Below are 53,489 nucleotides of genomic sequence, written 5' to 3' on the forward strand. Positions count from 1 at the left end.
CCGGCTGTAGAGGCTATGATCAAGCTTTCCCGCCATGATGTAGGCCGGCTGCCTGTCTTGAAAGAAGGCCGAATAGTAGGCATCATCACCCGCAGTGACCTTATGAAGGTGATAAAAACAAGAACCGCGCTGAGGCTTTGAGGCAGCGTCTTCAAACAAGCTTATATAGAATTTGTTCTTGATCATACCGGTTCAGCCAAAAGCCTTCAAGGTGCTACAATGCCAGGAGAGTTCGCTGCTAGAAAGCTGAGGCTTAAACGGAAGAAAACCCGGTGGAGCGACCGAGCTTACCGACGGAGGATGCTGGGCCTCGACATAAAGTCCGACCCTTTAGAAGGAGCCCCAATGGGCCGGGGTATCGTCCTGGAAAAGGTGGGCATTGAAAGCCGCCAGCCCAACAGCGCTGTGAGGAAATGCGTTCGAGTTCAACTCATCAAAAACGGCCATGTGGTTTCAGCCTTCCTCCCCAGAGACGGAGCCCTCAACTTCATCGATGAACACGACGAGGTTATAATTACAGGAATAGGCGGCCCTAGGGGTAAAGCCTACGGAGACCTGCCGGGAGTCCGCTATCAGGTTTTGACGGTGAACGGAGTAGCCCTCAAGGAGCTTATTTCCGGCAAAAAGCAGAAACCCTCTCGTTAAGAGAGACTTTCACCGGGAAGCTAGGGCTATTCTCTCCTGCTCGTTTCTTTTGGCCACTGCGTAGCTGCGGCTGTCTTTTTGAGCTGCAAGGATTAGCTCTTCCGCCAAGCATTCATCTACTGTTCGAATGTTTCCCATGGCCGCTTTTCTAGCTCCCTCAGCTAAGAACCTTAGGGCTAGGTCTACCCTCCGCTGAGGGGACACGTCCACGGCCACATGGTAGACGATGCCTCCGTAGCTTATCCGGGTGGTGTCCTCGCAGGGGGCTGCGTTTTCGACGGCTCGAACCAGAATCTCTATGGGATTTCTCCCAGTCTTGAGGGCTATGATTTCGAAGGCGTTCTTAACTACTTGGATTATCCTAGCTTTTTTCCCAGCGTTTTTACCGGGGCGCATTAGGTGGTTTACAAGCCTTTCTACGATGGAGATTTCTGATTTCTTGAAGCGTTGAGCCTCGTGTTTTCCGCTGGAGTGGGGGATGGTTACCGGCTTTAAATTAATGTATTTGCTGAGGCCCATGTCCTCTACTTTGATGCCTTCGAAGCTCCATTTACCGAAGAGTTTTGCCTCCTGTACCGCTGTTTTCTCGCTCAACTGCCACCCACGCTTAGAGTTTTTCTCTTTTTGAAGGGATAGCTCCCAGATTTAAACGTTTTCCGGGCTGGAAGACAGAGTTCTCCCACGGGAGAGGGCGACCTCTGGAAGAAAAGCTTTATAAATGTATGGAAAAACTAGATGATTGCAATACGCATGGAGGAGTCTAGAGCACTCACGAAAAAGGAGAAATGGAGGAGTAATCATGCCTGAGAAACCACATCTCAACATGGTCATAGTTGGACATGTAGACCATGGGAAATCCACCTGCATGGGTCACATCCTGTACCTGAAAGGAGTAATCAGCGAAAGGGAAATAAAAGAATACGCTGAAGAATCGCAGAAAACAGGAGCAGGCGACACCTTCAAATTCGCCTGGGTCATGGACCGCCTCAAAGAAGAACGGGAACGAGGGGTCACCATCGACCTATACTACACCAAGTTCGAAACCGACAAATACTCCTTCACCATCATCGACGCCCCAGGCCACAGGGACTTCATCAAGAACATGATCACCGGAGCCAGCCAAGCGGACTGCGCCCTCCTAGTTTCCTCCGCCCGGAAGGGAGAGTTTGAAGTAGGAGTGGAAGCAGGAGGCCAGACTAGGGAGCACGCCTTCCTTCTCAGAACCCTAGGCATTACCCAGCTTACCGTGGCGGTGAACAAAATGGATGACGCTTCGGTTAACTGGAGTCAAACGAGGTTCGAAGAGTGCAAAAAGCAGCTGGAGTATCTGCTGAAGACCGTGGGCTTCGATGTTTCCAAAGTCCCCATCGTTCCGGTTTCAGGTTGGACTGGGGATAACCTCGACAAACTCAGCGATAAGATGCCTTGGTACAAGGGGCCCACGCTGGTGGAGACCTTCGACTACTTCGAGGTTCCGCCCAAACCTGTGGATAAGCCGTTGAGGATTCCGGTGCAGGATGTGTACACCATTACAGGCGTAGGCACCGTTCCCGTGGGCAGGGTGGAAACCGGTGTCCTTAAGGAAGGCGACACCATCGTGTTCATGCCGGCGAACGTGAAGGGAGAGGTCAGAACCATAGAAACCCACCATGTTAAGATTCCCCAAGCGCTTCCCGGCGACAACATCGGCTTTAACGTTCGAGGAATATCTAAAGGCGACATCAGGAGAGGGGAAGTAGGCGGACATCCGTCGAATCCTCCGAAGGTAGCCAAAGAATTCATAGGACAAATCATCGTAGTTTACCATCCCACGTCCATAGCCCAAGGCTACACACCTGTCCTTCACGCCCACACAGCCCAGATAGCCTGTAAGTTCACAGAACTCATCAGGAAGATCAACCCCAGAACCGGGGAAACCGTCGAGGAGAAGCCGGCCTTCCTGAAAACCGGGGACGGAGCTCTGGTCAGGCTCACACCGGTTAAACCCGTCGCCTTGGAAGTCTACTCCGACATACCGCAACTAGGCAGGTTTGCCATCAGAGACATGGGCACCACCATCGCAGCCGGCATCGTCAAAGAAATAACCCAAGCAGGCTAAAATCAACTACAAGACCGGCGTTACTCCGATGGTCCAGAAAGCTAGGATCAGGCTTACAAGCGTCGACTGCCATAAACTTGATGGGGTATGCCGCGAGATCAAAGATATTTCCGGGAAGATCGGCATAAAGATCTCAGGCCCCATTCCTCTCCCCACCAAGAGGATCTTATGCCCAACTAGAAAGACCCCCTGCGGAGAAGGCACGGCCACCTGGGACAGGTGGGAGCTTCGAGTTCACAAACGCCTCATTGAAGTTGAAGCCAATGAAAGATTGATGAAGCGGATCATGCGGATTAAAGTTCCAGACGAGGTCTTTATCGAAATCAGCCTTGTATCTTGAGGCTCTGCTTATTGCGGGAATAGATAAGCGATCTGAATAATGTTTAAATCTTCTTCTTTTTCACAACCTTTATTAACTGAATGACTACGGAATGTGAAGAATTTGCCGAGGCTCATAGCCTTCGTAGTTCTCGTTTCTGAAGAAAACCTACCCCAAGAAGAAAGCAGAGAACCTGAAATGGATTTGAAAAAAGCCCTTGAAAAAATAGACTCTCCCCTAAACTGGAAGCTGAGCTCCTGCCGTGTAGTGGAAAATAAAAACTGAACAGCCTAACTGAATCGCTGTTAGAAGCGTCTCCTCACAGTTTCATATTTTGTCCAGGATTCTTTGGAGGTAGTTCTGAAGGAAGTCGGCGTGCTCACGGCGGGAGGCTTCGAGGACCTCGGCGAACCAGTTTGCTCCCCGCTCGGTTAGATAGAAGGTTTCCCTTCGGCCTTCCCTCCGCCGGCTGACGAGGCCCCGCGCCTCCATGGAGTGCAAAACAGGGTAGACGGTGCCGGGGCTGAGGAGGACGTGCAGTTTGCCGTGGATCTGGGCGATGATGTCGTAGCCCCAGGAAGGCCTCTCCGCCAGCACAGAAGCCACAATGACATCCAAAAAACTCTTAACACAACGCTCCCTAACCAGCAACTCAGTCTGACCCTTCACCCCCTTCACAAAAGATCACCCCCTTCAAAGGAAGCCCAGATGGCTGAGGTTTCGAATGTCATACCGCAGACCTAACCTCTCGGGAAGTTTTCTCGGAGCTGAGGGGGAGTGTTTTCTCGGGGAGGAAAGGTACTCCTGAGCTGGGATTTCCCTCTTTCCCCAGCCTCTGTGAGGATGCTGTTTTGGAGGTTTCCACCTCCCTGACGAATCGGAAGCTCTTGTAGAGTTCGCCGCCTTCTCCCCTTACCCAGCGGCTTTCAAACCTTCCTCCGTACTCTTCTTCGATTTTCTCCCTCGCCCTTACCAAACGCCGGTAGAGGGCGTTGTATTTTTTAGCTTGGCTTCCCCGAGAATCAAACCTCTGACCGAAAAAACGCTCTTGAATCTCGAAGATATTGTGCTCAAAATTAGGCTTGGAGGTTATGTAGAGGATCAGGTTTTTCTGCTGGGGGATCTTCTCCTTCAAATCGATTTCTTCCGAAGGCTCGGCTTCAGGTGGTGACGGGGGGCCTCCGCTTGGAAGACTCTCCACCAGATACTTTCCCCCCACCAGCCTCTTTATAACCTCGTTTATCTCGGGCGGTGTTCCGACGCATTCGAAGAAGACTCCCTTGACTTTAAATCGTAATTTGACCGTAAGCCGACACCCGCCTATTTGTTCGCATACATCGTATATAAATCTTTTGTACGATGTACATTCATACTTCATAAAAAAGACAAATCCCCTAGAAAAAGTCCATTTTAAGCCTTTTTCACAGCATGTTTAGCCCTCTTTTTCTAAATGTTCATCGTATGAATTTCCAACATAGAAAACTGACGCTGGCCCTTCCGCGCTTGGAACTCCTTTTCTCGGAAAGACGTAAAAATGGTGGTCCCGCGGGTCGGATTTTCATGGGTGGCTCCCAATTTGAACTCGCCGAGGTGAAGGGTCGTCCTTCGCCTCCCCGACGACACTCCGGTTTCTGTGCGCCTGAAAGGCTGGCAGGCCTATCCAGAGGATAAACCCTACAGCATCTCCTCTTCAAGGCTTTCGCCGTGAAGATCGGAAGCTCTTCCAGGCTGAGCTACCGCGGGACAAGATCAGCAAACAGCCGGTAAACTTATAAGCTTTTAGCCTTCAGGCAGGCGAAGGGGAGCCCACCAGTTTTTCCATCAGAACGACGCAAACCCCTGCACTCGCCATCCGCTTCCTGAGCGCCGAGTCTTGAGGCAGAACCCTAAGGAGCGAATCAACCTCCCAGAGGTCCAAGGCCACAAAATATTCGGGTTTATGCCCTCTCAATCTTAGGATTTTCATATTTATGGTTGGATTATCCAACCATATAAACCTTTCCATAACAAAACCCAAGGCAAGGCTTTTTCCCAGTAAAAATTATATGTTGCCGCTTTAACTTCTAAGGATGACGCCCTGGTAGTATAGGCAGCCGTGATGCGGCTAGGGATACGCCGTATCCGGCTGGTAGAGTCCGGTCTAGTATGTGCGGCTGTTCCGTGGCTTTCCGGAGCCGAATCGCCCGTACGACCCGGGTTCAAATCCCGGCCAGGGCGCCAAACATTTAGTTTAAATCCCAAACATGTCCGATCTTCTATTAGGGCCTTGAAGCCGAGCAGACTCGATGTCTACGACTACGACCGGCGGCTGGAGAGGTACTACGCCAACATCCACCGCCGCCCAGACCTGCTCCCCGCCCACAAGAGGGCCATCCTCGAGTTCGACCGCTGGCTGCAGGGCGGAGGCCTCAGCAAGCCCAGGCGGCTGAAGTACCTCCAGACCCTGCCCCAGGTCGCCAAGATGCTGGGCAAACCCTTCGAGGAGGCCGCCAGAGAGGACCTGAGGAGGGTCGTAGCCCAGCTCGACCGCAACGGCTACACCGGCGAAACCAAGGAGTCCTACAAGGCCGTCATCAAGAGGTTCTACCGTTGGCTGAGGCACGGCGACGACGAGGAGGCAGGCTACCCGCCGGAGGTCCGCTGGATAAAAATCAGGTCCGGCTACGGCGGCAACCGGCTTCCCGAAGACCTGCCCACCGACGAAGAGGTCCGCGCCCTGGCCGAGGCGGCGGGAGGAGACCTCCGAGACCGAGCCTTCGTCGAGCTGCTGGACGACTTCGGAGGCCGCCCCGCGGAGCTGCTGACGCTGCGCCTCCGCCACGTGGTCTTCGACGAGTACGGGGCGGTGGTCTTGGTGGACGGGAAAACCGGCCAACGGCGGGTGCGGGTCATCCAGAGCGCCCCAGCCCTGGCCAACTGGGTCAGCCACCACCCCATGAAGGGCAGGCCTGAGGCGCCCCTGTGGCTGAAGAGGCGGCAGAACGGCGGGTACGGCGGGCCCCTGGACTACGTCGGCGCCAACGCCCTCCTCAAGCGGCTGTGCGAAAAAGCCCGCCTCAGGCGGAGGCTGCGCATGTACGACTTCCGCCACCGCCGGGCCACCAAGTACGCCAACATCCTCACCGAGGAGCAGATGGACGAATACTTCGGCTGGGTGAAGGGCAGCCGCCAGCCCCGCCGCTACGTCCACCTCTCAGGCCGAGACATCGACCCAGCCCTGCTCAGGGCCCACGGCTTCCAGGTTCCCGAAGGCGAAGCCGGCCGCCAGCAGCCGCCCCAGGAGTGCAGCCGCTGCCACGCCAGAAACTCGCCGCTGGCCCGGTTCTGCCACCGCTGCGGCCTGGCCCTGGACCTCCAAGCCGCCCTCGACCATGACAGGAAGACGCCGGGGGACCTCCAAACCCTGAAAGCCGAAGTATCCGCCCTCAAAGAAGAACTGGCCCGGCAGAAGGCCTTCGAGGAATACGTCCTCCAATGTCTGAAAGAAAAAGCCCAGTAAGGTGGCGGCGAAGAGGGCTATAAAGGCCAGAACCGGAGGCCCTGCGGTACTGGGTGGGGTTTTAGGGATTTGGGAGCTGGTTGGTGGTGCATTCTTCCGGGGGTTTGTCGAACCTAACCTTGACTAGTCGGGGTTCTCTAAGGCCGTCTTTGACTCGGCTGTGGTAGGCGACCTCCACCACTATCTTGGGCTGGATGTAGACGTATTCGCGGTCTTCGCCGGTCTTCAGCAGAGGAATCAACTTTGTGATGATCTCTCTCACCTTCCTCTCCAAGCCGCTGGAAACCTTGGAGAGGGGCCTCAAATTCTTATCCTCGTACAAACCCACTAGGTAGCTGTTGAACGGCCCCCCACGCTTGGAGCCGGGCGTCTTAGCCGCGGCCATGATGGCGGCCTTTGGTTAGGTCGACTACGTAAGCGGTTTGAGGGACGTGTCACTGGAGGCAGTCTTTCAGGCCGTAAAAGAGGGCTTGGTCTCGAAGCAACTGACCAAAGAGAAGGTCCTAGAAATCATCAACCGGACTGAGGAAGACCCTCTATGTCCCTGCCCGATTTCTCACCAGCGAATAAAAGAAAGAGGCTCAGACAGCTGAGGCGGCGGATGTGTTCCACTAACCCAAGTAGTTTTTCAGCCTCGGTTCCCCGGTCTATGACAAAGGTTTCTTCGCCTGATTTGAGGGCTATCCTTCCAATGGGATCCCTGAGGGAGGGCAGTTTTCCCCTGCCTTCCACTTCTACCTCAAGCTTCAAGGCTGTGAAGGGTGGGAGGTCGTAGTCTTCATCCCCAACAGAATTCTTGAGCTCCCATTTCACCCTCTCTCCGGTCTGCTGAGCTTCAATTCTGGCGAGGGGGAACAGCTCTTTTTCATAGAGGTACAGTTGGGCGGAAGGGATGTCAACATTGAAAAGCTGATACTTGGCATATCCCCCAATGCGCAGAATCTTCCGGGCGAAGCGGGAAAGCCTTCGACGGTCCGGGACCTCAACCTCTAACACCGTCGACTTCTCCGGGTCCTGCAGTCTTACGTATTTCTGTTCGAACCTGTAGCCTGCAACCGATTTGCTGGCGGCTAGAACCGGAATGAGCTTTTTGAGGTCACATTCCCGGCCTGCAACGTAGACCTTTAGATTCCACCTGTCGACAAGCCTGACGCATCCCCCCTCCTTACGTTTTATCCAGAGAGTCATCTCACCGGGTTGGCTGGGATACAGGTCGATAAGCCAGCCTTCAACCCTTTTGGTCGATTCCACACTTGAGGAGTTCATCCAGCTTAACCCGAAGATCTTTTAGCATTATGTGGTGGGAGAGAAGGATGGACATGAGGAGGGCCTCCGTTATTACCGGCCTAGTGGCCGCGCCAGCAGCTGAGGCGTAAAAGCGGCAGGCGTTGACCATGTCTTGAAAAAGCTCCCGGTCTTCCTTTCTTAGTGCCCTACCGAATCTCTCCCATTTTTTCAACTCTTCCTCTAAGGCTGTCCGGTGGGAGGGTACGGTTCTACCCGTTTTCCATCACCTCAACCGAACGCGGCGCTGAAGATGTTAAGTCTTTCTCCACTTAACCGACCTCCCTCTTTCAGGCTTCTCCAAGGTGGCCGTGTAGCCTGAGCCTTTCTCCGTGATGCGGACCGCGTAGTTGCTTCTCGATAGAAGGTAGGGAGTTAGGGGTATTCTCCGCTCTTGGGAAGGGTGAGGCAGGAGGGTGGCCACTACGACCGCTCTCTTCTCCCTAGCCAGCTGGAAGAGAAACCGGACTGTCTGGTTGAAGAGACTGTGAAGCTCCTCCTTACCCATATAAGGGTCGTAGAAGAGGTTGGCTGCGTCGGAGACGACGATGAGCTTCGCGGAGTGGCTGTCCAGTAGTAGGGGGAGCTTCTCCGTGACGAGAGATACCAGTTGATGGCAGGTGAAGGCCCGAGAAACCCAAACTCCCCTTAGTGCCTCCTGCGGATTTAAGTGAAGCTGGCGGGCAAACTCCGCGACCGCGTAGGGATTGAAAATGTTGCCTCCGTCAAGGAAGACGGCTGGCGATTCCAAGCCGCCTTCATCCTCTGGTAGCTGGGCCCTCACACACAGTAGCTCCGAAAGGGTATGGCATAAGGTAGACCCGTGCAGGGCCGTCAGGCAGCCGGCAGGCAGTCTGCCGATCAGCCTATCTAAGGCCTCAACCCCGAAGCTCAGGGACATCCGCTCTCCCATTAGCAGAGGCCCAGAACTTTCTGAGATATTTTTTGGAAGATCTTCTGAGGTGTAGGAATAGATAGGAGGCGGTATTTTTCTGCACCGGTCAAACCGGATCCTCAGCCCCCCTCCTTCCAGCGGTAGAATTATCCTTGCCTTCTTCAGGTAAATGAGAGCCTTTTTCAAAATCTTCTCTAATGCTCGAATCCATTCCGTCGAGCCTCTGGCGTATCCAACTCCACATACGGTCTTTTTCATCTCTTCTAATCCATGGAAGTGACAATATCCAACGATAAGCCTAGTCAGTTTCTTTCTGATGTAGAAACGGGAAATGGGATCGTCCAATCTGGTAAATAAACAGATGGGTGTCGCTACCTCTTAACCATGAGAGGTTAGCGAAAGTAAGGCGAAACATGTAGCTGGGCGTTCAAAGGCTGTCTAGTTTCACATGTCGAAGGGCTCTGAGAATTTGGTCGATGTCGGCGTAGTTTCTACGGGGGAGGTGTTCGAGCAAAGAGAAGGGTAAATTCTACGCCTATATCTACCAGCATAGAAGCTAACATTGGATGCTTTCACATTTTAAGTCATCTTTAAACATTTTTAGGTAGATAGACGAGTTATATCATGGGAGGTTACTTTTTTGGAAGAACTTTGGTTTTTAAAATTATGCGCTTTGTTGCATGATGTTGGTAAATTAAGGTGTTGGGCTAGAGGCAAAGACTGGTCTGAACATGTCCAGTTTACTTATGAGATGTTAAAAGACGTCCTTGATAAAGAGTTGGCTATTTCAGCCATGAGGCATCACGCTTCAAGGACGTATCATCAAGATTTTCATCCTAAAACCTCTATGGAACATATTGTCCATCTGGCTGATATGGCTGCCTCCGGGGCTGACAGGGTTGAGGAAGCTTATCGGCGGTCTCCGAGACCTAAACCCCCCATAGAACTTTCCTACATTCTATCCAAAGGTTTACGTCGGTTTAGTTTTAATGCAGAGGAGCTGGAAGAGGTTTCGGCTGAGGTTTTAAAAACTTTGGAGACAAACAAGGAATTACTACATTCAGACATCCAGGCCGGTTATAGAAGGCTGTTTGAGGAGCTTTGTAACGGTCGTCTTTCTCAAATACCGGCTTATACTCAACCTCCCATAAATGATACTGACCTTTTCAGCCACATGAAGCTTACGGCAGCCATAGCCACATGCATATTTCTTTCAGGCTTCCAGCCCGGAAAGGAATTAGAGAACTACGAATTTGTCTTAGTTAGGGGTGATGCGGACAGGGTTCAAAACTACCTCAATTCCTCCAAACGTCTGCCAGATTTGACGGCTGGAAGCAGAATTATAAAGGAGGCAACAGAGGCATCGGCCAACGTTTTCGAGGAGAGGCTTGGTCCCGACTGTGTTCTTTATCGAGGCGGGGGGAATTTTTTGGCTTTATCACCACCTTTGATAGCGGAGGGGCTTCGACGGAGTTCCGAGAAAGCTTTTGAGGATTTGTCCCATGGGCAGCTTTCTATCACAATTATTTTAAAATCTTGTGTGGGCGCGGAGCTACAGAATTTCGGTAAAATTTGGGAGGACTCCTATTGGAGCTTACGAGAGAGAAAAACTGGTAGACCACTTTTAGGGTTTAAACCCATCACCCCTCAGTCTGAGCCCTGCGCGGTCTGCGGAGTTGAGCTTGGAACTTTTTCAGGGAGATATAAAGCGGCTGTGGATTCCTATCCTAGATTGGAGTTTCTTTGTGAAAAGTGTCTTAAAAGAAGACAGCTTGGAGAGGAGCAGAGAGGTATAGACATTGACGGCTTGGTTAGGGCGGATGAGGAGAGTGGAGGGAAAGGATTTATCGGTATCCTGAAGATGGACGGAGACCATGTGGGTAAAGTGTTCTCTGGTAAAAAACTCAAAGAAGACTATAGTAAAAATGCAACTCCTGCTAGGCTGGCTTCGTTTAGCAGGTTTCTTCACGGAACTTTTGAGTCTGAGTTGAGAGAGTTGGTTGAGAAGAGTGGGGGAAGAACTGTTTACGCTGGTGGAGACGATCTCTTAGCTATTCTACTCGGAGGTAAGGTTTTCGATGTAGCCTTGGAGGCTGAGAGGGTATTTAGAAGAAAGACTGGTTTAACCTTATCTGCGGGTGTAGTTCTCGCTAAAAAGGGTTATCCGATCTACTTAGCTTTAGAAGCCGTTTCTAAGCTTTTAGACAATGCTAAGACTGCAGGTAGGAGTCGGTTGGACTACGAAATAGTTTGGAGCATCAGCTACACGGAGCAGGACTTATCTTTAGAGGGTAGCAGTAAGAGGCGACTAAGGCTTTCAGGCAGACCTTACAGCTGGGAAGCTCTAACGGAAATGTTAGACTTGGTGAGAAGGTTAAGAGAGAAGACGCCTTCAACCCAGCTCAGGGAGTTAAGCCGTCTAATCCAAGCAGAGAAGACCTTTGCTAAGGACGCTGCAGAGTTCTATTTGAGAAGACAGTTTGCTCGGGAGGTAATTAGTTGGGAGGAAATGGGTTGGCTGAAAAGCTTGGTAGAGAGGAGTATGCTTTTGGATGTGCTTGAACTTTTAAAAGTTATAACATAGCTTAACATAGAGAATGGGGTGTGAGAAATTTCTGAGTTGAACATTTACCATGAAGCAAACAGGTTGGCTGAGGAAGCCGCGAAGTCTGATGTTAGGAAAGGGCAGCTGGAGCAGCTTGCACGTTATGCAGAGACCCATGATAAGGAAGGCATTCTTTTCTGGATTAGGAAGCAGGTGACAAGGGAAAGTGGAGGGCGACCCTTACTCAGCTTGGACTTCGCTTCCAAGTTGGAAGACCTCTTAGGTAGGGCTGTCCCTCGTATTTTTTCTAAAATTGTCGGAGTAGCGGCGGATTATTTAGATTGGAAGCTTCGTGAGAAGGATATAGAAATTGTTGGGCGGCGTCGGGGAGAAATCGATAAAGTAGTGAGGGAGCAACTCAGCTTGAGGAGGCTTCGGTTTGGCGGGTCTAAGCTTTTCATGGACCGTGATGGGTTTAGGCTTAGTGTCAACGTTGAGGGTAGAGTTCCCGACAGGGGTAGGCTGGCTTCGGAAATAGTTGGCGAGGTAAAGCGGAGAGTTCCTGAATTGAGGTACGTAAACCTGAAAGTTTGGTTTGAATAAAAGAGAAAGGAGGTGAAAGGTTAGATTGGTGTTTGAAAAACTGGATAAAAGACTGATCCTAGAGGGGGAAATCGAAGCCTTAACAGCGTTGCATGTAGGCTCGGGGAAGGCTGAGTTTGAGGAAACCGTGGACCTTCCGGTGTTGAAAGACCCTAAGGGAAACCCCTACGTGCCGGGGTCTTCCTTGAAGGGTAGAGTTCGCTCTGAAGCTGAAAGGTTGGCTAGGTCTATGGGTTATGCAGTATGCGAAGCTCCAACTGTGGAGTCGATGTGCGGGTCGAAAGCTAAGGGAGAGGAAAGTCTTTGTATAATTTGCAAAATCTTCGGTACGGCTGGTATGAAGGGTGGAGTTTCTAGGGCGAGTAAAGTGAAGTTTAGGGATGCCCATCTGGTTGGCGGCTTGGAGAATCTGCTTAGGAGGACAGGTATAGCCTTGGACAGAGAGACAGGCACCGTGAAGCCTGGGGCTCTGTATAGCTTGGAGGCTGTTCCGGCTGGTAGTCGTTTCAGCTTGGAAATTGTGGCTGAGAACTTGACCGATGAGGAGCTTGGGTTGTTGAAGGCTGCTTTGAGGTCGGTGGAGGATAGTGCTTTAGGCGGGCAGTCTTCTCGGGGGCTTGGTAAGGTTCGTATCCGGGTGGACAGGGCTAGGGTTAGGACTGCGGAGTTCTATGTAGGGAAGGCTTCGGAGGAAGTTGTTGAACCGTGGAAATAAGAGAACAGGCCTTGGGGTGCTTTGTGATTAGGGGTACGGTGAAAGCTCAGAGTCCTCTCCATTTGGGGGCTGAGCCGAGGCTTGGAGTGGTTAAGGGAACCAAGGTTTACATTCCGGGCTCAATGCTCAGGGGAGCAGTGGGTTTAGCTTTGGCTAGGGCTGTTTGCGTTAAACCTGAGTATGCTAAGAGGCATGAGGAATGTCCGAGTCGAGAGGATTGTGACTACTTCCAGCTTTTCCAGGATGAGGGGAATAGGGCTTCAGAGGTTTTCTTCAGGAACGCCTATCCTAGGCATGAGGGTTGCGTTGGAGGTGGAATATACTACCCTACTCCGCGAACTTTCTTTGTCTGCGAGGATTGTGGGGAGACAAGGTTTAACGGCTTTAATCCTCCTAAAGAATGCCCAAAATGCAGGGGTGTCCTTAAGCCTTATGAGGGCTATATTTGCTCTGTTTGCGGACATATTGCAAGGGCTCCGGTAAACTTGGCACGGATCACGAGGACAGCTATAGACCGGCGTCGCTATGCCGCAGCTATGATTAGGTTGCCTGGTGAGGCTGAACCTTTTGGCACTCTTCACAGCCGAGATGTGGTTGCTCAAGGTACTTGTTTTGGTTTGGAGGTTGTGGTAGGCTCTAAGGCTGAACCCTGTTTAAAGGCTTTGACTTCAACTCTAGAGAAGGCTCTGCCCGACGAGGGTTTGGGGGGAGGTAGAAGCCGGGGGTTTGGCAGGGTTTCTGTTAAGATCAGCGAGGTTAGTCGTCTAGATGCGGGAAGGTTTGAGGATAGAGCTTCGAAGCTTAACTCAGCGGATTTCGCCATAAGGCTTGTTTCAGATGCTCTGCTGGAGGGGTTAGACTTGTCAGGTCAGACTTTGGTGGCTGCGGCTAGGAGGGCTTATACTTGGATTTTCAAGGAGGGCGCTCCTAGACTTCCCAGTGTTAAGCTGATAGACCGAAGGGTAGGTGAAGGTAGATTTAGCGGTTGGAGGCTAAAGGAGGACAGGAGAAGAGAGGTTTTGCCCACTGTAGCGGCTGGAAGCGTCTTCAGGTATAGATCTGATGGGGTTGAAGTGTTCAGTAAGGCTTTGGCGGCTTTAGAGGTCTTGGCTGTGGGAGGCTTTAAGCCCATGGGCCTAGGCCAGCTCAGGGTTAAAAATATGTCAGGAGACTCCTTAGAGGAGTAGAGAGGAACTGAGTTCTAGGTGGAGGTGGTGAAGGGCGTAAAGGGCTGGGCTGCCAACCCGGCATCGCCATACTCAGTTAATAATTGGTGAAGATGCTTGGAAGGATGAAGGGTCAATATTTCTGAAGTCATGGAAAATGTAGGTCGATGATTCTTCTGTGGGAGAGGCGGGTGAAACTGTGAACAGCGTTAAATACCCTCTGCCGGTTTTCCGTCGTTCGCGAAGGCTTGATGTAAAGAGACTGTTCACCGAAGAGTAGAAAGAAAACGCTGAAAAATACTCCCAGTTTCAATGACTCAAAAGAAGAGGAGACTACAGAAACTTGGAAGATTTTTTCGCCTTGCTGTCTTTGCTGGTAGTTTCAATGACTCAAAAGAAGAGGAGACTACAGAAACTAGGAATGAAATTTTCCATTTTAAAATTTGTAAATGTTTCAATGACTCAAAAGAAGAGGAGACTACAGAAACATCGGCGACCTGATACAGGACAGCGAAGGAAACTTCTGTTTCAATGACTCAAAAGAAGAGGAGACTACAGAAACAAGCCAATACGTGAAGGTAGCAACGATTAACGCTAAAGTTTCAATGACTCAAAAGAAGAGGAGACTACAGAAACCGTGGAAAAACGCTACGCCCTACCTGCGGGCAGAGGCAGTTTCAATGACTCAAAAGAAGAGGAGACTACAGAAACGCAAAAGCCAAAATAGTTCCATCTACTGGAAATTTAGTTTCAATGACTCAAAAGAAGAGGAGACTACAGAAACGAGCAGTCATAAGAATTTCCTCGACTGCATTATTAAGGGTTTCAATGACTCAAAAGAAGAGGAGACTACAGAAACTCAAGTTTTTTTAAGATTAAATGTTCTTTCAAATCCAGTTTCAATGACTCAAAAGAAGAGGAGACTACAGAAACAGTGAATCACAAGCGTGAACCCATACTTTACAAACATGTTTCAATGACTCAAAAGAAGAGGAGACTACAGAAACACCATAACCAAGAAGAATTAAAAAAATTATATGTGTGTTTCAATGACTCAAAAGAAGAGGAGACTACAGAAACCTATACCATAATTAGCCGCTTCGAGCATAAAATCATGTTTCAATGACTCAAAAGAAGAGGAGACTACAGAAACATCACTTCCCCGAATTTTTCGGCCTGGCGGGTGGAAGGTTTCAATGACTCAAAAGAAGAGGAGACTACAGAAACTTTTGTCATCTTTCCTTCCCATTTTTATTTTATAGTTGTTTCAATGACTCAAAAGAAGAGGAGACTACAGAAACTAAAGGATACGGCTACAGAATTAACCAGTCTAGTCGTTTCAATGACTCAAAAGAAGAGGAGACTACAGAAACCATGGGAGAGAGGGGGGGAATTTCATTCTTTCCACCTGTTTCAATGACTCAAAAGAAGAGGAGACTACAGAAACCCGTGATCCTTACTCGGATGTCGAAGGGTTTGTTTGGTTTCAATGACTCAAAAGAAGAGGAGACTACAGAAACTTATCTCTCTTTGCTGAACCCGTTTATAGTAATCATGTTTCAATGACTCAAAAGAAGAGGAGACTACAGAAACCCCAAAAAGGCATCTTCCGTATCCCATTCGGCGCCACGTTTCAATGACTCAAAAGAAGAGGAGACTACAGAAACTTTTTTCGCTTCGGTTAAGTTTTCTGCCGAACCGAGTTTCAATGACTCAAAAGAAGAGGAGACTACAGAAACTTACAGTAGGGCGTTTGTATAACCCAGCATAGGCCGGTTTCAATGACTCAAAAGAAGAGGAGACTACAGAAACTCTTAGTGGGCTTTAAGAATGTCTTTTGTCTCAGCTAAGTTTCAATGGCTCAAGAAGGAAAAAAATGGAAAACGTGCTGCTCGAAGAAAAAAGGACGATAGTATTCGCTGATAGGTCTCACCTGTCTTATTGTCAGTTTCGTTAATTCCAAGAAACTTTTTTAGCATATTATGAGGCGTTATCTTCACAAGAAGGTCGTAAACCTATGAAAAAAGCACTTATAATTCCGATTGGCACCGGCGCCAAGCCAACCTCAGAAGCTGTGGAAAGTCTAGCTCACGGAATAACCTACAGCATCCAAGCAAGTCACCCAGATATGGTCTACTTCATAGTAACCCGGGAAAGCAAGAAGCTTACCCTACCCCATATCCTCCAGAAAATAGGCGCTCAAAATTATGAAACCATAGAAATCGAAGACCCGGATAACATTCAAAACATCTACGAAACCTTAAACCAAAAATTCAGAGAAATCAGACAAACCTACCCAATCCTCTCCGTGGATTATACTTCAGGAACAAAGGCTATGACAGGGGCACTAATCATACTTGGAACCTTCCATGAGGCTGACAGCTTAAACTACGTGACAGGCAAACGAGTAGGAGGAATAGTCCAAAAAGGAACCGAAAGAATAAACCACATCAGACCCTACTTTGCTATCTTAGAAAAGAAACTATCCACAGCAAAAAAATTCTTCAACCAATGTCAATATGACGCCGTGCTAACCATAATCCAAGAAATAGAAAAGGCTACCGCGGACCCCCGAATCCACCAATCCATAACCGACCTAAAAGCCCTAGCCAACTCCTACTCGGCATGGGATAAGTTCGACCACTCCACAGCCTTCAACCACCTAAAAACCGTGAAAGACCCCCTCTGCAACCAGAACAAAAGCTTCCTCGGAAGATTACTCCACACTCAAGAAAACGAACCCTACCTCATTGCAGATCTCATAAACAACGCAAGAAGGAGAGGGGATATAGAAAAGAAATACGACGACGCCGTCGCCAGACTATACCGAACCCTAGAATTTCTAACCCAATACGAACTAAAAAGAAGATACTCCCTCAACGCTGGTAATCTACCCATAGAAGAGGTGCCTCAAGACCTGAGAAAGGAATGGGGGGTGCAAGGTCGGGAACAAAAAATCAAGATAGGACTCAACAAAACCTGCCAACTCCTAGCCGAGAAACGAAATCATTTTGGAAAACAACTCACCGAAGATAAGGAGCTACTTAACCTCCTTTCCAAGAGAAACAACTCCATCCTGGCCCATGGAACTGAACCCGTTGACCAGAAAACCTACCTAAAACTTCTTCAAAAAACCATACACTATGCTTCTCAAGTCATACCAAACCTAGAAAACCTAATCCAAGACTCCACCTTCAACCGGCTTTAAGGGAATAATCAGCCTAACCGCCCATCTAGCAAGGAAGAAGCTCCGCGAGGTCTACCACCACGTAGTCTACGATGCAACCCCTAACCCGACTACGCGAAGAGTTTTTCCCCTCAATCGTTTACTAATTTTTTAATATCAAGGGAATAGTAGAAATCTCACCCTCCCCTGACAACTCCTGTTTCGTGCAACAGACCGGCGATGGTTTCGTTACGACTCTGAAAACGTCTCAGTTGAAAAGCTACCCGATATAAGACTAGATCGACCTAGGGGAGGCCGCGGAGGACCGGAGGCGGAAGCTGGTCAGGCCGCTGACCTCCGGCAGCGAGGGCAGCCTCTTCGCCGACATGAAGGGGAAAATCTACCGCGACTATCAGCCCAGCCGACTGGAGGCCTGGCTGGAGAAGGCCGCTGAAAGGGCGAAGCAGGAAGGCGGCAGCCTGAAAATCAGGGTGGGCCCCGAGGAGCTTCCCCCCGAAGACTTCTCCTACCGGTACTTCACAGAATGGGTTAGGGAGGGCTGAGCAATAAAAAGAGAAAGAAAGAACCAAAGAAAGAGAAAAACAACCAACCCAGCAATAGTTCCCAGCCTTCACCACACTAGAATATTCAAAACGGGGTTGTGTATTTTTCACCACACTAGTAGTACTAGTGTGGTGAACATTAGATACTTGTTATTGAATTATCTCGTACTTCTAGGTGGTTTTAATGCCGTACTTCTTCAATAAACCTCTTACCCGTGCTTTGATGTTGCTCGGCGCCAAACTGGGCGGGTTGACATTGTGGGAACTGGTCCCCCTGGTCCTCAAGCAACGGCTGGTGCAGGAGGGGTTTCTCCTACCAGAAGAGGACTGTCTTCACGAAAACGTGTATGAAACCCAGCATAGTAGGGTGAAAAAAATCGTCTGCCTGGACTGCGCTCAGGAATTCGCCTCCGAGGCTGTTTGGCGTCAGGCTAAGGAGGAGGCTCGGGAGCGTCTGCTGCCGCCCTTACCGGAGGACTTTCCCTTAACCAAAGGCCACAGGTGGGACATGAAAGCCAAACGGTGCACCGTCTGCGGCTTGGAGTGGGAAAACTACGACACTGCCGCTCCCAAGGAGGACCCTTACCGCTATGTATGCCCGCCCTGGCGCCGGGTCTTGGAGCGCATGGACGCCCGGAAGAGGGCTGAGAAGGGGCGGTCGGAGCCGCAGGAGCCGAAGGTCAAAGTCTACGGTAAACCGCCTCCGGTGGACGAATTCTTGGAGGGCGAGTGACCCCCTATGGCCCCGCTGACCGTGGCAGACCTGACCGTTCTCCCCTGGACCCGGGAAGCCAGAGACTACGTGGCCGGGAGAGGCTACACCCTCCAAGACTTCGCCTCCCCAAAGCTCGCCCCCATCCTTCAGCGCGCAGCCCAGAAGGTCAGAGAAGCCTCCGACTTCAACAAGTAACTCATTCGCTACTTGAAAAATCGGGTCCTTCTAGCCTGGTTAGGATTCAGTACTCTTTGTTAAGATTAGCCTGCTATCTTCTGCTAGGAAGACGAGTATATCTCCCTCTTTCAGAGCGAATCTTTCCCTGACCCTCTTTGGGAGGGTAAGTTGGAATTTGTAAGTGAGCTTGCTCATCCCCAAAATTTCTTTCCTTACATTCTTGGACAATAAGTGATCCCCTTGAGAAAAAGGAAACGAGGATGAGAGTCATAAGATGAGCCAAGGAAAATACATAAATTCTTGGAAAGTAAGGAATGTAATATGAAAAACAAAGAAAGCAAGCCTCAATATTCAAAAATCTCGCTCAAAGTTATTAAGCGTCTGAGAAAGTTTGGCCACCCTAAAGCTGAACAGGTTCTAAAAGCTCTCGGATTTAAAATAACCTATGAAAAAGACATTAGCTCAAAACCTTACGACTTCATAGCGGAGAAAAATGGTGCAACCTACTATATCGACGCCAAAGTTCCATTGAAACGTTGTAGCATCAGCATCTCAGAACTAAAGGGGATGGACCAGATTAGCCGGCGGGGAATACCCCTCTATCTGTTCATACTGCCTGACAGCAGTTATTTACTTTTTAAACTTGAAGCCTCGACGAGTATGGCCAAGGCGTCACGAAGTAAACAAAAAATAAATAAGTTTAACTCTTCAGCCTCGGCCGCCTCCGCTTGACCTGCAAGACGCCCTGCACGTAGCCTGCTCCATGCACGTACTTGACCTTCCGACCCTCCCTTGCCCACGTCCGCCTGTCTATGCTGTCAATCTTCAGCCACCGCTCCGTGCACCGGCCGCACAGCCCCCGCTCCAGCAGCCCTCCGCACCGCCGGGCCAGCCTAGCCCACCAGTCGCCCCAGTGCCGCTCCTGCTTGTAGGCTACGCCGCAGACCTCGCAGACCAGCTGCACGACGACCGCTCCTCCGAATCCTGCCGTTGCCATGCCTGCCATCTCCGAATAAGGCTTTGCTGAGAACATATTTAAACTTCCTACCACCTTAAGCCTTCTTTTTCAAAAACAGGCCTTAATAAAGGCCCTAGAGCCAAAAGAAACGGTATATTTAAATATCTTCTCAGCAAAACCCTTTTTGAAGAAGGTCTCAAAGGGGGTGTTTTTGTGCGTTTCAAGGCGGCAGCGGAGCGGCTTTTCGAAGCCCTAGGCGGCGACGAGTGGGCCGCGGAGCAGGTGCGCATCTGGCTGGCCCTCAGGAACGGGCGGAACTAGGCCGGGCAGCCCCCGGCTTAGCCGCAGTCCGGCGTGAAGAGGCCGGAGAAGGAATGACCACCCGGAGAAGCCTGACCGGCAGGGGGGCTCAGGTTCCGGGTGCAACCGTGCCCTTGAGAGGCACAGGCCGGGTGGGGCGACCCCCGGGGCTGAGCTGAAAAGGCTGTGAACCCGGGGGCGGAAGTACAGGGAACCTTGAAGCCTCCCCGGAGGCCCGAGGCCGGCGGTAGAGCCGACGGCCTGTGAGCGGCTGAGGGGAGGCTGGGTTAGAACCCTAGAGCCGCAGGCGGTGAGGACCGCCAAGCTCCGAGCCTGCGGTCGCGGGGGCTGCCCCGAAGGGCCCCTGCGGGTAACTCGAGCATGTCAATCCCCAACATGCTTAGCCCCGCGTCTGAGGCGGTGTCTCGTAGGCCCCAAGGGGGGCTAGCGAGGTCTGTCCCCGGGCAGGCTTGGGCGACCAAGCCAATAGCCCAGCCTCCCAGGCGACTGGGAGGCGTGTCCACGGCGGGGCGAGGGTTTGCATGGCCAAACCCCAACGTCACCCTGACTACCCGGATGCACAGGCCCTTGTCGGGGTGAAGGCCTTGCAGGTTGTTCGAGTAGTGGAGGAGCTGCAGCCCGACAGCTTCACGCCAGACTTCACCTGGTGCCGGGTGGAGGTGCAGCTTCCAGACGGCTCCAGGGCGGTTTGGACGTTGCTGCTGTCGCCGGCCGAGCTCCGAAAATACGGACGTTAGTCCAAACCCCTCCTTTTTTGGCTCAATTCTCGGGGACAGCCATGGAAGCCTTCACGGTGCCCAAATTCGACCTGCACATCCACGGAGGCCTGGTCCTCCGGCTCCGCGGCGGAGTGACCTTCCAGCGGCAGGGCGGCGGGTCGGCCGTCCTCATCCGCAACCACGCCTACACGGCCAGGCTCATCCGCCTGGGCGACTGCCCTTATCCGCTGCTGGTGGACGAAGACGGCGTGGTGGGCGTCGTCCCCAGGCTGCCGGCTAAGATAAGGCGGTGGCTGGGGGCGTTCCACTAGGCCGACCCCGTGGGCCTCCCTTTTTCTGCCTCGGGGGGACCACCGCATGGAGCGCTGTCCCAGGTGCGGCTACGCCTTCAACCCCAGGCCCAACTGGATGCTGACCGTCTGCCCGAAGTGCGGCGAAACCCTGGTGAGGGTTAAAGCCGGAGAAGACCGACTGGTGAAGGCTTTCGACTGAGCCCTTTTTTCGGGGAAGGGGTTAGCGTGGTTTCATGGGTTGAGGTGGACGACCTAGCCCAGGATGTGGCTGAGAAGGCCGGGGACGACCTGGCTTCGAGGGTGAAGGAGCTGGCGGTGCGGCTGGCCGAAGAGGGCCTGACTGCCGAGTAGGCCCCTTTTCGGGGATTTTCGATGGCTAAGGCTAAGGGTAAAGTCGTCGAGCAGGTGCTCGTTCAGGCCGCCAAGCCCGGTCAAAGACGGCAGGTGGCCGAGGAGCTGAAGAAGGCGGAGGCGGAGGGCCGGCGGTTCCACGGCTTCAAAGCCGACCTCAGGTACACCAGCCCCGAGTTCACCGTCACAACGCCCATCCGCTACGAGAAGCTCACCGCCAAGGACGTGGAGGCCCGCATGAAGATCGTGCACCGCCACGTCAGCGGCGTCGAAGTCTCCCTCCGGCCGACACCCTACCACTGGGCGTACATGGACGCGGAGGGCCGGGAGTACCCGGAGGCCGAGGTCCGCCACTACCAGCTGCTCCCCGACGGCCGGGAGGTGGAGGTGCAACCGTTCCCCAGGACCAAGGTCTTGGAGGTCAAGAAGCTGCTGCCAGCCACCAGCCTCAGCGAGTTCCTCGTCGAAGGCCTCTACGAGGTCTGGTCCGACGCCCCAGGGCAGCTGCTGGAGTTCGCCGAATACCTCCAACGCAAGGACGCCATGGCCGTGAGCAAGCTGAGCTTCGGCCGGGGCTTCAAGGAAAGCTACGCCCTCATCTACCCCATCTTCCAGGACGGCCGCTTCATCCTGGTGATGGCCCTGACCCAGAAGCGCGTCGAATACCGCCACTGGATGCCGGTGGAGGCTCAGGAGGCGAAGCCGAGGGAGGCTGTGCCCGTGGCCCAGTCGGTCTTGGAGGAAATCTAAGCCTCCAACCTTTCGGGGACAGGGTTGTCCTTATGTGTGGGCGTGAAGAGGAATCCGACGCTTGCAGTGGCCGGTGAGGGCGTGGAAAAGATGAGCAGAGACGAGCTGCTGGAGCTGGCGGGCGAATACCTGGAAACGGTCTGCTTTCTCCCGGCGAGGGTTATCAGGCGTGGGAAGCGGGCTGTCATCGTCTTGGAGCCTGAAAGCTACCCGTAGCCGCCCTTTTTCGGGGGGGCCTCATGGGATTCTGCTGTGAGCACCTCAAAGCCCAATCAGCCATGCTACCGGCTGATGTTCCTCTACTGGCTGTGCGAAGCCTGCTACAAGGCTCTCAAGGAAGGAAGCTTGGACGTGAAAATATACAGGCTGTCCTGAGCTCCCAGGGGCTTTTCGGGGAGTCTGGACGTGGCTGGGAAACGGAAGCTTAAGGAGTATGTAGTGGACCTCGAAAGCTTCACCGTGGAAGCCCGAGACCACGATGAAGCCGTGGAGGCAACGCAGCGAAAACTCAAGCAGATGATGGCGGAGGGAAAGGTTGGCATCGACGCCGTGGTGGAGCTGAGCGACGGATGAGGCGGACACGCCTATTTTTCGGGGAACGAATTGGAAAAGCTCTTCACCGACCTAGCCTTCGCGCTATCCCCCACCATCATCACCCACCAAGGCGGTTGGGGAGACACCGTTCCAGAGTGGCTGGTCGCAGAGATAAAGCTACAGAGGCTCGCCGAGAACCTGAGGAGGCTGAAGGGTGAAGCCGTCGAGGAGGCCGGCGACGCCGAGGCTCTGGCCTACCTGTACACGGCCTTCCTGAGCGTGCCGCCCTCCGAGAAGTGGACGAGAATCTACTCCTACCTCCTCGGTAAGGTTGCCCGCGGCAGGCTCCGGGTTCCCTCAGAAATCGAGGTCAAGGAGCTCTCAGATTACGAGCAGGAGAAGCTCCGGGAGCTGAAGCGGTGGATTTACAGGAAGCGGGCTGAAAGGGAAAGGCAGCGGCGCGGAGAGGAAGGCCTCGGAGTGCTTCAGCCCCCAAACCGGGCTTCAGCCAGCCTCAGAGCCCGCAGGGCGTGGGTTAAAATCTACCGGAGGCGAGGCCAAGAGGATAAGGCCAAGGCTTTGGAGGAAGCCTTAGCCTAAATTTCGGGCAGCGGGCGGAAACCCCGTTTATCCCCGTTCTCGGGGGCAGACCGACATGGTTTTCCGCGTCGGCGTCAAGAGGAAGCCTACGCTTCTGGTGGCAGGCGAAGGCGTCGACAAGATGGGCAGCGCCGCCCTCATGGAGCTGGCCAGCGAGTACCTGGAAACAGTCCGCTTTGAGCCTGCCAGGGTCATAAAGCGCAGAGGCTGCGCCGTCATCGTCCTCGAGCCGGAAAGCTACCCTTAACCGAGGGGGTCTTTTTTCGGGGGAAGAGGGGGCCAGCCTTTGGGAAAATGCGTCGACTGCGGCAGAGAAACCGTGAGCCAGCCTGCCCGTCGTGCAGCACAACAGTCAACCTGGAAGAGGAGGAATAGTCGCCCTTATTTTCGGGGAGCAACCGTGGGCAGGAAGCGTTACGACTTTTTCAGGACGAGGTTCGTCGTCCAGCCCAAGAATTCGATTTTGTACGGGTCCGCCTCGAAGGTTAAAGCTCACCTCCTTGCACTCAACAGCATCTACGGTATCGGCGTCTCCGTCAAGGAGGTTCCAGGCGGAAACCTTGAAATCGTTACGAGGACTGGTCTGCCGGAGACGGCTAAAATGGACAGAAACTTCGTCCGCTACGTTCTGCAACACCATGCATATATTGTGGAGGAGGTCTTCGAAGGGCGGAGGTTTCGAGGCAGGAGGGAAATATGGGAGCCCGCGGAGTAGGCGAGAGCTCCCGTTTTTCGGGGAAGACCATGCCTCTGGTAGCCGTGTTTGTGAAGGAGAAGACGACGCCTGGAACTGTCCGCTACCGGGAGGAGGCCGGCGAAAACCCGACGACTCTGCGAACGGTGTACATCGAAAAATGGGCCGTGCAGAAATACGGCCTCGGAGACCGGATAAAGGTAACCGTGGAGCCGGCGTAGCCCCCCGGTGCTCTTTCGGGGTTCGACGTGAGGAGGGCTAGAACCGTCAGGGGGCTCCTCCGACAGCTGAGCCGCTGCCCGGAGTGCAGGGGAAGCCCTGCTGTGTTCTTCGGCAACGGCCTCTCCATGTGCCAAGCCCACTGGGAAGCCTACGCGGAGGCCTTCGACTACGAGGACGGAAAATTCAAGCCCAGCGTTTTCGGGGGCGAGGATGGCGGAAAAGCGGCTGCTCAGGTCCTTCATAGCCGACCTCGAGCGGGTTAAAGACCTGCTCGAAGCCTACAACCTGGGCGAAGCCCGGCTGGCGGACGCCTGGGACTTCATCAGCCTCAGGCTTGACCAGTACAGGCTCCTGCTCAACCCACCCAAGAAACACACCGCATACCGCCGCAAAATCTGCGGCGGAACCTTCACCACGGCGGACGGAAGGGAAGGATGCACATGGCCACGCACGGCTACTCCTTGAAGGGGGCTGTGAAAAAGGGATACGCGGAGAAACTGAAGGAGCAAGTTTCCGCCCGGCCTTTCGGGGTTGATTGGCCGTACCCTAGTGCCCCGGACTACCGAGGTGGTTTAGATGTCTATGGGACCTCCTAAATGTCCTGAATGCGGTGAACCCCTTAACGGAGTCTACTTTGATACCAGCGAATACTACGTCTTCGACCCGTCTGCCGGAACCTACCTTTCAGACGAAAAATCTGGCGAAGGCTACACAAAATGTCCCAAATGCGACGCAGACCTTTTCGACCTATTCCCCAACGGCCCCATAAACTTCAAACCCAAACCCAGCACAAAGGGAGCGACCCGATGATAACTCTAGGCTGTGCGACACTCTGGTGCACCATTCCTCTGGAGGTCATCCTTTCGGGGACAGCCGTGAGCATGGAAGTGGCTGAGCTTAAACCCAAACTGAAGGCTCTGCGAAGTCTCAGGGAAGTCCCGTTTACAGGCGACACGTGGCTTCAGGTGAAAGCCGACGGAGAGCTGGCCTTGGTGAAGTTTGAGGGCGGAGAGGCCGAGGCGGTGAACCGCTGGGGCACCGTCCACAGGGGGCTGCCCTGCCTCCGAGAGTTCGCCGAGGCCCTCAAGGCCAAGAGGCTTCGAAGCTTGGAGGCCTTGGCCGAGCTGTACGCGGAGGGCCTCCGCCTGCCGGAGTTCAGAAAGACCCTGACCCGGAAGCCCGAGGCGGTGAAGCTAGGCTTCTTCACCCTCCTGGCGGTCAACGGCGCCGGGGTCAAGAACGACTGGCCCTGGCAGATGGGGGAGGCTGGAGTCTTGGCTTGCAGCCAGCCGCCTGGCGGGGCCTCTGCCCTACCGGCGGGTGGTCGGCCTGCAGGAGGCGGAAGCCTTCTGGAAGGAGTGGGTGGAGGGCCGCGGCTACGAGGGCGTCGTAGCCCGGACGCCCCGGGGAGGCTTCAAAGTCAAGCCGGAGCTCACCGTGGACGCCGCGGTGGTGGGCGTCAAAAAGACCGAGCGGCTGAGGGTGGGAAGCGTGGTGACAAGCCTCCGCCTGGCCTTGATGAGCCCGGAGGGCGACCTGGTCCATGTGGGCGATGTCTCCAGCGGCATCGACCCGGAGACCGGGCGGAGGCTCCACGCCTTGGTCAAGCACTTCGCGGTGGGCGAAGACCGGGAAGCCTACCACGTCAGGCCGGTGCTCGTAGCCGAGGTGAGGTGCTTCGACGTATACCCCGGCCTGCGGCAGGTCTGGCGCTGGGACGGCCGCCGGTACGCAGCCCGGCAGCCCAGAAGCTTCTTCAGCCTCAAGTCTCCGGTGTTGGTCAGGTTCAGGGAGGACAAGCAGCTGAGGCCTGAAGACCTAGCCTTGGAGCAGATTCCCGAAGCAGGCCCTTTCTCTTTCGGGGAGGGGGAACCGTGAAGCTCTGCCCTCGCTGCTCCAACGCCATCCTGGACATGCGGCAGGAGCTAGACCCCATGGGGCGGCCTGTCCAGTTTTGGCACTGCTCCCGCTGCAACCACCGGTGGACGGAGACGTAAGCTTCCAGTTTCGGGGAAACCGGGTCCCCTGTAAGTCCACGCCTACCCCGCTTCAACCAGCGACTAAGGTAGGCTGAAAAGTGGCGTGGGGTTTAGGGCGGTTTCAGCCCACCGGCCCCAAAGGCTGGCTCCATTTTTTTCGGGGATTTTATGCCCATCTTAGGCTCGGCTGACTGCTACGAGTGCGAGGGGGAGAAAACCGTCCGGCTGGTCGTCGACGGCCGAGGAGTCTGGAGCCGGTGCTTCCGGTGCGGCTTCACCGAGTGGGAGTGGGCCCTGGGCGACAACCCCGCCTACCTGGACTGCCTGGCGGAAAAATACCGCGTCGACAAAGAAGCCATCGTAGACGCCCTCGAAGAGGCGGGGTGACCCTGAAACAGTCAGCTATTTTGAGGTCGTCAACCCTAAGCTGGCGTCCTATAAAATCTTCTTCCCCGCGGACATATCCTGCTGGACTTGGAGAGGCGGCGAGCCCTTCCCCGACTTCATCCACCGGGTTGTCGTCGTCGCCTCCAGAGGCTGCCATCAGTGGACTTTGGATGAACTGGAAAAGCTCAGCATGGAAGCTCCTGAAAGGGAGCGGCGACGGCGGGCTGCCAGACGGGCGGCCTTGAGGCGAAGGCTGAGGCCGACCTGACCCCGGTTTTTCCTTTCGGGGACCACCATGGAAGGCCGAAGTTTAACCCCAAGCCAGCAAGCCTACCTGAAGAAGCTGGGTGTCTCCGACCCCGGCCGGTTGACCGCCGGGCAGAAGGCCTACCTCACCATCCTGGGCCGTAGGGAAGGCGTCGAGCCTCCCAAGCCCGTCAAAGCCTCAGCGTACCAGCCTCTGGGCCCCGAGGAGCTGGCGGCCAGGGGTGTGGGAAGCCTCAGGTTCGACCGGGCCGCCGACCTGACCTGGGAGCGCTACGGCATCGTGGAGGTGCCCATAGCCTACGGAGGCCAGCCCTCCGGCTACAAGGCCGTCATCCGCAAAGGCCAGCTGGTTCAGATAGCCGGCCGGGGCTACCGCCTCCTGCCCAACGAGGAGGTTGTCCAGCTGGCGGACGAGACCGCTGAAGCCCTGGGGGCCAAGCCCTTCACCGAGTTCCGAGGCCGCTGGTTCGCCCCCATGGGCAACCACGTCATCTACAACCGGGCTGAGACGCAGGTTCACGCCCTCTACGCCTTCGACGAGCCGGTGAAGGTGGAGGGCGTCGACACGGTGCACCTGGGCTTCGCCGTGCACAACAGCATAGACGGCAGCTGCGGCTTCGGTGTTGGCGCCTTCACGTTCCGACAGTCTTAACAGTCGCCCGGAAGTGGGTGGAAGTCTTAAAAAGGGCGGCTGTAAGACCGGAAAACGCCTGCGCCAACATGGTGCTGATGGGCCTCCGCGGCTACTCCATGCCCTTCGACGAGCGGCGGGTGCTGGCCTGGGTCTACCAGCGCCACACCTCCAGGCTCAGGGTGGACAGGCCCAGCCTCCAGGACACCATCCTCAGGGTGGTGGACCGGGGGCGGGAGGTCCTGGAAGCCTACCGGCGGATGGCCCTCGAACGGCTCAGCGAACCCGTAGCCCGCCGGATAGCCGAGTCGGAGCTGCCCCTCCGGGTGCTGCCCGACTTCATCGAAGTCGAAACCCTCGAAGACGGCCGCAGGGCGCTGAAGGGGTTCAGCCCCCAGGCAACCCTCTGGGACGCCTACAATTCCGTCAGCGCCGCCATCTGGCACAACGCCAAGTCGGACATCTCCACCAAGCTCGACCAGTTCAACGTCCTCCACGCAGCCCTGCCCCTGGCACGGTGAACCGTGCCGCCTGTTTCGGGGGAACCTGCGTGAGAAACCCGGCCTCGGTTGAGCCTACGCTTGACCACGTGCCCAATCCCTTCCAAATCCTCAACGCCTGGACCTATCTGCGAGCCGTGCAAAACGCCCATCGACGCTTCCTCCTACGCCTCCTCAGCAGCCGGAGGCTCAGAAGCAGGGAGCTGGAGAGAGCGGTTCTGTGGGACGTCTACGAAGCCCTTAAAACCGAAATCGTGTTCGCCCTCCCTAAGCCTTAGCCTCGCCGTTTCGGGGAGCGCCCATGGTCACAGCCCGAACGGAGCTCTGCGACCTTCAAAAAATCTTCTGGGACATCTACAACGTAACCAGGAAAGGAAGAGGACTGAAACCTCTGCCTTACCCCAAAAAGAGGACCTGACCTGCCCTGTGCGCTGAACCCTTTTTTTCGGGGGGACGGATGCGTCCCCAGGAGGCTCGGTGATGGCTCAGACGGATTTTCCCCAGGAACTCATCGAACCCATCAAGGCTTTAGCCAACCGAACACGCCGGAAGCCCGTAACTTCGGTATCGACGCCCCTGGAACGCCCCACGACTCTCATTATGCGCTGTCAAACTTTGGGCGCAGATTACTGAAAAGCCTCATCCAGATGCTGGAGCCTGAAACGGCGTCCGCGACGAGCTGAAGCTCCTTTAGCCCTCGGCGTTTTTCGGGGAGAATCAAAATGCAGGTTCAGGTTAAGACGCCTCCCGGCGTCGAGCTGAAAGACCGTCGGTCTTGCACCCGCTGCGCCCACCTCAACATCTGCGCCGTCTTCAGGGCCGTCGCCCCGCTGCTGGAAAGCTTCAAGGGCAAGGACGGACAGGGCAAGCCGCCCTTCGACGCCAGGAGGCTGGCGGAGGTCTGCGATGAGTATCTCCCCGGCTACCGGGTGATGGAGGAGCCGAAGATCGAGCCGTGAAGGCGGCCCTTTCGGGGATGACCGTGGCCGACACCATCACCGTCTACCATCCGAAGACAGGGAGGAGGCTGAGGCTGGAAAGAACGGGCTCAGACCGGAAGCTGGGCATCTGCTACTACGCTGACAGGAAGCAGGGCGTCTACGTCGAAGACCGGTCTTCCTTTGACCAGGAAAACGAAATCGAAATCATCTTTCACTAGCCCCGCAATTTCCGGGGAACCGTCTTGAAATGTGCGGCTAAAAGCCTCGTCGAAGACAGGGGTCTGAGGCTGTGCCCGCACGGGCACTCCCTCGAAACCGTGGACAGGCCCTCCCGGCGGCTGTGCGGAGGCTGCGAGTTTCTGAAGCCCTCCAGGTTCGCCGTGGTCACCGAGGTTGGAGGGCGGAGGCTGACGGCGGCCTACTACGACAGCTTGGAGGAAGCGGAGAGGGCGGCTGCGGCCCTGACCGAGGGCAGCATGAGCAACCCTCGGGCTGGATGCGTCTACAGAGTGGAGGAAGCTTAGGGAAGGCGGCCGCCTGACCTTTCGGGGTTAGGAAAGTTCCACACCGTCGGGGGTAGTCTTGAGCTTCAAAAAATATGAAGCCCAGTTCACCGCTTTAGCTAAACTCTTCAGGTCCTACGCCGACAGAAGGCACGTCGAGAGGCTGAAAACTTCCATTCGGAAGAAAATAGCGTGTTCTCCGAAAGAGTACGAACAGTTTGTGAGGAAAGCGAGTGAAAGTATCACAGAAACATCATAAACTATATATCTAAGGATATTATATTATACTTTGAGAGGCTCAAGGGTATTGAAAAGAGTCTTAGTCTGCTTACCTGAGGGTGTTTGGGAAGTCATAGAAAAGGAGTTTAAAGGTAAGCTTGGAGGAAAAAGTTCTGAAATTTTAAGAAACATAATAATGGCTTACCTTTCAGAAAAAGGTATTCTCGAGAAGGTTAGGGAGGTCAAAGCTTGAGCAAGAGAAGAAACTCCCTTAGAGAGCTAGATTAAGAGAAATTGAATAATGGGGAAAATAGTATGTGGAAAGTTTATCTTGCGGATTGTTTTGAATGGATGAAGAAATGTGAACCTAACGAGTTTATAGCCATAGTTACTGATCCACCCTACAGTCTAGAAGAGTTTAAACGTGAAAACTTAGAGAAAATGAAACGTGGGAGCGGAGGGGTATGGCGTATACCACCTAAAATAGGGGGGGTTGAGAGGAATCCATTACCTCGCTTTACAGTTTTCTCGGCAGAACATCATAAAATTATGTTTAACTTCTTTCACAATTGGGCTAAACTGGCTTATAGGGTGCTTGTACCTGGCGGGCATCTTGTAATAGCCTCAACACCAATTTTTCTTCCTACGGTTGCACATGCCATCATAGAAGGGGGGTTTGAGCCTAGAGGCGTAATAGTCAGACTTGTTCAAACGTTAAGGGGAGGATTTAGACCCAAAAATGCAGAAGAAGAATTTAAGGAATTGTCTACGATACCTAGAGCACATTGGGAGCCTTGGGCGATATTCCGAAAACCTATCGAGAAAGGGTCAACAGTGGCGGAGAACTTGAAAAAATGGAAGTCCGGGGCCTTAAAAAGAGAACCCGACGGAAGACCGTTCCCTGACGTTATACCGAGTGAAAGAACCCCCAAAGAGGAGGAGGCTATAGCACCCCACCCTACACTTAAACCCCAAAGTTTTATGCGTAGAATAATACGAGCAGTAGTGCCACTTAATGAAGGAAAAGTGCTTGATCCATTTTGTGGAGCTGGTTCAACCATAGCGGCTATCGAAGCCCTAGGTTTTGACGGTATTGGCATAGAGGTTAACCCTGAATATTATGAAATGGCCCTTAAAGCTATTCCTCAATTAGCGAGGGTAAATGTTGACCCATGGCTCTTTGAAAGGAGAATAAATAAAGGGAGTAAAATGTTAGTGTTAACAGAATTTCTGTTAAAAGAAGGATGCTAAGTTACTTTTCCCAAGATTACGTTCAAAGACTTTTTTCATCTTTTTATCCCAAGATTTTTTCTCAACAGAAGCCGTTATCGTCCTCTTGCTTTCATCGCTTCTTCCACGCCATATGAAGTCGTCTTCAGATAATTCTCCAAGCCAAACTACTCTAAAACTTGGTAGTCCTCTATCATCTGTGTCATATTCAGCTACAAGAAACCAACCGCTTGTAACGTTATGTCCTACAGTACTCCAAGGGCTTCTCATCGTAGCTTTAACTTCGATTCCTACGCCAGTAGTCGGATTCTTCAGGTCTGGAAAAGCCGTATTTGGAAGTTTTTTAAACCCGCTTAACCTATCTAGCAACCTTGTCATAAAATCGCTAACTAAGCCACTATATTGATTATGTCTAATTAATTGAGCAAGAGGTGGAATGTCATGAGTTGCTGAGCCATCATTTATTGCCTTAAATATTTTCTTAACTTCTAACAGTGTTTTCTCTAAATGTTCTATTGTAAGTCCTTTAGGCATAGGTACATCATAGAAAATGCCATCAAGCATTTCTGACCTCTTATTCATTTATCATCTCCTTTAATTAATAACGGTAGCAAAATATTTAAGTCATCATGACAAAGTTCACAGAACCGCCTTAAAGAATCTATAACTTCCTTTCGGGGATCGAGGAAAGTGCTGGAATGGGTGAAAGCTTAAACAGAGCGACCCAACCCTTTTTTCGGGGGATGAAACAGGTTGGTGCATTTTCTGGAGAGAGATGAAAGCGAGGAGGTCCACAGCTACGACCTGCCGTTGGGCTACCAGTCCTTCAAAGACGCCAAGAGCCTGTATGTGAGGGAGAAGATCAAAAAAGCCGAGTGGAAGGACCGCTGGTACATCGTCGACCTGCTGTGGCTTGAGGCCTGCGTCCTAGACCCCCCGCGCTCGTGGGCCTATGGCATGAAGTGCGACCACCTCATCCAGAGGTACTTCGACGACTGGCTGGCCATCCTCCAGGAGCTGAGACCCAAAGACTGGCGGAAGTTCGTGGAAGAAGAGAAAAAGTGGAACCCCCACCTCTTCGAGTCTGAGGAAGAGCGCAGGCGGAAGCTGGAACGGCAGCGCGAAGAAGAGCGGCGGGAGACTGAGAGAATCAAGCGGAGCTGGATAGAGCTCGGCGGTAGGGAATAAGCTCCCTGGGCACCGGACCCTCCCCCTCAGGAGGAGATATACTGGTTTCGCTCACCGGCTCCGTCCAGAAAGCCGGCACCTTTTCTCCCACCGCCGCCTCGTTGTATTCCCTCAGAGCCTTCTCCAGCTCCTTGCCTACGCCGTCGTTCGGATAGTCGTAGAAGACCACCGTTATTACCGTGTTCCCTTCGACGTCGCGCCTCCACTTCCCTACGCTGTCCCACTGTGTGTAGGCCTTCAGGAACTCAAAGAGCTTCTCCTTATGCTTGGGAACCACTACGGTAAGCCTTTCGGGCTTCGTTTTAAACTCGTCCTTTACGAAGAGGAAGCTGAAGATTTTTTTCCTAGCCTCCAAAGCCTTCGGGGAAAGCCTGTCGAAGGAAGGTGGGGCCGCAGCCTTCTTCAACAGCCCGTGCTTTACCAGAAACTTTCCCCCAGCCTTCCGCCGGGGCGCAAGCTCTCTGAAACTTTTTCTGAGCCGCTCGGAGAAGGTTCTGCCCACGGCTGCTCACCTGAAAAATTCGGGGATGCGCCGTGTTCGAGGAGCTGGGCGACGAGGAGCTGAAGAGCCGCTACCTCAGCCTCTACGAGGCCGTGTTCGTGGTTGAGTGTTTCGGCAGCCACGACGTCTACGAGCTCATGGCTTTGGAGGACGAGCTGGCGAGGAGAGGCTACAGGGTAAGGGAAAGCCTTCCGGAGGTCGTGAAGGTGGAGGAGGAAGAGGTTGAAGGTTGAAGAGGTGGGGAAAGGCGTTTACAGGGTTTTCCCCGACAAGGACGACTACCTGATAATCTACACCAGCCGCGGAGCCGTGGACATCGACCTCAAAACCCTCACCATCGACCTGAACCCGGACGCCACGGCCAGCTTCAAGGTTACCGGCTACGACAGGAAGCTGAGAGCCCTCACCCTTCACAAGCCCGAGCGGGCCTCTTTCGGGGTAGGGTGATGTGGGATAAGAGGATATGTGCCTCTTGCCTCAGAAGACGAGGCTGCGCTTTGAAGAACACGCCCCTAAGGATGGCGTGGGTATGCTTCGAGCAGGACCCTGACCAGCCGCCGCCCGATAAGCGAGCAGGGCTGCTGGAGGCGGATGTCTAAGGCTCCCGGAGCTGAGGGCGGCTCTTCGGGGATACCCATGGACAGCTCTAAGACAGACCAACCGACCAAGCAGGCTAAAGGGCGACTCCGAGTCGACGGCCCCTTCCTCAAAGGCCTCATCGCCTGGATGCAGCGGGTGGCCGGAGAGGCCACCATCACCCTCGACGCCGAAGGCCTCCGGTTCGCCTACATGGACCCCAGCCATGTGGCCATGGCCGCGGGCAGGCTGACGCCCCAGGCCTTCGCCGAATACGCGGTGGCCCAGGCCGGCTGCTTCGCCGTGGACCTGGCAGACCTGGCGAAGGCGCTCAAAGGCGTCAAGAAAGGCGTGGAGGTCGGCGTCTCCGTGGACGAGAAACATGTGGCGGTAAGCTTCGACGGCGAAACCGTCCGCCTGCCGGTGCTGCCGCCCAGCGACGAGGCAGACCCACCCGAGCCCAAGCTGGCCCACGAGGCTCGGCTGAGGCTGATGCGCGGAGCCCTGCTGGACGCGGTGCGGAAGGCGGGGCAGGTGAGCGACCAGCTGGTCCTGAAGGCCACGCCCAACGCCCTCCTGGTCAGGGCGTTCAGCGAAACAGGCGACTACGAGAAAACCCTAGACCGCCACGGCGCATACATGCTGGACTTCCACAGCCCCTCCAACCGAACCGTCAAAGCCCTCTACGGAGCCTCGTTCCTCGAAGACCTCCTCACCTTCCCCGCGGAGCTGGTCACCGTCGAATTCTCCACCGAAAAGCCCGTGGCCCTCACCTTCGAGGACTACGCCTGGACGGTTCGAGGGTGGCTGGCTCCGAGGATCGGAGGCGAATACGAGCCCCGGGTCACGGTCAGGCTCTTGGAGGGCCACCCGGGAGTCTACGACGAGGACGGCCAGTTCCACGGAGCCCAAGGCTTCAAGGCCGGTGAAATCGCCACCCTCCCCCGGTCTGCCGCGGCCAGGCTGCTGGAAGACGGCAGAGCCGCCCTGAAGCTGACCCCGGACCCGGCTGAGGGCGTGGAGCCCCTGCCCCTGGGGGCGGTGAAGCTGAAAAGGCGGAGCAAGGGCAAAGGGTGGCTGCTCAGCCGCAGCGGAGACACGGCCAAGGACGACGCCGAGCAGCTGGCAGGGAGGCTGCTGAAAGCCCTGGAGGCGGCGGAGGGGGACTACCCCGGCAGGCTGCTGGCCGCCGAGAAACCCTACACCGGGCAGGAGGCCACCCTCTACGTCATGGCGGAGCGCAGCCGGAAAAGCTACGCCCACGCCGGCCGCTACGGGCTGCCGGTGGTGAAGGTTCTGGAAGTCGCCGAGGAACCCTTCGGCGAGCACCCGTCCTACGGCTACACCGACTGGAAGCCGCTGGAGGCGGAAGGCGAAGAAGCTGAGCAGGCTGCCAAGGCCGCTGCCGCCGAGCAGGCGGAGGAGGCGGAGGCTGGCGAGGAAGAAGGCGGAGGCTGCGAGTGGAGCCGCAGCGAGGAGGCTGACCGATACAGGGAGGAAATGCGCCGTCTGGACGAGGAGCTGAGGAAACTCGGCCTCCTGGAGGAGCTGCGAGGCCTTGAAACCCTCAAAGTCAGAGAGCTGGCCGAGAGGGTGAAAGCCCAACCCGGCGAAGCCGTCCTCGCCACCCTAGACCGGGCCCTAGCCGTCCACGAGGAGTTCTACCGCAAACTCTACGCAGCCTACGGATGGAAACTCGAAGACCTAAAGGAAGGACAGGCCCCCGAGGTCTCCGACATTTTAAAGATGAGGCGATGGCTCACGGGATTCCTGAAGCGGAAAGCCGAAAAACCCGAGCCCAAGCCCGAAGGCACAAGGCGGGCTAAGAAGGCGTGGGTGAAGATTTGGCTGAAGCGAGGCCGGAGGGACCGAGCCGAGCAGCTGGCCGACGAGCTGGGCATCAGCCTGGAGGCTGTGGAAAAGGAGCTGGAAGGCTAACCCCAGCCTCCCCATTTTTCGGGGGACGTTTCGGGGATACACCGTGCAGTATCTCAGGCTCTATGCGGTGGTCAAGGACGCTCAGGTGGACGCTGAAGGGCAGGTGTGGCTGTGCCTAGCCCGCGTGCAGAGGGCTGTCGCCGAGCTCAACGTCAAAGCCCTCCGCGACATCCGAGGCAAACCCATAATTTTGACCGTGGATGTCTGACAGGTTTATATGCGAAAACAGGGGAAGTGTTCATGGATGACAGCCCGAAGGTTCAAACAGTCCCCGCTTGGGAGAAGCTTCAGAGACGTGGTCTCCGCCGCCTTGGAGCTCCTGGAGAGAAGCGGGCTGAGCTACGCCTTGACGGGGGGAGCTGCGCTGCCCTACTTTGGAAGGGCCAGGGCGACGGCGGACGTGGACCTGGTGGTGGAACACGACGAGGAGAAGCTGAGAAGATTCGTCGAGGAGCTGAACAGAGGCGGCTTCACCGTCCCTTGGGAGTGGGTGGAGCGGTCCTTGGAGGAGAAAACCCACTTCACCGTCCAGGACACGCTCTCCCCCTACCGGCTGGACGTCAAAGTCCTGCAGCCGGGAGAGGGTTTGGGGCGGACCGTGGAGGCGGTGGTGGACGGCAGGCCGATGCGCCTCACCGCCCCGGAGGAGCTGGTCGCCCTCAAGCTCCGCCTCGGCAGCGACCTAGACCTGGAGGACGCCCGGAGCATCGTAGCCCGGCAGGGAAGCCGCCTCGACGTGCAGTATCTGCTCAGAAAGGCGGAGGAGCAGGGAGTCAGGGAAAAGGCCGTTAAGCTTCTCGAAGAGGAGGGAGTTGAAGTTGGAGAGGCGTGAAGAGAGACGGCGGGCCGCCAAGGCCTCCGCGGAGGCTCTGAAAGGCTACGACCCGCTCCAAGTGGTCAGCGACCTCAGCGACTACGCCCTCAGCCTCGCCGAGGCCGGGATAAGGCAGCAGAACCCTAACATGTCCGAAGAGCAGGTCAGGGAGGAGCTCCGCCGCCTGGCCGAGTGGAGCAGCCCCTCAGCCTGGCGGGGAAAGGCAGGGCAAGCCCGCCGCGGGGGCCAGTTTTCTTTCGGGGACCAGCCGTGAAGTTCAGCGTCCGCCTTTTTTTCCACCTCCGCTCCCCGGACCCTTACCTCGACGCGAAAAGGGCAGCTCAGGCCGCCGCAGCCCGGCATGGAGCCGTCTTCGAAGGCGTGGACGACACCCTCAACGGCCTCTACGCCTCCCTGGAGCCGGGGGCCAAAGAGGTCATGGCCGCCTTCACCGTTGAACAGCCCACGGTGGAGGAAGCCCGCGAAGCGGCTGAGAGGCTTTACCGCCGCCTCCAAGGCCGACTGCGCCTGGGGTTCATGGAGCTGCCCAACCCGGAGGACAGGGTGGTTGTGGAGCGGAGTAAATGAAGTGCGCCTTGTTTTTTCTTCGGTATGGCGTTGTTCGGCGTAGGTGTTGCCACGATAGTTTACTTGCTGGGGGCTGGACTGGGCCATGTACTACTCACTGGCACCTCCAGCCAACCTAATAACCCCAATCAGCACAGCCATGTAAAAACCATGGAAACTTTTGCGTCCCGAGGTGAAACCGCCTCTATCCTTCAGCGAGCCAAAACAGTTTTCAGGGGGCAGTAATCACAGTAAGTGTTGCTACAGTTGAATGTCGGAGTCACTAAGTTGCCTTTTCCAGAAGGTTTTTAAAAAGCCACATATACAATGAAAAACCGGAAGGTGGTGGGTGTGAGTGAAGAAAATAATGCAAAAAATTTGGCCCGTCGATATTTTGAAAACAAATTCGGAACAAGGATAGTAAAATTAACAATCGGCGAAGCTGTCAAGGGAGCCGAATCTGAACCAGATGTATGGTATGTCAACTTTGAGTTAGAGGTTACGGGGGAAAACCCGGTGGCCGGCGCCGTCCCAGTGAACGTAAGAATGGGCACCATAAAAGAGCCATCAGAAGGATGGTTCTAGCGGTGAAAAAAGCTGGAAAGTGGTAGAATGCAACAGTATAATCTCGCTGCCATATTAAGAAATCGTTAGGAGCGGAGAGAAAAACGAAGATAAAGTCTCTCTATATGCCTGATACATGTCTTCAGGGTGACGAATTTCCAGCACATATAATCTGGGATAAGTTAGACAAAGTTGAGATATCCATCAGATACCCAGAAACAATAGAGGTCAAGGCGATTTATAATGTTCCAACAGATGGGATTGAAATCTCTGATGAGCGTTCTATTAAAATCACCGATTTCGAAGTAAACGGATATTTAGGAATCCTCTTCTGTTCTAGAATATTAGTCGACTTCAGAAAGCGTGAACGCGTACAATTCGAAATTTTAGATCTGCGAAACTCTTCTATAGAACGATTCACGAGAGAAATTGATCTATTTAGGCCAGCCCTAAAACTTGAAAGCGTCCCCCCTAGACTCAACATAAAATATGATTCTTCTACCCGCTCCTATAAGATTGGTGACAAGATTCGCATAAGGAATCTAGGTGATGGAACTGCGCTTATTAGTGTTGGAGTAGGTGAGGGGGACTTCCAAAGACATTATCCCCAAGGAATTGACGATTTTGCAAAGGCATTTGTGTGCGACTTGGAAATCAAATTAAACGTTATCAGGTCCGAATATCCCGAACACTCTTCGCTAATTGACAAATTCTTGTCTTTATTGAAACAGCCTATTACTCTTGACGGTAAAACGAAAGCAATAATTCAATCAGTTTTTAATGGTCTCGCAAGGGCGTTCGAGGAAAGCGAAGGCTTTTATAACAACTTCGTCTCAGCGGTTGCGATTTCATATCTAAAGAATATCCAATTGATAACTGAGCTGAAAACCTTCATGGAGTATTTAAATTCAATAGGTGAGGGAAGAATCATTCTCGTAAATTCGGTGGATGTACTGAAAGCCAAAAGAACTTCAGGACGAATGCATCTAGTCATTCAAATTACTGATCTCGCCTACAATGACTATCCCCCTATTGAACTCCCTTCTATCCCGGTAACATGCGAAGGTAGTGATGAAGTGCCGATTCACATGCTATTTGATTGGAAAGCGGGTCCCTTAAGGAGGGAAGAAGATGGTTGAAATTGGTGAAATTGGAGCAATTATTGGAACATGTTCTGCTCTAGCGGAAAAAGGCGTTGGGGAAATAATCAAGACTGCGTCGAAAATATACGAAACAATTAAAGGCTCCTACAAAGTCCTAAACCAAGAGATCGTGGTGCTCTGCCCTGAATCAGTCCAACACTTTTCTATCGCTTTCGAGGCCACAGGTGGATTCTTGAGTCAAAAGATTAAGTTTCCTTTTGGGAAACCACTTAGGGTGAGGCTTAGACCCTTGAGGTCATTGCAAGACCTATCCGAGGCAATCTTTCTTACTGAAGAAGGTTTTGAGATTAATACTCGGGGCATGCAAGCGGAGGACACTTTTCTATTAGATGTTGATTATAGGATTACAGACCCAAAATTCGTAGATGCTCTTGTCCAAAGAAATCACGCAAGAGAGTTACCGAAAGACAGAGAGAGCGAATACTGGATGCATGCTCAATTGAAACATCCTAAAGTCTTTCAGACAAAGTATGGTCGATTAGATCTCCGCGACGTAGATTTTAGCGTTAACGTTGGGATTAGTGAAGACATAAAAATGTCCATCCCTTCTGCGTTTAGAAGAGAACTAGAAGCTGGTGTGAAGCTTCTTATGGAACGGGACCCGCATAGGAAGTATATGCTCGGAAGAGAACATGTAAAGGCTATGAGAGCACGAGGCAAAGGAAAAAGTGTAATCGAACTTCTCGGAGATCTTCAAGATCTTTTCTTTCCAAGAACTTTCCGCAAGTTTGTTGAGGTGAAAAAAGACTTCCGTTATTCTGAGTGCCACAGGGGGAGCGATTTCTATGAGACAGTACCTTTTCCAACATGGCCGAAGACTATGAAAGTCATATCTAGAACTGATCTTGGACTTGAACGATACGCCGCAGAAGGAATTCTCGTGTATAAAAAGGCAGACTTTCTTGAACAGGTAAGCAAAATACTTGGCGTGAAGCTGAAGTAATCAAAACACCAATAGTAGTTATTATGTTTTAACGTTTTTATAATAGTTTTGACTAGCTGAGGGGACTTTAAAGTCGGAGCATAGATAAAGGGATAAAAGAATTAGAGATTACTTTGGTTCCGCTTTTCCTTCATATTTTTTGCGTAAGTTTCTCATATTCTTCGCTAACCCATCTGCTGTCTTCCTCGAAATCTTTGAGTATGCCTAGTTTTCGGTGCACTCCAGCCCCATGTCTGAGGTGGTTGGGGGTGCTCCTCGAACCTTGTAGGGGCCTCGGCGGAAAAGAGCCGGCGGCTTCTTAGAGCCACCATATTTAAGGGCGCTGATTCTTTCGGGGATTACCGTGGAAAGCGCCTTAGGCTTGCTGTCGAAGATTTTTCTAGCGGTGCCCCTGTTGGCTGCGAAGCGCATGTACCATGAGGCCCGGGACACCTGGAATCCGTATGTCGGCTGCCTGCACGACTGCCTCTACTGCAAGAAATCCTTCCAACGCCAAGTGGCCAGGGTCGGCCGCATCTTCGGCTGCGAGGGCTGCATCCGCTACCAGCCCCACTTCCACCCTGAGAGGCTGAGCCGCCGGCTGCCCAGGACAGGCCCCGGGCAGTTTATCTTCGCCTGCGACTGCGGAGACTGGACGTTCGCCCGCCCCGAGTGGAGGGCCGCCGTCCTCCGCCGCATAGCCGAGCTTCCCGACCGTACTTTTCTCATCCAGTCCAAGAATCCCGCCTGCTTCCAGAAGGACAGCTTCCCCCCCAACGTCATCCTGGGAACGACCATCGAAACCAACCGGGACGAGCTGGGCAGGGCGATCTCCAAGGCCCCGCCTCCCTCAGCCCGCTACGCCGCGATGGCCACCCTCCGGTGGCCGAGGAAGATGGTCACCGTGGAGCCCATCATGGACTTCGACCCCGACACCCTCCTGCGGTGGGTGAAGGACATCAGCCCCCTCTGCGTCTACGTGGGCTACGACAGCCGCCTCACCGGGCTGCCGGAGCCGCCCCGGGCAAAGACCGAAGCCTTCATGGCGGCCGTGGAGGAAGCGGGCATCCCGGTGAGGCGGAAGCTCATCAGAGAAGCCCAACCCAGCCGCCCCGGGTTGCGAGGCTAGGGTCGCTTCTTTTTTCGGGGGAGCGGTTTGGCTAAGCTGTTCTTGGTCACGGAGGACAAGGAGCAGACATGGTTTCTGGTCGAAGCTGACTCTGTGGCCAGCTCTCTAAGGTGGCTGAAGGGAAGGCTTACCGATGCGTAAAGTCTTTACATCAGTGGCAATCTTAACAGTCTTTTTTTAACATGGGGGTCTTCTTTAGCATCGATCACCATAAAAGCTAGGGAAATTGCAATTTCAGTGACTTCTTCTTCGGTTAGCTTTAAATTTTTCTCGTTTCCCAACAAGATAAATCCCCTAGGATTTTAATTAGCTTGATTTAGGGTTATTGCAGGTGTGAAGGTTATATTACTGTTGCCGCCTTCGCTTTTCACTAGAATTCGATGGACTTTACTTGCGTCGATTCCTTCCAGTTGCGTATGAGTTATTAAAAAGATCTGTCTAAATGACTGATCCTGGATGAGGCTATTCATTACGCTTGGACGGCGCATGTAATCCAAGCTGGCGAGTGGTTCATCCATAATGAGGCAGTTGATTATCGGTGCTCTCAGTTTTTCTGTTTTGAATGGTCTAACTCTAGCCATCAGTCGGGAGATGGCCATTCGGAGGGCCAGGCCTAGTGCGACCTTATCGCCGCCACTCAGGTTTCCTCGAAACTTCTGAAAACCATCCATTAGGTCATTTAAAGTTAGGTCTACACCTATAGTTTCACGTCCACCCCTGACTACATGGGATGTTGAGTATATCTCTTGAACCTGATATCTGCCCGTCGTGAAAGCGAAAAGATAATTGTTGGTAGCATCTTTTAAAGCGCTGAAGAGGCGTGTCTGAATAATGTACTCTGATATGAAGCCGCCGACGGTTGTCCGAAGGTATCTAACATGTTTAAGTCTTTCTTCTTTCTTTTTCTTCTCCTTCTCTTTTTGGTTCAGCTGACTGATGGTCTCTTTTAAATATTTTAGCTCTTCCATCTGCTTTTTGACTTCCGCTTTAAGCTCTTTAACTCTCTCCGCATTATTCTGATAGTCTCTTTCTAATGCAATCCTTAAGTCTCTGAGGCTTTCAAGACTGTCTACTGCAAAGTCCTTTAATATCACCTCAACACTTGCGTATTTCAAGTCAGCCAGAATATTGTCAAGTTTTGATGTAGCTTCTTTCTTCGCTCTAATTAATTTGTTCCTTTTTCCCAGGTCTCCTTTGATTTCAGTGGCCGCCTTCTCTATCGCTTTTTGCTCTTTACCTATCTTCTTAGGAATCTCTTTCAAATCTCCCTCAAGTCGTTTTATTTCACTTTCGAGTAGAGCTCTCACTGAAATTAGTTCATCAATATTCTGGATCTGATAAGTCTCCAAAAATTTCTCTAAGGATGGAAATCCGATGGATCCAAGTTTGTGTGTGAAGGAATTATTTTCTTTTATTAACCTATTACATATCCCTTCGAGTCTCCTAAAGATTGAGAACAGATCGCGTAATGCTTTGCATTCTTTGTTTAGGTCTTTAAGTTTCTTATCTGACCGTACTTTCTTTTCCGACATCTCGGCAACCGTTTGTTCAATACCTTTGAGCCGCTTTTCCAGCCTAGAGAGGATGTATTTCCTTTCATCATCTGAGACCACCGGTCTAAGACATGAGGGGCACTCGCCTTCTTTTTCAAGCCTCTCTGCACTTAATTCTTTAAATTTGACCTCTGCCTTGAGGAGAGCCATGTTATCTTTAAGCTTCTCTAGTTCTTTCTCAACTTCTTCCAGTTGGGCTTCTCTTTCCTGAAGCTGTTTCTCTACCGTTGGAGTCTCGTCTTTAACCCTGTGTGGGTGTTCCTCAGGCTTAAAATTTAGTGCTAAGTTCTCGTCTTTTACAAGTTCCTTTATCTGGCTCTGAAGCTCAACAATCTTTTCATGATGCCTATTGATCTCCTTTATTTTATCTAGGGTCGGTATGTTCCCTAATTTTTCCGTGGCTCTTCGTAAATCCGCTTCTGCTTTTTCTTTATTTTCTTGTAGAGTTCTTAGCTCTTTTTCATGCTCGGCTTTTTCATCGGTGGATCGTCTGATCTTCTCCTCTAAATGTCCTAGTTCCTTCTCAGCTTGAGCGACATTATCCAATAGCTCTTTGATACTAGATATGGTGTCTTTTTCTGGAATTCTTTTAAGCTCAACCTCAATCTCGCGTTGGCTCTTTTCCAGCCGCTTCTTGTGTTCCTCAAGTTCAGATATCTTCTCTTCAAGTCGTTCCTTATCCCTTTCTTTATCGGGTAGCTTTGCCGTTTCTCGTTCGATCTCATGGATCTCCCTCTCTAAAGCTTTTTCATCCTGCAGAAGTATATCGGAGTGTATCTGATCCAATTCGTCGAGGTTGAACAATGTGCTGATAATACTTCGGAGCAGTGTAGGTGGTGCGGTAGCTAGGGAATCAACTTCCCCCTGTCGGATGAAGACAGTGTGCAATGCGTTCTCTCTCGATATGCCCATTAATTCTTCAAGCTTAGATTCTACACGTCCGCTACCCTCTTCCATTACTACGAATTTATCGCCAGAACGTCTGCTCAAAACCGCATCAGCACCTGTCTTTCCCCGCATGTATCTTCTGATAACCTGATATTCCTCACCACCCACTTCAAATTCTAATGTTACCTTACATTCAGAGTGTTTCTTTTTCACAAGCTGGTCTTGTTTCTCAACCGGAACCGCAAGTGTTCCCCATAGAGCCCATAAAATTGCCTCTATTAGACTGGTCTTGCCGCTCGAGTTTAAGCCTTCAACAACGAAGAGACCTTCAGGAAGACTCTGAGCGAAATCCCCAGAAGGTAGCTCAATCTTATCGAAAGGCTTAAACCGTTCGGCGATAAGCCTTAAAACCTTCATCACTTTTCCTCCATTTTTTCATTGCCTCGACGAAGAGTTCAGTCAGCAGATTTAGGTTGTACTCCTTGGGAATGAGGTTCTTTTTCCTCTTTTCTTCTATGTAGTTTTTGAAGTCCTTCGCGGGATCTTCTATCAGATACTCTATGTCCACATAACTGATGCTGGGTGGTAAGGTTGAAGCCTTTATGGGTGGTCGGCCAATTTTTAGTTGAATTATATTCAGGTTCCTGTCTGAAAGCCCTTTATTATATGCATAGTCGATTGCCTCAGAAATTTGGGTCACATTTCTACCAGATATTTCCCCTTCTAATGCTATCCTTACCCGCGCGGCCGTTTCGTAATCGTACGGTTTTCTAAAGCCCAGATTATCCAGTAGGTTAAAGATTCTCTTTACGATATCATGGGAAGAATCGTCAAGCTGAACTTGAACCGTTTCATTTACCATAGGTCTTGGCAGAGTTAAATGGACTTGTCTAATATCCGGTGCTTTATCCTTGTCTGCTTGAACGATGAGAAAACCTTTCTTATGGTCTTTCTCGTCGAATTTCCATCTCTCCGTCGAGCCAGAAAACCATGCCTTTTCTGTGACGCGACGCATACAGTGTTCATGTCCAAGGGCAATATAGTCGAATTCCATATTTAGAATAGTTTGGTCAAGAGTTCCATCAATTGGAGAGCCGTGGGCTATCGCTATATTAATTTTGTCTTTGTCTAGTTTTATGCTCTTGAGCCACTGCTGGTACTCTTCATACAAACCTATGGTTTCAAGAGTTGATGGTTCAATGTATGGAAACGCATAAACTCTAACTTCATCTTTTATATCAGCATATAATGGTTGCTTTTCACGGAATGTCTCTCTGAAACTCCAGTAAGTAAAAGCTCGTGTGTTATCGAAGGCGATAGCATACTCGTCCAATGTAGAATGCTTATATTCGACGTAACGACCATGATTTCCGTCGATGATTACAATGGGTATGTTTGCTGATTGGAGGTCTCTAAATGCTTTTGCAACAATTTTTCTAGCCATCTCTGGCGGAGGATAGGGATTGTATGACCATGGAGAATCGAATAAGTCTCCAGAGTGAATAACGAGGTCAATCTCATCTTTCCGGTCAACAATCTCTTTTACAGTCATTTCCAATGCCTTGTAGAAGTCGTCCTCAACAGGACGAACTTCTTGCCCTATTGTTCCAGGTCTCACATCATCGGGTCTATGGCCCAGATGGGTATCGGAAACATGAGCTATGACTACCAAAATTTATACCTCCCTAATTAGTTATAACACGGTTTTTGACCTTACCGGAGTTCCAGCCTTTGTCTGATACAGGGTCCTAGTCTTTTCATAGAGCGAGTCGAAAAGGGGTGTATAGATGACTAGTGGAGTATCTCGGTAACTTGCTGTTAGAATGATTTCACCTTTACCCAGAACTTTAAATTCGTTTTCAAAGCCGGTAATATCTTTGCTTGCATTAGAGATTGCTGCCCTTATCTCGTCTGCACTTGTTAAAGACATATTGAACTGTGTATTAATGCAGGATAAGATAATGTTATCCAGGGCTGTAACCTGCTGACTAATAACCGCCAAACCTAGCCGAAACTTTCGGCCCTGTCGGGCTATATCCTTGTATATGTTTTCAAACCTCATTATACGAGGTGTCAGAACCGATGGGGCTTCTTCTACCGTTATCAGAATGGGAGGCAACTCGTCTATTCTCCTCATTTCTTGTTCATCTTTGGAGTAATATTTCTTGGCTATGGACTGCCCTTTATTTCCGACAAAGTGTTCCCTAAACGTTCGTGGAATTCTTCTCTTCAGAATTTGGGCTTTAAATTCGCTCCAATTTGTTGACGATTTGACAGCCTTTCTTAATTCAAAAATGGTCCTTGCGATTACTGTTGTGGAGAGGAATTGTTCTAAATCCGAAAGGAGGCTGGTGTTGAATATAAGAATTCTGCCCTGCTCCAAGGCTTCAATTATCTTTATTAAAGTTGATTGTTCTGGGTTATCTACAAAGATGGCTGAACGTCTCACGAATTCCAGCCGCCTTTCTACGGCATTTATTGTTACATCAGGATATCGACCGCTAAAGTCTTCACCTATTTGGGTAATCCAATTTTCGTGGAAGTGTGCATACAGAGCGTTCATGTAACTGACCATTTGGTCGCTGACTTCCATGATTGAGGTGATGTCCAGCGGTAATATTTCTTGGTAGGCAATTCTTACATCTAATGACAACCTTCGAACGGCCTCAGCTGCCGTTTCACGGTGGGGTGTAAGGTAATAAAAGTCTTTGAAGAGTTCTCTTTTCGCTTCATCAGGCATTGAGTCTACAATAGACTGTATCCCATATTTTCTGATTCCCAAAGCAAACTCATCGTGGGGGTCTATGGCCAGCATTGAAGCTCTCTTACTATCACCACTCTGCCAAGACTTGAAGTTAAAGTCTACCACCGATTTTAGGAAAACTAGGAGGAAATTTGACTTTCCAGCGCCCGTAGTTCCAAAGATCCCTATATGTGTTGAGATGTGTTCTAACGGCAGATTTACTCTGACATTTAACACCTCTTCGCCTGCTAACAGGCTTCCTACAAAGATCTCTCCTTTCAGTTGACTGGATAGGATCTGTTCGATGGGTCTGTCACTTTTGTTAGGAATAGGCCGATAAATTATGGCAAAGTGTTCTGGAAGACGCCTAGGCATTTTAAAGTCCCATGAATGAGAACCTTCACCGCCAGCTTCAGCATATCCGAGTAGTTTCCCTGTAAGGTAAAGAAGTTTCTCTTTCTCAGCGCTGGCTAGATAGGCATCTCCCTCTACCACAAGAGTATCTGCGACCTTGCTTAACTCCCTTATCCGTCTTAGAATATTTATACAATCCATAGCGCGAAACAGAAAGATTCTCTTTCGACCTCCTCGTGTTGAGGGGATGAGGAACAATTCGCCTACGGCAACATCTTCATTTTTGGCTGATAAAGCCAATTCTGTGACTGAGCTCTCTGCTAATCTACCAAATCCTTCTGCCCATTTATCTATATCAAAACTCATTTTTATTCAAGTCCTATTCTTCGTCTAGGATTTAAGAGGGATTCCTCAGAAAAACCCTCTTCTTTACCTATTTCGATAACTCTCTCATAGAATAGATCTCTGTCCTCTCTAGTTAGGCTGCAGGATAGATGTGCAAAAGCTGGAGGACAAGGATAACCATACCATCTTGCGTCATGGGACATGAAGTCTATCTCTCGGAAAATATTGATTTCATTCATTCGCATCTTTTCCGCGTTATTATCATAAATCTTTGACTCCCACCACCTACGGTCAAAGTCCACCCTAAACGCGGGCATTGAGCTGGTGAAGCTGAAAAGATACGTTACACCTAATTCGGGGGGTATGCGTCGCTTCCGACATATTTTCAACTTTCCACCAGGGTCATCATTTCCGGGAATCCTACAAAACCAGTGAGCGTCGGGTCCATACTTCCTTCTCGCAAGTTGGATTATTTTCTCACCACCTGGGATCGTATGAGACTTACTGAGAGCCATAACAATTACGCCTTCTTTTCGAGCCCTGAAGCACAAATCCCTCAACATATAATCATGGAGAAGGTGAGGGTAATCATATCTGGCCGGGAAGAGAAGAGTAAGAGTTGTGTCCAGTATCACGTATTTTAGGTTAAGGTTCGAGTCTAACGCCCTCTTTGCCATCGAAATTTCCGCAGACCACCTAAGCATGTCAAGTATTCTCTCAGGAAGATGAACTGGTGGACTGATAACGAAGTCGCTTATGTCTGATTTTCCATATTTCCTTAAAATTTTGTCAACCGAATCTAACTTACCCTTTGTATAGTCGATGAAGTATGGGACCAACAAGTTATTCAAGTCATTGATCAGATAGACACGTTTCACATAATCAACAAAGTTTTGCCATAGAACATCCTCATCAAAAGACGACCAGAAGGCCACGGTTAACCTTCCACCATCAGGAATATACCCTTGGTTCCTTAACTCTTTCAGCTCCATTATTCGACCATCATTTGTTCCCGTATTGTGAACCGTTAACCCCACAGTTATTAGATACAGGAAGACATCCTCATATTGAACTACTGGAGCCATACCACTTCCATCAACAGCCCCTATCAGAAAATCATTTTCAAATTTGTACCCTGATGGAAAGGGCTTAAAACTAACTAAAAGCTCTTCAATCCTCTGAAGATCGCTGTCAAATAGATTTGCCTGAGCTATGTCACGATTCTTAATTTGGCGATAAGCAGACCGAACTTCATTTTCAAAGTCGGACGCGAAAGCCCGATCTGAAATCATTAAAGGAACCCTTCTTCTAAGGCTTGACCCATAGATATATTAAGTTTTGATGATATTTATAATTAAAGGTACCATAGATTGGTGCTATCTATGGTTAGCAAATACGAAAAAATAATCTATGAGATGCTTAGCTCAGAGCCAATAACCCCTAATGAAATTGCCCAAAAACTAAAAATAACGTATAAGACTGCTCAGAGAGCACTATTACATCTAGCGCTTACAAAGGAAGATATTGGATACAGAAACTCGGGGCGCATACACATTTTCTGGAAGAAAGACTTAGCAGAAGACTAAATTGAAGGTGAGGTTGAGCCCATCTTGGAAATTTTAGATAGACTTAAGAACAACATTTTTGAAGATGCATTATCATTTGACCTTCGTACCCAGGCAGAGTATTTATCTCTTACTCGAGATGTTGATTATCCTTTCTCGGCGTTAACCTCAAAGGCAAAACTATTGCCTCATCAAGTTGGAGTTGCCCATAAGGTCTTGAGCAGTATCAGGTCCGGCAGCCTATTGGCGGATGAAGTAGGGCTTGGAAAAACGATCGAGGCCGGCATGATTCTTAAGGAGTACTTATGTCGAAAGCAGATTAAGAAGATTCTAATACTAACTCCGGCGTCACTCACAACTCAGTGGCGTGACGAATTGAAATCGAAATTTGACGAAGGTTTCGTCATATATGATCAAGAAACGAGGAAAAATCTAGAGAGACGGCATGAAAACATTTGGAAAGCATATGACAAGGTTATTTGCTCAATAGATACAGCTAAACAACAACGTTACCGGAAGGATATAGTAACCGTCAACTGGGATATTATAATAGTTGATGAGGCTCATAAATTAAAGAACAGGAAAACCGAGAACTATAAGCTCTTAGAGGACTTACCTAAAAACCGCGTCTTTTTTCTGACCGCAACTCCGCTTCAAAATAAGCTAGAAGAGTTATATAATCTAATTAGCCTAATAGATGAGAAACTACTTGGAACGTATGACTCTTTCTCGATGAGATTTGTTGACGATACAAAAGGCTTGGTTCCTAATAATTTTGATGATTTGAAGCAACGTCTCCAAAAAGTAATGATTAGAAACAGGAGAAAAGATGTTTTTGGTGTAAGGTTCACGCAACGTTTTGGTGAAACAATTCCGTTTGAGTTGACTCCGGAAGAAAGAAGGCTGTACGACGAAGTGACAAAGTATGTCAAACAAGAATACTTGAAGGCTATGGAGCAGAACAAAGCTGGAAGAGGGTTTCTGCTCATTATCATGCAAAGAATGGTCTGTAGTAGTAGCTTCGCCATAAGAGATTCGTTAGGGCGTCGAATTCAACGTCTGGTAAAGATCTCTAAAGAGTATGACATAGTGCCTAAGCAACCTTCTCTGACGAGCATCAGCCACCCATATTTTGAGGCTTTAGGCGTAAATCATACTGCCACTAAAGATGAGATAAAAGCTGCTTATCGAACTTTGGCAAAGGAATACCATCCAGATATTTCGCCGCTACCTAAAGATGTTGCAGAGGAAAAGTTTAAGGAAATATCAGAGGCCTATGAGACGCTGACCGACGACAACAAAAGGAAGCGACTTATTGAGGAGCATGAGGATGCCGATATAAGTGATATCGCAAAAAATTTCACTCTGCTTCAGATGGAGCTAGAAAAACTTAATCAACTTTATGAATTAGCAAGCAAAATCACCAAGAACAGCAAAGGCGAAAAACTTATTGAGGCCCTCGAAGCGTTGAAGCGAGAAGAGCCAAACGAGAAAGTTCTTATATATACCGAATTCAGGTCAACACAAAGGTACCTTTATGAGCTTTTGACCTCAAAAGGCTATGAAGTCGCAATATTCAACGGCTCAATGAGTGTAGAAGAAAAGGATGAAGCAGTTAAGCAATGGCGTGAGAACAAACAGATAATGGTCTCAACTGAATGTGGAGGAGAAGGAAGGAACTTTCAGTTCTGCCACATAATGTTTAACTACGACCTTCCTTGGAATCCTATGAGAGTGGAACAGAGGATAGGTAGAATTCATCGGATAGGACAGGAGAAGAATGTGAAAATATTCAACTTCTCAACTAAAGAAACCATCGAAGAGTATGTGTTAGAATTACTCGAGACAAAGATTCAACTGTTCAAGGAAGTTATCGGTGAGCTTGATCTAATACTAGGCGATATAGTCGAGGATGCCAATCTTGAGAGGGTGATAATGGAAATCTTAGTTAAGGCTAAGACTTCCCAAGAGTTGAAGGAGAACTTCGAAGAGCTTGGCAGAAAGATACAGATAGCAAGAGAAGAGTTTAAGAAGGGTCTTAAAGACCTCGATGAAAGGGTTTATGCCGGGTTTGACCTCTCAGTTTATCGCCGAGTGATGGGAACTGAGCTTGAAAATCTAGTAATGAAAGAGAGAATAGTCATAAAACGTTTTTTCCTAAACTATTTAAAGAGTAAAAATTTAGACTTTAGATATCTAGAGCCGGAAGAAGCAGTTATATTCCAGATACCAGAGGAGTTTAAAAATATTATAAGTGATTTTGCGCAGAAGCAACGTCAATTTTACCTTAGAGAGCGAGATAGATTTTATGAATTGCTGGAAAAACCGCTTGAAATAGCTAAAGATATTCATGGGTTTATAGAGGATTGCGTGTGTAAGCTATGTAGTGGTCATACGATAAAATCCTGTTTCAATTGTTCAATTCATACGTATTTAGAGAATGTTGCCTTCCATGCGAATGCAGGATTTACTTCTATTCTGAAAAATGACCTTGACTATGTAACTTCTAATCGCTTTCGAGAGGATGTAGAAGGAAGAATTCTCAGAGGCAAGATCAAGGCTAGAGCTACATTTTCACCTGAAGTTGCACAGCAAGAAAACATTGAGTTGATCACTATTGGAAACAGGTTAGTCGAAAATGCGATTGAGGAATGCAAAAAGAAAGGACTGACCACCAAAAAACTGATAGACCTAAGCAAACATACGCTTAGAGGGTTTGAAAAATACAGTGGATTAAGAGGAATATTATTTAATTTTAAGGTTTCTTTCGAATCCTTCGATAAGAAAGAAGAGTTAATTCCAATTGTGATCGATTTAGACCATATGAAATATGAAGAAGAACTCTCAGGTGAGGTTAATTGGCTTTATAGCACCGAGCTTTTAGACCAAATTGCCATTAAATCAGATGAAGTCGACGAGGCCTATCAATTGGCGGTAAACGAGTTAAACACTAAGGTAAAAACTGAACTCGAAAAGATAAGAGGGAAGAATAAGATGTATTTCGAGGATGAGCTAAACAAGATTGAAACATACTACGACGATATTAGACACACCATGATTTTGAAGGAACGTGAATTGGAGGATAAATACGTAGACCTGATAGGCAGAATAAGGAACAGCCGTGAATTTGAAGCCAGAGAAAAATACAGAGAAGAACAGAGGAAAATTGAGATTCAACTAACGAAGTTGAGAAACGAAAATAACAGATTCTGGGAGGAGATGGTTAATAAAAGAGCTAAAGAGCTGAAAAAGCTTGAAGAACAAAATACAATAAAAACTAAGATAGAATTAATTAATTCAGCCCTCATTAAAATCAGTTGAGGGTCCCCGACTGATGCGGAAGGAACAGGCTGAAGAAAAAATCCGCGAGTTGGTTGAGAGATATGACTCAATAATTAGAGAAGGAAAGAAAAGTTCTTTCAGCGAGCAGGATGTTAATAGGGTTTTCATAATTCCATTTATCAGAGCCTTAGGCTGGGATACTGACAATATTGATGAAGTGAAGGAGCAACGAAGAACGTTAACAGGTCCAGCTGATTACTCGCTTAATGTGGAGAAGAGACCCAAGATAGTTCTGGAGTTAAAGAAATTCGTGGAAGATCTTGATACCCGACGGGTCATAAAGGGAGGCAGGGAGGAAAGCTACCCTGAACAGGCTATGCGGTATGCTTGCTATTTAAAAACAGATTGGGTTGTCCTAACCAATTTCGAGGAAATACGACTTTACTACGCTTGGGAGATAAAGCCCGAAGACGGCTTGATCTTTAAACTGAAATATCATGAGTATTTAGATAATTTTAATAGATGGCTGTGGCTGCTTTCCAAAGAAAGTGTTACTTTAGGTGTTCTTGACCAATACCAAAAGAGAAGGATACGGAAAGATATAGATGTAGAAGTTCTTGAAGACCTGCTTGACTGCAGGAGATATCTTATAGACAACATCAGCAAAAATAACCCAGCTTTAACGAGAGAGAACCTTAAGGACAGCGTTCAGCGAATCCTCAATAGGCTTGTCGTTATTCGTGTTGCTGAGGATAGGAACATTATAGGTGCAGACAGCTTATGGAAGGAGCTTGATGCGTGGAAAACTAGAGGGCTTCCTACATCTTTCATGCGAAGCTTAAAAGGCCTCTTCCGAGACTTCGACGACATCTACAACAGCAAACTGTTTGAAAAACACGAATGCGAAGACTTGAAGATAGACAATGAAACACTAGAAAAAGTCATTGAAATACTTTATAAATACAATTTTGACTTGATTTCTGCTGATGTGTTAGGGGCGATCTATGAAGACTATATTGGGCACATACTTCAAGAGGCAGAAAAAGGCATAGACATCGTGGAAAGCCGTGAAACAAGAAAAAAGGCCGGGATCTTTTATACTCCGACACATGTTGTTGAATACATTAGGAGAGCTATTAAAAGGCAAAAATCCTGAGGAAGTTTCTAAGATAAAAGTTTTAGACCCGGCATGCGGCTCGGGATCATTCTTAATTAAAGCTTTTGACGCTCTGAAAGAATATTACGATTGGTATAATAAAACTATTGAGAAAAAAGCCTTAGGCTCAATCGCTGAATATGGCAACCTGATTCAAGATGTAGAAAAGAGAATTGTTATTGAAAATCTTTTTGGTGTTGATCTAGACCCCCAGGCTGCAGAGATAGCAGCAGTAAACCTTATGTTAAAGGCACTAAAAAAGGGTGAAAGGTTGCCATTGATTCTTGGAGACAACATAAAATGCGGCAATTCTCTAATATCGGGATCAGAAAAGCTAAGAGAATACTTCGGAGATGATTGGAGTTTAGAGAGGCCTTTTAATTGGGAGAAAGAATATGTTGAAGTGTTTAAAGAGGGGGGTTTTGATGTAGTTGTTGGCAATCCACCTCATGGAGCCAAACTTTCACAACAAGAGAGGGATTTCTTCTTTGACGTTTATCAAGTAGCAAAAGGTTACAAGAATTCAGCTTCTCTGTTCATTGAACGCGCCACTCAGTTGCTAAAACCTCTAGGGACAATGGGACTTGTTATCCCTAAATCGTTAACGTTCTCGGAAAAATGGAAGGCGACGAGAGAATTTATTCTCCAAAACCTCAGATTGATCGAGATCGTTGATATCAGTAAAGCCTTTCCGGGTGTTCTTCTTGAACAAATAATAATCATTTGCCGAAAGGATCCAATGCAAAGCTCTAGTTATAAGGGAACAAGCTTAACATGGGAAAGAATCCTTGAAACTTATACAATACCTCTCTCCCTATGCAAAGAACTAGATATTTTTCCTATACATGTCGACCAGCACTCTCTCACTATATATAAAAAGGTTATGAAGAAATCTTTCCAACTCAAGGAAATATCCAAAACTTTCAGAGGACTACCGGTACAAAGTAAAGCTACAATCATTCAGGGAGAGAACTCAGAACCTCTGTTGAGAGGTGATGATATCAAGCGATACTATCACGCAACTCCACAAACATTCATCGACCGAGATGCCTTAAAAGAGGATAGCAAGAAAATAACTGATATGAGAAAGCCGAAGATTATTTCCCAAAGAATCATTGCCCATGTCTTAAAGCCTAAGGATAGAATTATAATAATGTCAACTATAGATGAAGAAGGTTTACTCAATGTTGATACTGTTGAAAATACGATTTTGACGGATCCTCAATATGACCTCAAATATATCCTCGCATTCTTAAACTCAAAACTTGTTTCTTGGTTCACGTACACGTTCATATTTAACAAGGCGGTTAGAACGATGGACTTCGATGATTACTATGTAGGAAAGATACCAATCTATCCGGCCACACCTGATCAGCAGAAACTAATAACAGAAGTAGTCCAAAAAATGTTAACACTCACCTCACGCATTAAGGAAATAGATACAGACTTCCAGAAGCGCGTTAACAGTATACCACGGGAGAAAGATACCACTTTCAAAGATTACTATCTAAAATATAGTAGTGACAGAACGCCTCTAATACCATCTAATGTGAAAGGACAAATTAAGTCTCTTAAAGTTGAAGAACAGGGGCACCAGTTAGTCATAAAAGTTGACTACATAGAGAAGGACGGGAACAGGGAAAAGCAACACAGTGATGTAGAAGTTTTTAGATGCGAAATCGAGAATGAGCCGATTAGAAAATTCCTTTTCTATTCTGTCTCAAATTATGGAAAAACTCTTGGGAGTGGAA

Annotated in this window: 77 protein-coding genes, 2 tRNA genes and 1 CRISPR repeat array (2 of these 80 running past the window's edge); of the genes, 58 read left to right on the forward strand and 21 right to left on the reverse strand. The window is 50.5% G+C overall.

The features are described from left to right. A protein-coding gene (locus BWM17_RS04035; RefSeq protein ID WP_309492647.1) for a site-2 protease family protein crosses the window boundary here: on the forward strand, positions 1-141 show its end. The gene continues 1,011 nt to the left of window position 1, outside the view; 141 of the gene's 1,152 nt are visible here — the last part of the coding sequence; the start codon falls outside the window, past its left edge; the stop codon is at positions 139-141. 78 nt (positions 142-219) lie between these two features. Next, positions 220-645, forward strand: coding sequence for a 30S ribosomal protein S12 (locus tag BWM17_RS04040; RefSeq protein WP_309492649.1), 426 nt, complete (start codon positions 220-222; stop codon positions 643-645). 9 nt (positions 646-654) lie between these two features. Here the strand turns inward: BWM17_RS04040 and BWM17_RS04045 are convergent, their stop codons facing one another. After that, a complete protein-coding gene (locus BWM17_RS04045; RefSeq protein ID WP_309492650.1) occupies positions 655-1,239 on the reverse strand; it encodes a 30S ribosomal protein S7 in 585 nt (194 codons plus the stop codon). A gap of 205 nt (positions 1,240-1,444) precedes the next feature. On the opposite strand from BWM17_RS04045, the gene tuf reads away from it, so the two are divergent. The 3 genes from tuf (at position 1,445) to BWM17_RS04060 (ending at position 3,347) form a co-directional block, all read left to right on the forward strand. Beyond that, the gene (gene tuf, locus BWM17_RS04050; RefSeq protein ID WP_309492651.1) at positions 1,445-2,743 is read left to right on the forward strand and encodes a translation elongation factor EF-1 subunit alpha; all 1,299 of its coding nucleotides are present in this window, start codon (positions 1,445-1,447) and stop codon (positions 2,741-2,743) included. A 28-nt stretch (positions 2,744-2,771) separates the two neighbouring features. After that, positions 2,772-3,083, forward strand: coding sequence for a 30S ribosomal protein S10 (gene rpsJ / locus BWM17_RS04055; RefSeq protein ID WP_309492652.1), 312 nt, complete (start codon positions 2,772-2,774; stop codon positions 3,081-3,083). 102 nt (positions 3,084-3,185) lie between these two features. Further along, positions 3,186-3,347, forward strand: coding sequence for a hypothetical protein (locus tag BWM17_RS04060; RefSeq protein ID WP_309492653.1), 162 nt, complete (start codon positions 3,186-3,188; stop codon positions 3,345-3,347). A 42-nt stretch (positions 3,348-3,389) separates the two neighbouring features. Here the strand turns inward: BWM17_RS04060 and BWM17_RS04065 are convergent, their stop codons facing one another. The 4 genes from BWM17_RS04065 to BWM17_RS04080 all read right to left on the reverse strand — a co-directional run bounded on the left by BWM17_RS04065 (position 3,390) and on the right by BWM17_RS04080 (position 5,028). Continuing rightward, positions 3,390-3,740 carry a PadR family transcriptional regulator gene (locus tag BWM17_RS04065; RefSeq protein WP_309492654.1) on the reverse strand — a complete coding sequence of 117 codons (351 nt, stop codon included), beginning with the start codon at positions 3,738-3,740 and terminating at the stop codon, positions 3,390-3,392. 49 nt (positions 3,741-3,789) lie between these two features. Then, positions 3,790-4,440, reverse strand: coding sequence for a hypothetical protein (locus tag BWM17_RS04070; protein ID WP_309492655.1), 651 nt, complete (start codon positions 4,438-4,440; stop codon positions 3,790-3,792). Positions 4,441-4,600: 160 nt separating this feature from the next. Beyond that, positions 4,601-4,805: transfer RNA gene (locus BWM17_RS04075), tRNA-Tyr, on the reverse strand. Positions 4,806-4,848: 43 nt separating this feature from the next. After that, a complete protein-coding gene (locus BWM17_RS04080) occupies positions 4,849-5,028 on the reverse strand; it encodes a hypothetical protein (protein ID WP_309492656.1) in 180 nt (59 codons plus the stop codon). A gap of 108 nt (positions 5,029-5,136) precedes the next feature. Between BWM17_RS04080 and BWM17_RS04085 the strand changes: the two genes are divergently transcribed. Together BWM17_RS04085 and BWM17_RS04090 are read left to right on the forward strand one after the other, a co-directional pair. Continuing rightward, a tRNA-Asp gene (locus BWM17_RS04085) sits at positions 5,137-5,282 on the forward strand. Positions 5,283-5,523: 241 nt separating this feature from the next. Continuing rightward, positions 5,524-6,561, forward strand: coding sequence for a site-specific integrase (locus tag BWM17_RS04090; protein ID WP_309492657.1), 1,038 nt, complete (start codon positions 5,524-5,526; stop codon positions 6,559-6,561). Between the two features lie 61 nt (positions 6,562-6,622). Here the strand turns inward: BWM17_RS04090 and BWM17_RS04095 are convergent, their stop codons facing one another. The 4 genes from BWM17_RS04095 to BWM17_RS04110 all read right to left on the reverse strand — a co-directional run bounded on the left by BWM17_RS04095 (position 6,623) and on the right by BWM17_RS04110 (position 8,998). Beyond that, the gene (locus BWM17_RS04095; protein ID WP_309492658.1) at positions 6,623-6,946 is read right to left on the reverse strand and encodes a hypothetical protein; all 324 of its coding nucleotides are present in this window, start codon (positions 6,944-6,946) and stop codon (positions 6,623-6,625) included. A gap of 128 nt (positions 6,947-7,074) precedes the next feature. Then, positions 7,075-7,827 carry a hypothetical protein gene (locus BWM17_RS04100; RefSeq protein ID WP_309492659.1) on the reverse strand — a complete coding sequence of 251 codons (753 nt, stop codon included), beginning with the start codon at positions 7,825-7,827 and terminating at the stop codon, positions 7,075-7,077. After that, positions 7,790-8,020, reverse strand: coding sequence for a hypothetical protein (locus tag BWM17_RS04105; protein WP_309492660.1), 231 nt, complete (start codon positions 8,018-8,020; stop codon positions 7,790-7,792). Before BWM17_RS04105 ends, BWM17_RS04100 begins: the two co-directional genes overlap by 38 nt. 81 nt (positions 8,021-8,101) lie before the next feature. Further along, positions 8,102-8,998, reverse strand: a complete 897-nt coding sequence (locus BWM17_RS04110) for a hypothetical protein (RefSeq protein WP_309492661.1) — start codon at positions 8,996-8,998, stop codon at positions 8,102-8,104. Positions 8,999-9,587: 589 nt separating this feature from the next. Here BWM17_RS04110 and cas10 point away from each other — a divergent pair. From cas10 to BWM17_RS04150, 8 genes are all read left to right on the forward strand, one after another. Next, positions 9,588-11,324, forward strand: a complete 1,737-nt coding sequence (gene cas10 / locus BWM17_RS04115) for a type III-B CRISPR-associated protein Cas10/Cmr2 (protein ID WP_309492662.1) — start codon at positions 9,588-9,590, stop codon at positions 11,322-11,324. Positions 11,325-11,387: 63 nt separating this feature from the next. Then, positions 11,388-11,888: a hypothetical protein gene (locus BWM17_RS04120; protein ID WP_309492663.1), complete on the forward strand. Its 501-nt coding sequence runs from the start codon at positions 11,388-11,390 to the stop codon at positions 11,886-11,888. 28 nt (positions 11,889-11,916) lie between these two features. Continuing rightward, on the forward strand, positions 11,917-12,603 hold the full coding sequence (gene csx7 / locus BWM17_RS04125) for a type III CRISPR-associated RAMP protein Csx7 (protein WP_309493722.1): 687 nt from the start codon (positions 11,917-11,919) through the stop codon (positions 12,601-12,603). Continuing rightward, the gene (locus BWM17_RS04130) at positions 12,594-13,790 is read left to right on the forward strand and encodes an RAMP superfamily CRISPR-associated protein (protein ID WP_309492664.1); all 1,197 of its coding nucleotides are present in this window, start codon (positions 12,594-12,596) and stop codon (positions 13,788-13,790) included. The genes csx7 and BWM17_RS04130 overlap by 10 nt, the downstream gene beginning before the upstream one ends. A gap of 285 nt (positions 13,791-14,075) precedes the next feature. Next, positions 14,076-15,581: direct repeats of the CRISPR family, unit length 37 nt; unit sequence GTTTCAATGACTCAAAAGAAGAGGAGACTACAGAAAC. A gap of 205 nt (positions 15,582-15,786) precedes the next feature. Beyond that, entirely contained in the window at positions 15,787-16,977 is a 1,191-nt protein-coding gene (locus BWM17_RS04135) for a TIGR02710 family CRISPR-associated CARF protein (RefSeq protein WP_309492665.1), read from the forward strand. 344 nt (positions 16,978-17,321) lie between these two features. Then, positions 17,322-17,498, forward strand: coding sequence for a hypothetical protein (locus BWM17_RS04140; protein ID WP_309492666.1), 177 nt, complete (start codon positions 17,322-17,324; stop codon positions 17,496-17,498). A 184-nt stretch (positions 17,499-17,682) separates the two neighbouring features. Then, positions 17,683-18,231, forward strand: a complete 549-nt coding sequence (locus BWM17_RS04145) for a hypothetical protein (RefSeq protein WP_309492667.1) — start codon at positions 17,683-17,685, stop codon at positions 18,229-18,231. A 6-nt stretch (positions 18,232-18,237) separates the two neighbouring features. Next, entirely contained in the window at positions 18,238-18,408 is a 171-nt protein-coding gene (locus BWM17_RS04150) for a hypothetical protein (RefSeq protein ID WP_309492668.1), read from the forward strand. 39 nt (positions 18,409-18,447) lie between these two features. Here BWM17_RS04150 and BWM17_RS04155 read toward each other — a convergent pair whose 3' ends face one another. After that, a complete protein-coding gene (locus tag BWM17_RS04155; protein WP_309492669.1) occupies positions 18,448-18,618 on the reverse strand; it encodes an AbrB/MazE/SpoVT family DNA-binding domain-containing protein in 171 nt (56 codons plus the stop codon). 93 nt (positions 18,619-18,711) lie between these two features. Here BWM17_RS04155 and BWM17_RS04160 point away from each other — a divergent pair, with 93 nt between their 5' ends. Beyond that, a complete protein-coding gene (locus tag BWM17_RS04160) occupies positions 18,712-19,122 on the forward strand; it encodes a hypothetical protein (RefSeq protein ID WP_309492670.1) in 411 nt (136 codons plus the stop codon). On the opposite strand, the gene BWM17_RS04165 is transcribed toward BWM17_RS04160, so the two are convergent. Continuing rightward, entirely contained in the window at positions 19,091-19,441 is a 351-nt protein-coding gene (locus tag BWM17_RS04165; RefSeq protein WP_309492671.1) for a hypothetical protein, read from the reverse strand. The genes BWM17_RS04160 and BWM17_RS04165 overlap by 32 nt on opposite strands. A 173-nt stretch (positions 19,442-19,614) precedes the next feature. Between BWM17_RS04165 and BWM17_RS04170 the strand changes: the two genes are divergently transcribed. Then, positions 19,615-19,827: a hypothetical protein gene (locus BWM17_RS04170; RefSeq protein WP_309492672.1), complete on the forward strand. Its 213-nt coding sequence runs from the start codon at positions 19,615-19,617 to the stop codon at positions 19,825-19,827. A 108-nt stretch (positions 19,828-19,935) separates the two neighbouring features. On the opposite strand, the gene BWM17_RS04175 is transcribed toward BWM17_RS04170, so the two are convergent. Continuing rightward, positions 19,936-20,211 carry a hypothetical protein gene (locus BWM17_RS04175; RefSeq protein ID WP_309492673.1) on the reverse strand — a complete coding sequence of 92 codons (276 nt, stop codon included), beginning with the start codon at positions 20,209-20,211 and terminating at the stop codon, positions 19,936-19,938. 146 nt (positions 20,212-20,357) lie between these two features. Between BWM17_RS04175 and BWM17_RS04180 the strand changes: the two genes are divergently transcribed. The 14 genes from BWM17_RS04180 (at position 20,358) to BWM17_RS04245 (ending at position 24,642) form a co-directional block, all read left to right on the forward strand. Continuing rightward, positions 20,358-20,699 (forward strand): hypothetical protein, encoded by a 342-nt coding sequence (locus tag BWM17_RS04180; RefSeq protein ID WP_309492674.1) that lies wholly within the window; start codon positions 20,358-20,360, stop codon positions 20,697-20,699. A 46-nt stretch (positions 20,700-20,745) separates the two neighbouring features. Further along, a complete protein-coding gene (locus BWM17_RS04185; protein ID WP_309492675.1) occupies positions 20,746-20,880 on the forward strand; it encodes a hypothetical protein in 135 nt (44 codons plus the stop codon). 26 nt (positions 20,881-20,906) lie between these two features. Then, positions 20,907-21,032 (forward strand): hypothetical protein, encoded by a 126-nt coding sequence (locus tag BWM17_RS04190; RefSeq protein WP_309492676.1) that lies wholly within the window; start codon positions 20,907-20,909, stop codon positions 21,030-21,032. Between the two features lie 21 nt (positions 21,033-21,053). Further along, positions 21,054-21,782, forward strand: coding sequence for a hypothetical protein (locus BWM17_RS04195; RefSeq protein ID WP_309492677.1), 729 nt, complete (start codon positions 21,054-21,056; stop codon positions 21,780-21,782). Positions 21,783-21,806: 24 nt separating this feature from the next. Further along, positions 21,807-21,998, forward strand: coding sequence for a hypothetical protein (locus BWM17_RS04200; protein ID WP_309492678.1), 192 nt, complete (start codon positions 21,807-21,809; stop codon positions 21,996-21,998). Between the two features lie 36 nt (positions 21,999-22,034). Beyond that, entirely contained in the window at positions 22,035-22,157 is a 123-nt protein-coding gene (locus tag BWM17_RS04205; protein ID WP_309492679.1) for a hypothetical protein, read from the forward strand. A 30-nt stretch (positions 22,158-22,187) separates the two neighbouring features. Then, positions 22,188-22,355 (forward strand): hypothetical protein, encoded by a 168-nt coding sequence (locus BWM17_RS04210; protein ID WP_309492680.1) that lies wholly within the window; start codon positions 22,188-22,190, stop codon positions 22,353-22,355. Positions 22,356-22,385: 30 nt separating this feature from the next. Continuing rightward, positions 22,386-22,916, forward strand: a complete 531-nt coding sequence (locus BWM17_RS04215) for a hypothetical protein (protein ID WP_309492682.1) — start codon at positions 22,386-22,388, stop codon at positions 22,914-22,916. Between the two features lie 55 nt (positions 22,917-22,971). Beyond that, complete coding sequence (locus BWM17_RS04220; protein ID WP_309492683.1) at positions 22,972-23,163, forward strand: hypothetical protein; 192 nt, start codon at positions 22,972-22,974, stop codon at positions 23,161-23,163. Between the two features lie 153 nt (positions 23,164-23,316). Next, positions 23,317-23,631: a hypothetical protein gene (locus BWM17_RS04225; RefSeq protein ID WP_309492684.1), complete on the forward strand. Its 315-nt coding sequence runs from the start codon at positions 23,317-23,319 to the stop codon at positions 23,629-23,631. Continuing rightward, entirely contained in the window at positions 23,613-23,831 is a 219-nt protein-coding gene (locus BWM17_RS04230) for a hypothetical protein (RefSeq protein WP_309492685.1), read from the forward strand. Before BWM17_RS04225 ends, BWM17_RS04230 begins: the two co-directional genes overlap by 19 nt. 27 nt (positions 23,832-23,858) lie before the next feature. After that, a complete protein-coding gene (locus BWM17_RS04235) occupies positions 23,859-24,095 on the forward strand; it encodes a hypothetical protein (protein ID WP_309492686.1) in 237 nt (78 codons plus the stop codon). Beyond that, on the forward strand, positions 24,043-24,297 hold the full coding sequence (locus BWM17_RS04240; RefSeq protein WP_309492687.1) for a hypothetical protein: 255 nt from the start codon (positions 24,043-24,045) through the stop codon (positions 24,295-24,297). Before BWM17_RS04235 ends, BWM17_RS04240 begins: the two co-directional genes overlap by 53 nt. A 111-nt stretch (positions 24,298-24,408) precedes the next feature. Beyond that, entirely contained in the window at positions 24,409-24,642 is a 234-nt protein-coding gene (locus tag BWM17_RS04245) for a hypothetical protein (protein WP_309492688.1), read from the forward strand. A 151-nt stretch (positions 24,643-24,793) separates the two neighbouring features. Here the strand turns inward: BWM17_RS04245 and BWM17_RS04250 are convergent, their stop codons facing one another. Then, the gene (locus BWM17_RS04250) at positions 24,794-25,039 is read right to left on the reverse strand and encodes a hypothetical protein (protein WP_309492689.1); all 246 of its coding nucleotides are present in this window, start codon (positions 25,037-25,039) and stop codon (positions 24,794-24,796) included. A gap of 113 nt (positions 25,040-25,152) precedes the next feature. On the opposite strand from BWM17_RS04250, the gene BWM17_RS04255 reads away from it, so the two are divergent. The 12 genes from BWM17_RS04255 (at position 25,153) to BWM17_RS04310 (ending at position 30,510) form a co-directional block, all read left to right on the forward strand. Continuing rightward, the gene (locus tag BWM17_RS04255) at positions 25,153-25,710 is read left to right on the forward strand and encodes a hypothetical protein (protein WP_309492690.1); all 558 of its coding nucleotides are present in this window, start codon (positions 25,153-25,155) and stop codon (positions 25,708-25,710) included. Next, the gene (locus tag BWM17_RS04260) at positions 25,707-25,829 is read left to right on the forward strand and encodes a hypothetical protein (protein WP_309492691.1); all 123 of its coding nucleotides are present in this window, start codon (positions 25,707-25,709) and stop codon (positions 25,827-25,829) included. Before BWM17_RS04255 ends, BWM17_RS04260 begins: the two co-directional genes overlap by 4 nt. Before the next feature lie 150 nt (positions 25,830-25,979). Then, entirely contained in the window at positions 25,980-26,198 is a 219-nt protein-coding gene (locus BWM17_RS04265; protein WP_309492692.1) for a hypothetical protein, read from the forward strand. Positions 26,199-26,493: 295 nt separating this feature from the next. Beyond that, entirely contained in the window at positions 26,494-27,117 is a 624-nt protein-coding gene (locus BWM17_RS04270) for a hypothetical protein (protein ID WP_309492693.1), read from the forward strand. Positions 27,118-27,185: 68 nt separating this feature from the next. Further along, a complete protein-coding gene (locus BWM17_RS04275) occupies positions 27,186-27,617 on the forward strand; it encodes a hypothetical protein (RefSeq protein ID WP_309492694.1) in 432 nt (143 codons plus the stop codon). Between the two features lie 29 nt (positions 27,618-27,646). Beyond that, positions 27,647-27,874: a hypothetical protein gene (locus BWM17_RS04280; protein WP_309492695.1), complete on the forward strand. Its 228-nt coding sequence runs from the start codon at positions 27,647-27,649 to the stop codon at positions 27,872-27,874. Between the two features lie 444 nt (positions 27,875-28,318). Beyond that, entirely contained in the window at positions 28,319-28,555 is a 237-nt protein-coding gene (locus BWM17_RS04285) for a hypothetical protein (RefSeq protein WP_309492696.1), read from the forward strand. Continuing rightward, positions 28,552-28,755, forward strand: a complete 204-nt coding sequence (locus BWM17_RS04290) for a hypothetical protein (RefSeq protein WP_309492697.1) — start codon at positions 28,552-28,554, stop codon at positions 28,753-28,755. The genes BWM17_RS04285 and BWM17_RS04290 overlap by 4 nt, the downstream gene beginning before the upstream one ends. A gap of 24 nt (positions 28,756-28,779) precedes the next feature. Next, entirely contained in the window at positions 28,780-29,061 is a 282-nt protein-coding gene (locus BWM17_RS04295; protein ID WP_309492699.1) for a hypothetical protein, read from the forward strand. Between the two features lie 58 nt (positions 29,062-29,119). After that, positions 29,120-29,299 (forward strand): hypothetical protein, encoded by a 180-nt coding sequence (locus BWM17_RS04300; protein WP_309492700.1) that lies wholly within the window; start codon positions 29,120-29,122, stop codon positions 29,297-29,299. A gap of 30 nt (positions 29,300-29,329) precedes the next feature. Beyond that, positions 29,330-29,512, forward strand: a complete 183-nt coding sequence (locus BWM17_RS04305) for a hypothetical protein (RefSeq protein WP_309492701.1) — start codon at positions 29,330-29,332, stop codon at positions 29,510-29,512. A gap of 98 nt (positions 29,513-29,610) precedes the next feature. Beyond that, complete coding sequence (locus BWM17_RS04310; protein ID WP_309492702.1) at positions 29,611-30,510, forward strand: DNA-methyltransferase; 900 nt, start codon at positions 29,611-29,613, stop codon at positions 30,508-30,510. Here BWM17_RS04310 and BWM17_RS04315 read toward each other — a convergent pair. Next, complete coding sequence (locus BWM17_RS04315; RefSeq protein WP_309492703.1) at positions 30,493-31,071, reverse strand: hypothetical protein; 579 nt, start codon at positions 31,069-31,071, stop codon at positions 30,493-30,495. The genes BWM17_RS04310 and BWM17_RS04315 overlap by 18 nt on opposite strands. A gap of 171 nt (positions 31,072-31,242) precedes the next feature. Here BWM17_RS04315 and BWM17_RS04320 point away from each other — a divergent pair, with 171 nt between their 5' ends. Further along, positions 31,243-31,677, forward strand: a complete 435-nt coding sequence (locus BWM17_RS04320; protein ID WP_309492705.1) for a hypothetical protein — start codon at positions 31,243-31,245, stop codon at positions 31,675-31,677. Here BWM17_RS04320 and BWM17_RS04325 read toward each other — a convergent pair. Beyond that, positions 31,640-32,179, reverse strand: coding sequence for a hypothetical protein (locus BWM17_RS04325; RefSeq protein WP_309492706.1), 540 nt, complete (start codon positions 32,177-32,179; stop codon positions 31,640-31,642). The genes BWM17_RS04320 and BWM17_RS04325 overlap by 38 nt on opposite strands. A gap of 32 nt (positions 32,180-32,211) precedes the next feature. On the opposite strand from BWM17_RS04325, the gene BWM17_RS04330 reads away from it, so the two are divergent. The 10 genes from BWM17_RS04330 to BWM17_RS04375 all read left to right on the forward strand — a co-directional run bounded on the left by BWM17_RS04330 (position 32,212) and on the right by BWM17_RS04375 (position 38,744). Then, entirely contained in the window at positions 32,212-32,412 is a 201-nt protein-coding gene (locus tag BWM17_RS04330) for a hypothetical protein (protein WP_309492707.1), read from the forward strand. Beyond that, positions 32,402-32,626 carry a hypothetical protein gene (locus BWM17_RS04335; RefSeq protein ID WP_309492708.1) on the forward strand — a complete coding sequence of 75 codons (225 nt, stop codon included), beginning with the start codon at positions 32,402-32,404 and terminating at the stop codon, positions 32,624-32,626. The genes BWM17_RS04330 and BWM17_RS04335 overlap by 11 nt, the downstream gene beginning before the upstream one ends. 144 nt (positions 32,627-32,770) lie before the next feature. Continuing rightward, positions 32,771-34,693: a hypothetical protein gene (locus BWM17_RS04340; protein ID WP_309492709.1), complete on the forward strand. Its 1,923-nt coding sequence runs from the start codon at positions 32,771-32,773 to the stop codon at positions 34,691-34,693. A gap of 43 nt (positions 34,694-34,736) precedes the next feature. Further along, entirely contained in the window at positions 34,737-34,901 is a 165-nt protein-coding gene (locus BWM17_RS04345; RefSeq protein WP_309492710.1) for a hypothetical protein, read from the forward strand. Between the two features lie 36 nt (positions 34,902-34,937). After that, positions 34,938-35,525 (forward strand): hypothetical protein, encoded by a 588-nt coding sequence (locus BWM17_RS04350; RefSeq protein ID WP_309492711.1) that lies wholly within the window; start codon positions 34,938-34,940, stop codon positions 35,523-35,525. Further along, positions 35,512-35,781, forward strand: coding sequence for a hypothetical protein (locus BWM17_RS04355; protein WP_309492712.1), 270 nt, complete (start codon positions 35,512-35,514; stop codon positions 35,779-35,781). Before BWM17_RS04350 ends, BWM17_RS04355 begins: the two co-directional genes overlap by 14 nt. Then, positions 35,778-36,095, forward strand: a complete 318-nt coding sequence (locus BWM17_RS04360; protein WP_309492713.1) for a hypothetical protein — start codon at positions 35,778-35,780, stop codon at positions 36,093-36,095. The genes BWM17_RS04355 and BWM17_RS04360 overlap by 4 nt, the downstream gene beginning before the upstream one ends. Positions 36,096-36,425: 330 nt before the next feature. After that, positions 36,426-36,659, forward strand: coding sequence for a hypothetical protein (locus tag BWM17_RS04365; protein WP_309492714.1), 234 nt, complete (start codon positions 36,426-36,428; stop codon positions 36,657-36,659). Between the two features lie 104 nt (positions 36,660-36,763). Next, on the forward strand, positions 36,764-37,777 hold the full coding sequence (locus BWM17_RS04370; RefSeq protein WP_309492715.1) for a hypothetical protein: 1,014 nt from the start codon (positions 36,764-36,766) through the stop codon (positions 37,775-37,777). Continuing rightward, positions 37,770-38,744, forward strand: a complete 975-nt coding sequence (locus BWM17_RS04375; protein WP_309492716.1) for a hypothetical protein — start codon at positions 37,770-37,772, stop codon at positions 38,742-38,744. The genes BWM17_RS04370 and BWM17_RS04375 overlap by 8 nt, the downstream gene beginning before the upstream one ends. 204 nt (positions 38,745-38,948) lie before the next feature. Here BWM17_RS04375 and BWM17_RS04380 read toward each other — a convergent pair whose 3' ends face one another. Then, positions 38,949-39,176 carry a hypothetical protein gene (locus tag BWM17_RS04380; protein WP_309492717.1) on the reverse strand — a complete coding sequence of 76 codons (228 nt, stop codon included), beginning with the start codon at positions 39,174-39,176 and terminating at the stop codon, positions 38,949-38,951. Here BWM17_RS04380 and BWM17_RS04385 point away from each other — a divergent pair. Then, positions 39,154-39,852: a DUF5131 family protein gene (locus BWM17_RS04385; RefSeq protein WP_309492718.1), complete on the forward strand. Its 699-nt coding sequence runs from the start codon at positions 39,154-39,156 to the stop codon at positions 39,850-39,852. The two genes, BWM17_RS04380 and BWM17_RS04385, sit on opposite strands and share 23 nt — an antisense overlap. A gap of 146 nt (positions 39,853-39,998) precedes the next feature. On the opposite strand, the gene BWM17_RS04390 is transcribed toward BWM17_RS04385, so the two are convergent. The 5 genes from BWM17_RS04390 to BWM17_RS04410 are packed head-to-tail and all read right to left on the reverse strand — an operon-like array spanning position 39,999 to position 47,027. Then, on the reverse strand, positions 39,999-40,133 hold the full coding sequence (locus BWM17_RS04390; RefSeq protein ID WP_309492720.1) for a hypothetical protein: 135 nt from the start codon (positions 40,131-40,133) through the stop codon (positions 39,999-40,001). Between the two features lie 21 nt (positions 40,134-40,154). Beyond that, positions 40,155-42,710, reverse strand: coding sequence for an SMC family ATPase (locus tag BWM17_RS04395; RefSeq protein ID WP_309492721.1), 2,556 nt, complete (start codon positions 42,708-42,710; stop codon positions 40,155-40,157). Beyond that, complete coding sequence (locus BWM17_RS04400; RefSeq protein WP_309492722.1) at positions 42,676-43,965, reverse strand: DNA repair exonuclease; 1,290 nt, start codon at positions 43,963-43,965, stop codon at positions 42,676-42,678. The genes BWM17_RS04395 and BWM17_RS04400 overlap by 35 nt, the downstream gene beginning before the upstream one ends. Before the next feature lie 21 nt (positions 43,966-43,986). Next, on the reverse strand, positions 43,987-45,756 hold the full coding sequence (locus BWM17_RS04405; RefSeq protein WP_309492723.1) for an ATP-binding protein: 1,770 nt from the start codon (positions 45,754-45,756) through the stop codon (positions 43,987-43,989). A gap of 2 nt (positions 45,757-45,758) precedes the next feature. After that, positions 45,759-47,027: a hypothetical protein gene (locus BWM17_RS04410; RefSeq protein WP_309492724.1), complete on the reverse strand. Its 1,269-nt coding sequence runs from the start codon at positions 47,025-47,027 to the stop codon at positions 45,759-45,761. A gap of 318 nt (positions 47,028-47,345) precedes the next feature. Here BWM17_RS04410 and BWM17_RS04415 point away from each other — a divergent pair, with 318 nt between their 5' ends. The 3 genes in view from BWM17_RS04415 to BWM17_RS04425 are tightly spaced (at most 13 nt apart) and all read left to right on the forward strand, a layout consistent with a single transcriptional unit that may run on beyond the window. Next, positions 47,346-50,621, forward strand: coding sequence for an SNF2-related protein (locus BWM17_RS04415; protein WP_309492725.1), 3,276 nt, complete (start codon positions 47,346-47,348; stop codon positions 50,619-50,621). Between the two features lie 13 nt (positions 50,622-50,634). Continuing rightward, a complete protein-coding gene (locus BWM17_RS04420) occupies positions 50,635-51,738 on the forward strand; it encodes a hypothetical protein (RefSeq protein WP_309492726.1) in 1,104 nt (367 codons plus the stop codon). Then, positions 51,698-53,489, forward strand: partial view of an Eco57I restriction-modification methylase domain-containing protein gene (locus BWM17_RS04425; protein ID WP_309492727.1) — the 5' portion only. 260 nt of this gene lie beyond the right edge of the window; 1,792 of the gene's 2,052 nt are visible here — the first part of the coding sequence; its start codon is at positions 51,698-51,700; the stop codon falls past the right edge of the window. The genes BWM17_RS04420 and BWM17_RS04425 overlap by 41 nt, the downstream gene beginning before the upstream one ends.

Origin of the sequence: Candidatus Hecatella orcuttiae, assembly GCF_002009985.1 — an archaeon.
GTDB classification, from domain to species: domain Archaea; phylum Thermoproteota; class Bathyarchaeia; order Hecatellales; family Hecatellaceae; genus Hecatella; species Hecatella orcuttiae.

Coding starts and splice junctions, on each gene's coding strand:
- BWM17_RS04140 (WP_309492666.1), top strand. CDS start 17,322: ATGAAGGGGAAAATCTACCGCGACTATCAGCCCAGCCGACTGGAGGCC.
- BWM17_RS04270 (WP_309492693.1), top strand. CDS start 26,494: ATGGAAGGCCGAAGTTTAACCCCAAGCCAGCAAGCCTACCTGAAGAAG.
- BWM17_RS04090 (WP_309492657.1), top strand. CDS start 5,524: ATGCTGGGCAAACCCTTCGAGGAGGCCGCCAGAGAGGACCTGAGGAGG.
- BWM17_RS04285 (WP_309492696.1), top strand. CDS start 28,319: ATGCAGGTTCAGGTTAAGACGCCTCCCGGCGTCGAGCTGAAAGACCGT.
- BWM17_RS04350 (WP_309492711.1), top strand. CDS start 34,938: ATGACAGCCCGAAGGTTCAAACAGTCCCCGCTTGGGAGAAGCTTCAGA.
- BWM17_RS04040 (WP_309492649.1), top strand. CDS start 220: ATGCCAGGAGAGTTCGCTGCTAGAAAGCTGAGGCTTAAACGGAAGAAA.
- BWM17_RS04340 (WP_309492709.1), top strand. CDS start 32,771: ATGTCTAAGGCTCCCGGAGCTGAGGGCGGCTCTTCGGGGATACCCATG.
- tuf (WP_309492651.1), top strand. CDS start 1,445: ATGCCTGAGAAACCACATCTCAACATGGTCATAGTTGGACATGTAGAC.
- BWM17_RS04220 (WP_309492683.1), top strand. CDS start 22,972: ATGGTTTTCCGCGTCGGCGTCAAGAGGAAGCCTACGCTTCTGGTGGCA.
- BWM17_RS04405 (WP_309492723.1), bottom strand. CDS start 45,756: ATGAGTTTTGATATAGATAAATGGGCAGAAGGATTTGGTAGATTAGCA.
- BWM17_RS04110 (WP_309492661.1), bottom strand. CDS start 8,998: ATGAAAAAGACCGTATGTGGAGTTGGATACGCCAGAGGCTCGACGGAA.
- BWM17_RS04315 (WP_309492703.1), bottom strand. CDS start 31,071: ATGAATAAGAGGTCAGAAATGCTTGATGGCATTTTCTATGATGTACCT.
- BWM17_RS04265 (WP_309492692.1), top strand. CDS start 25,980: ATGCCCATCTTAGGCTCGGCTGACTGCTACGAGTGCGAGGGGGAGAAA.
- BWM17_RS04080 (WP_309492656.1), bottom strand. CDS start 5,028: ATGAAAATCCTAAGATTGAGAGGGCATAAACCCGAATATTTTGTGGCC.
- BWM17_RS04150 (WP_309492668.1), top strand. CDS start 18,238: ATGGCCCCGCTGACCGTGGCAGACCTGACCGTTCTCCCCTGGACCCGG.
- BWM17_RS04410 (WP_309492724.1), bottom strand. CDS start 47,027: ATGATTTCAGATCGGGCTTTCGCGTCCGACTTTGAAAATGAAGTTCGG.
- BWM17_RS04395 (WP_309492721.1), bottom strand. CDS start 42,710: ATGAAGGTTTTAAGGCTTATCGCCGAACGGTTTAAGCCTTTCGATAAG.
- BWM17_RS04145 (WP_309492667.1), top strand. CDS start 17,683: ATGCCGTACTTCTTCAATAAACCTCTTACCCGTGCTTTGATGTTGCTC.
- BWM17_RS04375 (WP_309492716.1), top strand. CDS start 37,770: ATGGTTGAAATTGGTGAAATTGGAGCAATTATTGGAACATGTTCTGCT.
- cas10 (WP_309492662.1), top strand. CDS start 9,588: ATGGAACATATTGTCCATCTGGCTGATATGGCTGCCTCCGGGGCTGAC.
- BWM17_RS04310 (WP_309492702.1), top strand. CDS start 29,611: ATGAAGAAATGTGAACCTAACGAGTTTATAGCCATAGTTACTGATCCA.
- BWM17_RS04185 (WP_309492675.1), top strand. CDS start 20,746: ATGGAGCGCTGTCCCAGGTGCGGCTACGCCTTCAACCCCAGGCCCAAC.
- BWM17_RS04245 (WP_309492688.1), top strand. CDS start 24,409: ATGTCTATGGGACCTCCTAAATGTCCTGAATGCGGTGAACCCCTTAAC.
- BWM17_RS04420 (WP_309492726.1), top strand. CDS start 50,635: ATGCGGAAGGAACAGGCTGAAGAAAAAATCCGCGAGTTGGTTGAGAGA.
- BWM17_RS04275 (WP_309492694.1), top strand. CDS start 27,186: ATGGTGCTGATGGGCCTCCGCGGCTACTCCATGCCCTTCGACGAGCGG.
- BWM17_RS04070 (WP_309492655.1), bottom strand. CDS start 4,440: ATGAAGTATGAATGTACATCGTACAAAAGATTTATATACGATGTATGC.
- BWM17_RS04370 (WP_309492715.1), top strand. CDS start 36,764: ATGCCTGATACATGTCTTCAGGGTGACGAATTTCCAGCACATATAATC.
- BWM17_RS04230 (WP_309492685.1), top strand. CDS start 23,613: ATGGGAGCCCGCGGAGTAGGCGAGAGCTCCCGTTTTTCGGGGAAGACC.
- rpsJ (WP_309492652.1), top strand. CDS start 2,772: ATGGTCCAGAAAGCTAGGATCAGGCTTACAAGCGTCGACTGCCATAAA.
- BWM17_RS04240 (WP_309492687.1), top strand. CDS start 24,043: ATGGCGGAAAAGCGGCTGCTCAGGTCCTTCATAGCCGACCTCGAGCGG.
- BWM17_RS04195 (WP_309492677.1), top strand. CDS start 21,054: ATGGCTAAGGCTAAGGGTAAAGTCGTCGAGCAGGTGCTCGTTCAGGCC.
- BWM17_RS04385 (WP_309492718.1), top strand. CDS start 39,154: ATGTACCATGAGGCCCGGGACACCTGGAATCCGTATGTCGGCTGCCTG.
- BWM17_RS04135 (WP_309492665.1), top strand. CDS start 15,787: ATGAAAAAAGCACTTATAATTCCGATTGGCACCGGCGCCAAGCCAACC.
- BWM17_RS04100 (WP_309492659.1), bottom strand. CDS start 7,827: ATGAACTCCTCAAGTGTGGAATCGACCAAAAGGGTTGAAGGCTGGCTT.
- BWM17_RS04095 (WP_309492658.1), bottom strand. CDS start 6,946: ATGGCCGCGGCTAAGACGCCCGGCTCCAAGCGTGGGGGGCCGTTCAAC.
- BWM17_RS04160 (WP_309492670.1), top strand. CDS start 18,712: ATGAAAAACAAAGAAAGCAAGCCTCAATATTCAAAAATCTCGCTCAAA.